The sequence below is a fragment of the Aurantimonas sp. A3-2-R12 genome (assembly GCF_036016755.1).
In the GTDB taxonomy this organism is placed as follows: Bacteria; Pseudomonadota; Alphaproteobacteria; order Rhizobiales; family Rhizobiaceae; genus Aurantimonas; species Aurantimonas coralicida_A.
Window position 1 is genome coordinate 1 of record NZ_JAYXIH010000011.1, and the last position, 57,285, is coordinate 57,285.

The following is a 57,285-nucleotide window of genomic DNA, read 5'->3' on the forward strand; positions in this document are numbered from 1 at the left end:
TCTCTGGCGTGCAGTCGGCAACATCTGCGACCTGTTCGAGCCCGAAGAATGTTGGAACTACCTCAAGGCCGCTGGCTATGTTGCAGATTAATCGCCTGACGCTCTAGCCTTCGGGAAATCAAACCAAGGAGCCGACCGATGGCACTCGCCAATCTCAAGGACATCTATCTCGACCAGCTTCAAGATGTTCACAGCGCTGACACACAGGCGGCGAAGGTGACACGCGAACTGGCCGGCGCCGCCCATAACGATGGTTTGAAGAAGGCTCTTCAGGCCGGCGTCGACGGCATCGAGAAGGGGCTGGAAACGTTGAAGGCGGTTATAGCGGCGCATGACGCCAAGCCTGGCGAGGAATTCTGCAAGGGCATGGAGGGTTTGGTCAAGGAAGCCAGAGCGCACGGCATACAGGAAGACATTTCCGACCCCGACGCCCGTGACGCGATGATCATCAGCCAGTATCAGCGCATGGCCCACTACGCGATCGCCGGCTATGGCTGTCTTGTCGCCTTCGCCAAGCGTCTCGACCTGAAGGACGATGCCCACAAGCTGCAGAAATGCCTGGACGCGACTTATCACGGCGATGCCCACATGACGAAGCTGGCCGAGGGCGGCATCAACAAGGCAGCGTTGGGCTAGGTGTTCGGTCCCCACCCGCTCGCCCAAGGAAGGCTGCGGGCCGCTTTTTCGGCCGCGATCGAACGGCCGAATCTTCTCGCGCGAGCCGGCGTGGGGGTGTGTGGCATGCAAGCCTTGTAGTGAAGCGCCGCGCTCCTGACCGGCCGCTGGGAGGAGGCCGACATGACCGGCAACGCGGTGGCGGTCGGCGGGCTCATCCTGGGTGGCGTCGCGGCGGCCCCGCTGGCGGCCTACGCGGTCAGGATCATCCCGGAAAAACCGCTGCTTCGCCTCGTCGGCGCGCTGATCTGCGGATTGGCGATCTATCAGATCGCGCGTCTGCTGGCCTGACAGGGTAGGCCTACTGCCGGAGCGACGCCTTGCCCAAATCCCGGAGCGACGCCTGTCCCACGGCGCGCTCCATCAGGGCATGGCTGACCACGGGGGCGACCATACCGCGTCCGGCCGGCCCGGGACTGTATCCAAGATCGGCACCGCCCGGAAATCGAATGCCAGGGCCGGCGAGCGACCGTCAGACCTATTTTTCGACTGCGGAGATCGAGTCGACCTTGCCCCAGCCGTTGTCGCCAGCGGAGGTGTAGGTGATCTTGATCTTGTCACCGGATCTCAGATCCTCCGGCACTAGGTCGATGACCGGCGACAGATCCCAGATGGTCTTGTCGTTGAGCACCAGGATATGGTCGACGCGATCGAACGCGGCCACGGTCCCCGTGGTCGAGTCCGCAAATGCCGGACTGGCGGCCATCACACCCAGGATTGCCATTGCAATAACAGTCCGCATCGTCGTCTCCAGAAGAAATTCTATCTCGCGAGTGTGCGCCCGTTCGCAACGCCCCGCAAGCGGGAGGTCGCCAACAGATCCCAAATATTTGTCGGCCCCTGGCGCCATGATTGCGGGATGCCGTCAAGCCGCGCCCGGCCCTGCGTCAGGGTGGCTTTGTCTGACCATCGCGTCCGCAACCGAGGTCCCGAAGGATGCCGTCGCTCCGTCGAGCCCGCCGGCACGCGATCAGGCCCGCTAAGCCGCGTCTGGCTACCCCGTGCACGGGTTCAGGCGGCCGGCGCGTTGCCATCGCCAGACAGTCGCAAGGCCGTCGGGGCAAGCGGGGCCGCCGGGCAATTCGTCGTGCTACTACCCCTAAAACACGCCGAGGAAGGACAGGATCACGGCGACGACGACCACGAGTCCGACGAGATAGATGATACCGTTCATGGCTGATGCTCCTTTGCCCAAGCCTGCAAAAAGGCCGCGTTTCAGGCCTCGCATAACCAAATAGGGTGGCGCTACGGCCGGGCCAGCGCGTTTTTCCCTGGCCGCGCCGATGCCGCAAACCGGACGGGGCCGGGCCGGTCGCCGCCGAGGAAACCGCCACCGGTCGACTTGCACCCCCAAATTGCACTTCATATATAGCCGCCAGCCCCGCAAAGCCGGTTCGTCTCAAGGCTCCGGCTCTGCGGCACTTCCAAGAATTTCGGGGGCTGCCCTTGCCGGAACGCCTCTTCGAGGGTCCCGGGCGGCTCGCTCAAGAAGGAGAATATTCATGGCGAAGGTAATCGGTATCGACCTTGGCACTACCAATTCCTGTGTCGCCGTCATGGACGGCAAGAACGCCAAGGTCATCGAGAACGCCGAGGGCGCGCGCACGACGCCCTCTATGGTCGCGTTCACCGATGATGGCGAGCGTCTGGTGGGCCAGCCGGCCAAGCGCCAAGCGGTGACCAATCCCGAGGACACCCTGTTCGCGGTCAAGCGGCTGATCGGCCGCCGCTACGAAGATCCGACCGTGGCCAAGGACAAGAAGATGGTGCCTTTCGCCATCGTCGAGGGATCCAATGGCGACGCCTGGGTCGAGGCCAATGGCGAGAAATACTCGCCCTCGCAGATCTCCGCCATGATCCTTCAGAAAATGAAGGAAACCGCCGAGGCTTATCTCGGCGAGAAGGTCGAGAAGGCGGTCATCACCGTCCCGGCCTATTTCAACGACGCCCAGCGTCAGGCCACCAAGGACGCCGGCAAGATCGCCGGTCTTGAGGTGCTGCGCATCATCAACGAGCCGACCGCTGCGGCGCTCGCTTACGGCCTCGACCGGAATGACGGCAAGACCATCGCGGTCTACGATCTCGGCGGCGGCACTTTCGACGTGTCGATCCTCGAGATCGGCGACGGCGTCTTCGAGGTGAAGTCGACCAATGGCGACACCTTCCTCGGCGGTGAAGATTTCGACATGCGTCTCGTCGAATATTTCGCGGCCGAGTTCAAGAAGGACCAGGGTATCGACCTTAAGGGTGACAAGCTCGCGCTGCAGCGCCTCAAGGAGGCCGCCGAAAAGGCCAAGATCGAACTCTCATCGGCCAGCCAGACCGAGATCAATCTGCCGTTCATCACCGCCGACAAGTCCGGTCCGAAGCACCTGACGATGAAGCTGACGCGCTCCAAATATGAGAGCCTCGTCGACGATTTCGTCCAGCGCACCGTGGGCCCCTGCAAATCGGCGCTCAAGGATGCCGGTCTGACCGCAGCGGACATCGACGAGGTCGTGCTGGTCGGCGGTATGACGCGCATGCCGAAGATCCAGGAGACGGTGAAGAAATTCTTCGGCAAGGAGCCGCACAAGGGCGTCAACCCGGACGAGGTCGTGGCCATGGGCGCGGCGATCCAGGCCGGCGTTCTGCAGGGCGACGTCAAGGACGTGCTGTTGCTCGACGTGACGCCGCTGTCACTCGGCATCGAGACGCTGGGTGGGGTGTTCACGCGGCTGATCGACCGCAACACCACGATCCCGACCAAGAAGAGCCAGGTCTTCTCGACCGCCGAGGACAGCCAGAACGCCGTCACCATCCAGGTCTATCAGGGTGAGCGCGAAATGGCCGCCGACAACAAGTCGCTCGGCCGCTTCAATCTTGAGGGCATTCCGCCGGCACCGCGCGGCATCCCGCAGATCGAGGTAACCTTCGACATCGACGCCAACGGCATCGTCAACGTCTCGGCCAAGGACAAGGGCACCAACAAGGAGCAGCGGATCACCATCCAGGCGTCCGGTGGCCTCAGCGATGCCGACATCGAGCAGATGGTCAAGGACGCCGAGAGTCACGCCGAGGAAGACAAGAAGCGGCGCGCGGGCGTCGAGGCGAAGAACCAGGCCGAGAGCCTGGTGCACTCGGCCGAGAAGTCGCTCGAGGACTATGGCGACAAGGTCTCCGAGGAGGATCGCGCCGCCATCCGCTCGGCGATCGACGATCTGAAGGCCGAACTCCAGAAGGAAGAAGCCGACGCCGAGACGATCAAGACCAAGAGCGATCGTCTCGCCGAGGTTTCGATGAAGCTCGGTCAGGCCATGTACGAAGCCGCCCAGGCCGAGCAGCCGGCCGGCGAAGCGGGTGAGGCCGACGCCGAAGCCGCCGCCAAGGACGACGTGGTCGACGCCGACTTCGAGGAAGTCGACGGCGAAGAGGACCAGAAGAAGTCTGCCTGACCTTTCGGAGGGCAGCGGACGCGGCCTGGACCAGACGGGTCTGGGGCCGGTTTTGAACAGTCAGGAGCCCCGGCGTCAGCGCCGGGGCTCTTTGCGTTTGGAGGGGGATGCCCCTGCAAAGGTTAACCAGTTCTCAAGGCTTGGCTTGCAGTGTCGCGTGTCTGCGTGCCTATCCAAGGTTGAACGCAGGCGCCGTCGCCATGGCGCTTGTCGGTAAACCGACGATGCTGGCGGGAGCTTGGCCTTGTATTACCGCGTGTTCGACTGCTGGCGGTTTGTCGCCGCAATGCTGGTGATGGCCTATCATTTCCTGTATTCCGCGCCCTATGGCGCCGAGACGGGCACCGAGTTCCTGCGCCGGCTTTTACCGCTCCTCGACATGTTCTTCATGATCTCGGGGTTCTTCATCGCCACGCGCTACGCCGATCAGATCCGCTCGGCAGCCGACTATCGCGACTTCATGCGCCGACGCGTCGCCCGCCTCTACCCGCTGCATTTCATCGTCACGATGTTCTTTGCCGCCGTCGCGCTGGCGGCCCTTCTAGCGGGGGCCGACCACTACCCGTTCGCGCGCGAGCTCGCCGCGCTGCCCCAGCATCTGCTCGCCTTGCACGCGCTCGGCACGACAAGCGGTCTCGCGCTCAATTATGTTTCCTGGTCGGTCAGTGCCGAGTTCTTTTCCTACGCCTTGTTTCCGCTGATCCTGGTGATGTTTCGCTGGAAGGGGCTGCGTGGCCTCGTCCTGATGTTGGCGATCTGGGTGGCGGCGCTGGAATATGCCTCCTGGCGCGGCGTCTTTCCGTCGGGGCACTGGACGAGCGCCGACACGCTCGGAGCCTATCGCGCTTTCGCCGATTTCGTCATGGGGGCGATTATCGCCGTCCTGGTGGGCCGCCGGTCGATCGATATCCGCTCGCATTGGCCTGGGCTGATGTTGTTCGCTGCCGCCGTCGCGACGATGATCGACCAGACCACCCCCTATCTGACGCTGGCCCTTCTCGCCACCTCGCTGACGGCGACGGCGCTTGCCGAGACCGCCCGGCCGGCTTCCACCGGCGTGCTCGCCCGGCTCATGCCGTTTACCCGCGTCGCCTTCGGCATCTATCTCTGGCATCCCGTCATGGAGTTCCTGTTCCTGACAGTTGTCTGGGATCGCTGGTTGGGTCAGCTCGATATCGTGGATTTCTACGTCTATTGGACGGTGCCGATAGCTGCCACCGTGGCGATCGCCATGCTATCCGATCGCTATCTGGAGCGCCGCTTCGGCAATCTGATCGCCGGGCCGCGGCGCGCATCTTCACCGAAGCCCGCGGGCGCCGCTTCGGCCTGAGTGAGAGCGCGACCGCGCCGCGCTAAAATTGGATCGCCAGAGACGAAATTGCCCGACAGCGGGCGGGTGCGCGGAGGTAGTCGTCGCGATCGCGGCGCTTTTCATCCGACCTGCCGCTATGGTATCGCAAGCCATCCGTTCCTACATCGAAGGATCGCGGCGCCCCCGATGCCGGACGCCGGAGGCGTTTGCCCCGATCCGCCCGCCGAAGAACCGATGGAAGCGTGAATGAAGGTCGATTACTACGAAATGCTCGGCGTCTCCAGGGACGTCGACGAGAAGGGACTGAAGGTCGCATTTCGCAAGCTCGCGATGCAATATCACCCCGACCGCAATCCCGGCGACGCCGAGGCGGAGGGGAAGTTCAAGGAACTCGGTGAAGCCTACGAGGTGCTGAAAGACCAGCAGAAGCGCTCGGCCTACGACCGCTTCGGTCATGCGGCGTTCCAGAACGGCAACGGCGCCGCCGGCTTCCGCGGCGATTTCTCCTCATCCATGGCCGACATCTTCGACGACATCTTCGGCGAGATGATGGGTGGGCGCTCGCGCGGGCGCCAGCCCAGCGGTGGCCGCGAGCGCGGCTCGGATCTTCGCTACAACATGGACATCAGCCTGGAGGAGGCGTTCGCCGGCAAGACCGCCGAGATCGGCGTGCCGACGACGATCCAGTGCGACGAATGCACCGGCACCGGCGCCCGTCCCGGCTCCAGCCCGAAAACCTGTTCGACCTGCGGTGGCATCGGCCGCGTGCGGGCAGCGCAGGGCTTCTTCTCGATCGAGCGCAGTTGCCCGTCCTGCCAGGGCCGTGGCCAGGTGATCGCAGACCCCTGTGGCAAATGCGGCGGGGACGGTCGCCTGCCCGAGGAGCGCAAGCTGTCGGTCAACATTCCGGCCGGCATCGAGGACGGAACGCGCATCCGTCTAGCGGGCGAGGGCGAAGCCGGCCTTCGCGGCGGCCCCGCCGGCGACCTCTACATCTTCCTGTCGGTCAAACCGCACGAATTCTTCCAGCGCGACGGCGCCGATCTGTTCTGCCAGGCGCCCATGTCGATGACTACCGCTGCGCTTGGCGGGCATTTCGACGTTTCCACGCTGGACGGCAACACCACCCGCGTGAAGGTGCCGGATGGCACCCAGACCGGCAAGCAGTTCCGGGTGCGGGGCAAGGGCATGCCGGTGCTGCGTTCGCCGCAGGTCGGCGATCTCTTTATCCAGGTGACGATCGAGACTCCGCAGAAGCTCTCACGTCGCCAGCGGGAGCTTCTGGAGGAGTTCGAGGAAATTTCCTCGTCCGAGAATTCGCCCCAATCGACCGGGTTTTTCGCTCGGATGAAAGAGTTTTTCGAGCATCTCAGCGAGACCTGAGCCCCGCCCGGGGGGGAGCGAAACGAAACGGTCGACCTTTTCGTCAAGAATTCGTTACAAGGGGCCGGGCATCAGCAGGAAACCGGAGCCAAGGCTTCGCGCGTTACGGGAGTGTGTGCACGTGTTGGGAACTCTGGAACCGCGTCCTCCTCTGCGTGCCCGCGACCGCCTGAAGGCTTTGCGTTCCCGGGCGCGCCCGAAGGTCAGCGACGAGGCCCGGTTTTTCAGGGGCTGGTTGCAGCGGCCGCTGGTCATGGGGGCGGTGTCGCCGTCCTCACGCGCGCTTGGGGCCGCCATGGCCGCCTTCGTTCCCGATCCGGCCCGCTTCGACGACAACTCCCGGGTTCTCGAGCTTGGTCCCGGCACCGGCGTCGTCACCCAGTGTCTGATCGAGCGCGGCGTGCCGGAATCGGCGCTGATCCTGGTCGAATTTTCACCAGAGTTCTGCGTCCTGTTGCGGGCGCGTTTTCCGGCGGCGCATGTCATCCAGGGGGACGCCTATGCGCCCAGCCAAGCGTTGGACAAGGCTCTCGCCGGCCGACGCCTGGAGGCGGTCATTTCCGGTCTGCCGCTGTTCACCAAGCCGGACGAAAAACGCGAACTGGTCGTCGGCGGCGCCTTGGCCCGGATGCGGCCGGACGCCCCGTTCATCCAGTTTTCCTATGCTCTCACCGTCCCTGTGAAGCCGCGCCGGATCGGTGCGCGTCTTGAGACCAGCCCGTGGATCAAGCGGAACCTGCCGCCGGCGAGGGTGTTGGTCTATCGCTCCGCGTAGCGGCGATGGGCGAGTCGGGTGGAATCGAGACGGAAGCGTCCATGGCCGGAGACGGGGATGTGAATACGCCGGAAAGCGGTACGGGTAGCAGTGCGGCCGACTGGGCGAGATTTCTCGCCAGTTGGGTGCGGCATCCGATCAAGATGGGCGCCGTCGCGCCGTCGAGCCGGGCTTATTGTCAGATGATGGTGCGCCACGCGACGGCCGAGCTTAACGGCCCGATCCTCGAGCTTGGTCCGGGCCTTGGCGTGGTGACGCGCGCGCTACTGGATAACGGCGTCGCCCCGGAGCGCATCACCGCGATCGAATATACTCCGAATTTCGCCCGGATGCTGCGCCAGCGGTTTCCCCGGGTGAACGTGATCCAGGGCGACGGCTTCGATCTCGACACGACGCTGGGGGCGCGGCGAGGCGAGAAATTCGCCGCGATCCTGTTCGCCATTCCGATCGCGAATCTCGCGCAGGCGGAGCGTCAGGCGCTGTTTCGGGATTACTTTTCGCGCTTGCTGCCAGGCGGTAATCTGACCCAGCTCTCCTACCTCCTGGGGCCGCCGGTGGAGGCGGTGCCGGGCGTGTTCACCGTGTCAGCCTCGCCGAGGGTCTGGCGGAATATCCCGCCGGCGCGTGTCTGGATCTATTCGCAGGACCACTCCGGCCAAACCGGAGCGTCAGAGTCTTGAGCGCAAAGATCCTCGTCATTGCGGGCTCGCTGCGGCTGGCCTCCCACAATCGCAGGCTCGCGGCCGAGGCCGCGCGGATGCTGGCGCTGACCGACGCGGTGGTGACGCTGGTCGACCTCGCCGATTATCCGCTGCCGATTTACGACGGCGACCATGAAGCGGAGGCCGGCGTGCCTGAGAACGCCAACCTCTTGGCGCAACGGATCGCGGCGCAGGACGGGTTGCTTCTGGTCAGCCCCGAATACAATCATTCGCTGGTGCCGCTCGTGAAGAACACCATCGACTGGGTGAGCCGGGTCCGCAAGGTGAACGGGCGCCCGATCCAGCCCTTCAAGGGACTGGTGGTGGGGCTCGCCTCGGCATCGCCCGGTCGCTTCGGCGGCATGCGTGGACTGGAGGCCCTGCGTATCGTGATGCGGGCGCTTGGCGCTGATGTCATCACCCAGCAATGCAGCCTGGCCAACGCGGCAACCGGTTTCGACGACGACGGCCGGCTTGCCGACGACATCGCCCGAACGTCACTGGAGACGCTGGTCGACAAGCTGCTCGACACCTCCCGCAGTCTCGGCCGGCACGGCTGAGCAGCATTCGTCTCCGCGACCGGAATCGACATTCCCCAGAGCCTGCCGGCGGATAGCATGCCGCCAAAGAGTCCGGTGGATGCCCAGGCGGGCGGATCGATCGGGGACAGCTTCGTGCCGTGACGAGCGAACCCGCCGTCGTCCAGCGGCTCTTGAAAACGATCGCGAAAGGCTCACACGTGCTGGCCGCCATTGATGTGGAGTTCGGACCCGGTGACGTAGGAGGCCTGGCTGGAGCAAAGGAAATAGATGACGTCCGCCACTTCCGAGGTCTGGCCGAGGCGGCGCAGCGGGATGTCGTCGATCATCTTCTCGGTGCCCGGCGACAGGATCGCCGTCTCGATCTCGCCGGGCGCGATGGCGTTGACCCGGATGCCGGCCGGACCGAAATCATGCGCCATCTCGCGCGTCAGCGAGTTGAGCGCCGCCTTCGATGTCGCATAGGCGGTGCCGGCGAAGGGATGGACGCGCCCCCCCGCGATCGAGGTGATGTTGACGATCGACCCCTTCGCCTTAGACAACTCCTTGAACAGACCGCGAGCGAGCATGATCGGCGCGAAGAAATTGACCTGGAAGACGTCGCGCCACGCATGCATGGTCGTGCCGATCGAGTCCAGCCGGGCGCCGCTGTCACCCTTCGGCGAGATCGCCGCGTTGTTGACGAGGGCGTGGAGTTCCGAGCCGTTCGCTTCCAGCCGCCGCCGGATTTCCGAGACCGCAAAGCCGACGTCCTCCTGATCGGAGAGGTCGACCCGGATGTGGTCTTCCGGGCCGGCCGGCCAAGGGCAGTTGTCGGCGAAGTCCTGGCGCGAGCAGGTGATCACCCGCCAGCCCTCGCGTGAGAACCGCTTCACGGTGGCGTGGCCGATGCCCCGCGAGGCGCCGGTCAGCACCAAGGTCTTGCGCTCGTCGCGCATGGTCTCCGACATGGTTCGGTCCTTCTCCGCCGATGGCGTCCGATCGTCACGGGCGATCACGTTGCAGTCAACATGGCCCGGCGACAGCGGCATTCGGTTGCTTTTAGCATGTTCGCTGCTTCATCTAGCGCGCATGTAGGCGATCGCCGCACAAATGTGGATGGCGGTCCATCGAAAACCGGAAGGACGGATGATGAAGGCATGGGGCTTGGGAATAGCTGCGCTAACGGCGGTCCTTTCGGCGGGATCGCCGGCGAGTGCCGCGGACCCAGATCCGTCGGATTGGCCGGCTGTTCTGGACGCGGCCGAGGGCCGGAGCGTCTATTTCAACGCCTGGGGCGGCTCGCAGAACATCAATGATTACATCCAGTGGGTTGCCAGCGAGGTGAAGGACCGGTTCGGCGTTACGCTGAACCATGTCAAGCTCGACGACACGGCGAACGCCGTCGCCGCGGTCGTTGCCGAAAAGACCGCTGGCAAGGACGACGGCGGTTCGGTCGACCTTGTCTGGATCAATGGCGAGAATTTCGTCTCGATGCAGGAGAAAGGCCTTCTGGCGAAGGGATTTGCGACCCAGCTGCCGAACTGGCGCTATGTCGATACGGCCAACCCGAGCGTTACCACGGACTCCACCGTCCCGACCAAGGGCCAGGAATCGCCCTGGGGCGGGGCGAAGATGGTGTTCTTCGTCGACACCGCGCGCTCGGGTCCTGTCGCCGACATGCCAAAGGACACCGACGCGCTGCTTAAATGGGCAAAGGCCCATCCGGGCCAGTTCTCCTATCCGGCGCTGCCGGACTTCATCGGCTCGAGCTTTCTGAAACAGGTGCTGATCGAACAGGCGGGCGACCCGTCCGTGCTCGCGAAACCGGTCGACGAGGCGACCTTCGAGGCGGTGACGGCGCCGCTCTGGGCCTGGCTCGACGCGCTCCGCTCGGCGCTGTGGCGCGGCGGCCGGGATTACCCGCAGAACTATCCGGCGATGAAGCAGCTTCTCGCCGACGGCGAACTCGGGATCATCTTCGCCTTCAATCCGGCCGAGGCCTCGGCGGCGATCGCGGCCGGCGAACTGCCGGACACGGTGCGCTCCTTCGTTTTTCCGGGAGGCACGCTCGGCAACACGCATTTCGTCGCGATCCCCTATAATTCGGGGAGCAAGGCAGCGGCGATGGTGGTCGCGGATTTCTTGCTGTCGCCGGAAGCACAACTGCGCAAGGAAGATCCAAAATATTGGGGCGATCCCACCGTGCTCGCCATGGACAAGCTGCCGGTGGAGGATCGCGACGCATTCGCCAATCTCGATCGCGGCGTGGCGACCCTGGCCCCGGCCGATCTTGGCCCGGTGCTGCCTGAGCCAGACGCCTCCTGGATGACCCGCATCGAGGCGGAGTGGAAGACGCGGTATGGGAACTGACGGGCGTCCGGGTGGCCATCTTCATCCGGAGCTTCGTCGAATAGGCGGTTGCGACGGGGGAGGGCAAACGGAGCGATGAAATTGACAGAATTGCTCATTTGTACATAAATAAGTACACAAGGAGACGACGCATGTCGCACGTGAATTTCTCGGAACTTCGGGCCAACATGGCCTCCTACTTCGATCGGGTCGAAGCGGACCGCACCGAACTGGTGGTCACGCGGCAGAACCACGAACCAGTGGTCGTGATGGCCCTGTCGGAGTGGGAAGGCATGAAGGAAACGCTGCACCTGCTCAGTACGCCAGCGAATGCCGATCATCTGCGAAGCTCGATTCGCTCTTATGACGAAGGCCGAGCAACCAAACGGGATCTGATCGATCCTTGAGAATCATCTTCACGCCCGAGGCTTGGTCGGACTACCAATTCTGGCTTGAAACCGACCGCGGCACACTCAGGCGCATCAACCATTTGATCGAGAGTGCGAGACGAACCCCCTTCGCGGGCATCGGTAAGCCAGAAGCTTTGAGAGGAGAATTCGCGGGGTGGTGGTCTCGGCGCATCAACCGCGAGCATCGTCTCGTATACAAGGTCGAGGGCCGCGCCGAGGAACAGACAATCGTCCTGTCAGCCTGTCGGTTCCACTATGGCAAGTAGGGGTAGATGGGGCTCGCCGTCCACCGAAGCCCTCCGCCCATGATGAACAAGCGCATTATTTCACCGCCTTGGCTGATCGCTCTCCTCCTCGCCGCCCCGGTCGGCGTCGGGCTGGCCGGCGCGATCCTGCCGGCCTTCGGCTATCTGCCGGCGCTCGGCGGCGACACGGTCTCGCTGCAGCCGTTTCGCGATCTCCTGAACGAGCCGGGTATCGGCACGTCGGTTGCGCTGAGCGTCGCGTCCGGGCTGCTGACGACCTTCGTCTCGGTGGTGGGCGTCGCGATCTTTCTCGCCGCCTTCTTCGGCACGCGCACCTTCCGCCTCGCCCGCCAGAGTCTCGCGCCGCTTTTGGCCGTGCCCCACGCGGCGGCGGCCTTCGGCCTCCTGTTCCTGATCGCCCCGTCCGGACTGGTCTTCCGCCTTGCCGCCTTCGCGCTCGGCTTCGACCGTCCACCGGACCTTTTGATCGTCGGTGATCCGTTCGCGCTATCGATGATGGCCGCGCTGGTCGCCAAGGAAATGCCGTTCCTGCTTCTTGTCGCCTTCGCCGCGCTGCCGCAGGCCGACGCCGAGCAGCGGATGCGGCTCGCCCGCTCGCTCGGCTATGGCCGGATCGCCGGCTTCGTTCTGGCGGTCTGGCCGTCGGTCTACCGGCAGATCCGTCTGCCGATCGTCGCGGTCGCCGCCTTCGCCTCCTCGGTGGTCGATGTGGCACTGATTCTTGGGCCCTCGACGCCGGCGCCGCTCGCGGTTCGGCTGCTCGGCTGGATGGGTGATCCGGACTTGGCGATGCGCTTTCAGGCGTCGGCCGGCGCGATGCTGCAACTCGGCGCCACGTTGTTCGTGATTGCCGTCTGGCTGGCGGGTGAGCGGGCGATGGGCTGGACCTGCCGATGCCTCGCGCACACCGGCAGACGTTTTGCCGAAGATCGGGTTGCACGCGATCTCGCCGCGGTGCCGGTCGCGTTGTCGGGCGCGGCGGTCTTCCTCGGTCTTGCGATGCTGCTCATGTGGTCGGTGTCGGGCTTCTGGGGCTTTCCCGACCTGTTGCCGCGTAGCTTCGACCTGACAACGTGGCGGCGAGCGCTCGCCGGGGCGTCGGGTCCGCTCTGGACGACCTTCGTCGTCGCCTTGGCCGCCGCCTTGCTGGCGCTTATCCTCGTCATCGCGCTGCTCGAAGGCCACCGCCGCCGGTTTCCGGCGGCGCGCGGCGGCGAGGTGCGGTTGCCCTCGACGATCGCCGGATTGCTGTATCTGCCGCTGATCGTGCCGCAGATCTCCTTCGTCTTCGGCCTGCAGGTGCTGATTCTGGCCGTCGGCCTGACCCCGTCGATCCCGCTGCTCATCGCCGTCCATCTCGTCTTCGTCGCGCCCTATGCGGCGCTGGCCCTGGCCGATCCGTGGTTCGCCCTCGACCCGCGTTACGAGCGGGTGGCGGCAAGCCTCGGCCGCTCGCGCATGTCGGTGTTCGCCCGCGTGCGTCTGCCGATGTTGACGGCGCCGGTGCTGACGGCGCTGGCGATCGGCCTCGCAGTCTCGGTCGGGCAATATCTGCCGACCGTTCTCGTCGGCGCCGGACGGCTGCCGACCATCACCACCGAGGCGGTGGCGTTGGCCTCGGGCGGCAATCGTCGGATCATCGGCGCCTACGCGCTGTTGCAGACGCTGCTGCCCTTCCTCGCCTTCGCCGCCTCCGGTCTCGTTCCGATCTTGCTCTGGCGTCACCGGCGCGGCATGAGGGCCGGATGATGAATAACAGGGGACTGCTTCTCGAAGGGCTCGAGATCCGGCTCGGCGCGCGTCGCCTGCTGGCGCTCGACACGCGGATCGCGCCCGGTGAGACGCTGAGCGTCATGGGGCCGTCCGGTTCGGGCAAGTCGACGCTCTTTGCGCTGATCGCCGGCTTTCTCGACCCGGCCTTCCAGGCAAGGGGACGCGTCGTTCTTGATGGCCGCGACCTGACCGGGCTGCCGCCGGAGCGCCGTCGCATCGGCCTGCTTTTCCAAGATGCTTTGCTGCTTCCGCACATGTCGGTCGGGGAGAATCTTCTGTTTGCCCTGCCGTCCGCCATCAAGGGCCGCCATGCGCGCCGCGAAGCGGCGGAGGCGATGCTGGACAAGGTCGGCCTTGGCGATCACTTCGCCCGCGATCCCGCGACGCTGTCCGGCGGTCAGGCGGCCCGCGTCGCGCTGGCGCGCACGCTTCTGGCCGAGCCGAAGGCGCTGCTCCTCGACGAGCCCTTCTCGGGCCTCGACGCCGAATTGCGCGAAACGATCCGGCGCCTCGTCTTCGGCCTCGTGGCGGAGCGCGACATTCCCGCGCTGCTGGTCACCCATGACCGCGAGGATGCCGAAGCGGCCGGCGGCCCGATCGTCGCGCTGCCGGCGGCGGCGGCGCCGTGACGCGGCTAGCGCTTCCCGAACTGCCGGTCTCGGCGGTCCTTTCCGACGTCGCCGCCGCCCTGACCGACGCCGGCCGCGCCGTGCTCGTGGCCCCGCCGGGCGCCGGCAAGACGACGCTGGTGCCGCTGCATCTGCTGGGCGAAGCCTTCATGGCCAGCGGCAAGATCCTGCTCGTCGAGCCGCGCCGGCTCGCGGCGCGCGCGGCGGCGCGGCGGATGGCACAGATCATCGGGGAAGCGGTCGGCGAGACGGTCGGCTGGCGCATGCGGCTCGACACCAAGGTTTCAGCGAAGACCCGGATCGAGATCATCACCGAAGGCGTTTTTACCCGCATGGTCCTGTCGGACCCCGAGCTCAAAGGAGTTGCGGCCGTCCTCTTCGACGAGTTTCACGAGCGCTCGTTGGACGGCGATTTCGGCCTGGCGTTGGCGCTCGACGTGGCGTCGGCGCTGCGCGAGGATCTGCGGATCCTGGTGATGTCGGCGACCCTCGACGGTGTCCGCGTCGCCGCGTTGCTGGGCAACGCGCCGGTGATCGAGAGCGCCGGTCGCGCCTTTCCGGTGGCGGTCCGCTATCGCGACCGGCCCGGAACCGAGCCGGTGGAGGACGCGGTGGTCGCCGCGGCGCGGGCGGCGCTCGCCGAGGAGGCGGGCAGTCTTCTGGTCTTCCTGCCCGGCCAGCGCGAGATCGAGCGCGTCGCCGAGCGGCTGGGCGCCATCGTCCCCGACAATGTCGTCGTCGCGCCGCTGTTCGGCGCCATGGACGGCGCGGCGCAGGACCAGGCCGTTCGCCCGGCGCCGCACGGCACCCGCAAGATCGTGCTCGCTACGTCGATCGCCGAGACGTCGCTGACCATCGACGGGGTCTCGGTCGTCATCGATTCCGGGCTGAGGCGGCAGCCGGTCTTCGAGCCGGCGACCGGCCTGTCGCGGCTGGAGACGGTCCGCGTCTCGCGCGCTTCGGCCGACCAGCGGGCGGGCCGGGCCGGACGCACCGCGCCAGGCACCGCGATCCGGCTGTGGCGGGCCGAGCAGACGGCCGGGCTGGACGCCTTCGACCGGCCGGAGATCCTCGCGACCGACCTGTCCGGTCTGGTCCTCGATTGCGCGGCCTGGGGCGTCGCCGAACCGTCGGATCTCGCCTTCCTCGATCCGCCCTCCGCGCCCGCGATCACCGAGGCACGGGCGCTTCTGGCCGAACTCGGCGCGCTCGACGCGACCGGCCGGCTGACCGCGACGGGCGCGGCGATGCGAACTTTGCCGCTGCCGCCGCGCCTTGCCCGAATGGTCGTTGCGGCCGGCGGCGATGCGCGGCTGCATGCCGCGATGCTCGCCGTGCTCCTCACCGAACGCGGCCTCGGCGGCACCGACACGGATCTCGCCGAGCGCTTGCGTCGGTTTCGCGCCGATCGCGGCCCGCGGGCCAAGGCGGCGCACGGCCTGGCACGGCGGATCGCGGCGACGGCGCGGGAGGCCGGTTCCGGCGAGAACGAGCCGGACGAAGCGGGGGCGTTGCTGGCGCTCGCCTATCCCGACCGGATTGCTGTCGCGCGTGGCGCCCGCGGTCATTTCGTCCTCACCAGTGGCCGTGGTGGCGTCCTCGACGAGACGACAGCGCTGGCCCGTGAAAAATTCCTGGTGGTCGCCGAGTTGCAGGGTCAGGCGCGTGCCGGCCGCATCCTGTCGGCCGCCGCGCTAAGCGAGACGGCGCTGGAGCGGATCGCCGCCGAACGGGCCGTGAGCGAAGTGGTCGTTGCCTTCGATGCACCGGCGCGCGCGGTGCGGGCGCGCAACATCCGGCGTCTCGGTCGCGCGACGCTGTCGGAAGCGCCGCTGCCTGCGCCGTCCGGCGAAGCGACCGCCCGCGCGCTCGCCGAGGGAATTCGCCGCCTCGGCCTGTCGGCGCTACCCTTCGGCGAGGAGGGAGAGCGGCTGCTGCGGCGCTTGCGGTTTCTGGCCAAGGCGTATGGCTCGCCGTGGCCGGATTTTTCCGACGCGGCGTTGCTCGTCGGTCTCGATGACTGGCTGCTGCCGTATCTTCCGGGCGTCACGAGCCTGTCGCAGATCACGCCCGGCGCACTGTCGGAGGCGCTCCGCGGGTTGATCCCGGCACCATTGCGCGACCGGCTGGAGCAGTTGGCGCCGTCGCATTTCGAGGCACCGACCGGCTCGCGCGTGCCAATCCGCTATGACGACGACCAGCCGGTGCTGGCGATCCGCGTGCAGGAACTGTTCGGCCTGACCCGCCATCCGGCGATCGCCGACGGACGGCTGCCATTGACCATCGAGTTGCTGTCGCCGGCCCACCGGCCGATCCAGATTACCCGCGATCTGCCGGGCTTCTGGTCCGGCTCCTGGGCGGATGTGCGGGCCGATTTGCGCGGGCGCTATCCCAAGCATGCCTGGCCGGAAGACCCGGCCCGCGCCGCCCCGACGGCGCGGGCCAAGCCACGCAAATAGTCCGTGTGCCTAGTCAGATCGCGATTGGCCGTGTCTTGGGCACGTTTTACCTGAACGGCGAGAAGCATCGCACCCGACAGGATTCGAGCCTGTGACCTCTGCCTTCGGAGGAGCGCGCAGACTTCCTTGCGAGAGCAAGCGGGATCGGCTAGGGAGAGATCGTCCGCGCGCCGATGTCCCTTGCGGGACGTCGCCCGCGACCCGGGCACCCGTAGCTCAGCTGGATAGAGCGCTGCCCTCCGAAGGCAGAGGTCACTGGTTCGAATCCAGTCGGGTGCACCATAAGGCTCTGATCTTGCGGGGCTTTCGTATCCGGAGAATTCTTTTCTTCTGACTTTCATCCTTGCTTGGTTGCGAAATCGTCGGCCGGTGGGAAACCTGGATGCAGCGTTGTAGGCAGCCAGGTCGGAAGAGTTCGATCTGGCGCTTCTGGATGTCAACATCGGCCGACATACCGTCTATCCTGTGGCCGACACCCTCAAAGGGCGCCACGTGCCGTTCGCGTCCATGACGGGGCATGACAGCAAGAATTGCCGGAATCGTATCGGAATCTCCCGAGCATGACCAAGCCCTACGTGGCCGAAGATGTACACCGCGCGTTGACAGGTCTGGTGGCGAAGCGCCTTTAGGGACCAAGATGTCCCAACAAGTGAATGTCTACTTCCTTGTGCCAGGATGTACCGGCTAAATTAACGGCTGGAAGCCGCTGCTAGGCTTTCGCGCGGCGCTACGCCGAATTCCGGTTTACCTGACCAACGCCCGATCGATCGGAAAGATGCAGATAGTCCGGCGTGAAGTCGGCGAACTGCGTCAGCTGTTCGAAGTCGTGGATTATTGCGCGCTTGTTCTGGACGGTCGCGAGATCTTTGTCGCGGAGGTTCATCAGCATGTGATTGGTGTGGACAATGGAAAGGCCGAGCGTGTCGGCAAATTCCTCCTGCGTGATCGGCAGATCGAAAGCACCGTCGGTGACGCGTCCGACGGCGGCCAGCCGTGTCGTGAGTTCGCAGAGAAGGTGCGCTATCCGAGTCTCTGCCGGCCGTTGTCCCAGCCCAACAATCCATTCCGGCAAGACCGCCTGGTCGACGAGAGTGGCCCACCAGAGGGCACGGGTGATGGCTGCATGGTTGTCGGTCAGATCCATGATCGTCTCGCGAGGAATATCGACAATGGTGCAAGGCGAGAGTGTCACGATGCTGTGGTCCATACGTCCAAGGATCGCGACATGCAGATCGCAGAAGTCCCCTGGAACGAGAAAGGCCATGATCTGACGCTCACCGGTCGGCAACAGCTTGTAGCGGCAGGCGAAGCCCTCCATCACCAAGCGCACACAACTTGGCCTCTCCCCCTCTCGGATCAGATGCTCCTTTCGGGGGACCTGTCGCCGCTTCTGCGACGCCCCTTCCAGAATGCGGCGGTGGTCGTCCGTGAGACTGGCGCCGTGTTCGAGCTTTTGGATAAGCGGATTGGTCATGCTGCCTTCTTTCGCGAGGAGCGCCCCGCTCGGCAGTTGAGCGTGCCTTAAGGCATATTGGCAGGAGACGGTGTCAGCCTCGTCGAGACAGCGGCCTCTTCTTCGAGCCTGCGCGCCGTGTCGGCCAATCCCTGCCAAGCGATCCGGGACTGCTCGAACCGTCCCTTTGCACCGGCAAGCTTCGTCTGCTCAATCTCCTCGGCTGCATCGTCGGCGCGGGCCTGATAGAAAGCGCTCGAGATTTTCGACATGTAGCTCACCTTCCAAAGTCACTCTCCTGAAGGACACATAGGGCGGCCGAGTGGGATAGTAATGATGGCTTAATGGCGGAACCCACACGAAGCGGCGCTCCACGAGGAGCAAGACCGCGTCTACGTCGTCAGTTCACCCGAGGACGACAGATTCCGTGGTTCTTCAAGGCGCCCAGCCTGGCCCTTCGTGCGTCCCGTCTGCCCACCGGATAGGAGGGCCGGATGCAAAGACGGTTCAACTAGCTGAATCTCCCCTCTGGCTTTTCACCTGCCTTCCTTGCTCCCGATCGCCCAGCGCGCGATAAGCAGGTAAATCCGGTGAGCCGGCGAGATACCAAACCCCGGAGAGCGTTTCTTGCGAGCCTTCGACGTCAAGATCTGCGGCCTGTCGACGCCCGCGACCATCGCGGCGGCGCTTCGGCGTGGCGCCAGCCATGTCGGCTTCGTGCATTTCGCCAAGAGCCCGCGCCATCTCGACGTCGGGGCGATGGCGGAGCTCGTCGGTTCCGTGGCGGGGCGCGCCGAGACGGTCATCGTCACGGTCGATCCGGACGATGATCTGGTCGCGCGTTTCGCGGCCGAGATGCGGCCGGACTGGCTGCAACTGCACGGCAAGGAAAGCCCGGAGCGGGTCGCCGCGATCAAGGCGTCGACCGGCCTCAAGATCATGAAGGCGCTGCCGGTCGCCGAGGCCGCCGACCTTGCCGCGATCGCCGATTATCTCGGCGTCGCCGACCGCCTGCTGCTGGATTCCAAGCGGCCGAAGGGCTCCAGTCTTCCCGGCGGCAACGGCGTCGCTTTCGACTGGCGGATTCTCGCCGGCCTTGACCCGGCTCCGCCCTACATGCTTTCCGGTGGCATCGACGCCGATAATGTCGTCGATGCCATCCGTATCGCGCGGCCGTCGGGCATCGACGTGTCGTCCGGTGTCGAGAGCGCGCCCGGCGTCAAGGATGTCGGTCGCATTCATTCATTCTTCGACGCGCTGGATCGCCTCCGTATGGACGAGCCGGCGAGAAAGGCCCGTGCCTCGTGAACCAGCCGCTGACCCCGAACTCGTTTCGCGCCGGTCCCGACGAGGACGGCCGCTTCGGTCATTTCGGCGGGCGTTTCGTCGCCGAGACGCTGATGCCGCTGATCCTCGATCTGGAGGACGCCTGGAAGGCGGCGAAGGTTGATCCGGCGTTCAAGGCCGAACTCGACAATCTCAACACCCATTATACCGGCCGGCCGTCGCCGCTCTATTTCGCCGAGCGGCTGACCGAAAGGCTTGGCGGCGCCAAGGTCTATTTCAAGCGCGACGAGCTGAACCACACCGGCTCGCACAAGATCAACAACTGCCTCGGCCAGATCCTGCTCGCCAAGAAGATGGGCAAGACCCGGATCATCGCCGAGACCGGCGCCGGCCAGCATGGCGTCGCGACGGCGACGGTCTGCGCCCGCTTCGGCTTTCCCTGCGTCGTCTACATGGGCGCGACGGATGTCGAGCGGCAGTCGCCGAACGTCTTCCGCATGAAGCTGCTCGGGGCCGAGGTGATCCCCGTCACGGCCGGCCACGGCACGCTCAAGGACGCCATGAACGAGGCGCTGCGCGACTGGGTGACCAATGTGGATTCCACCTATTACCTGATCGGCACGGCCGCCGGCCCACACCCCTATCCAGAACTGGTCAGAGAGTTCCAGAGCGTGATCGGCCAGGAGGCGAAGGAGCAGATGATGGCGGCCGAGGGCCGGCTGCCGGACCTGCTGGTCGCCGCCGTCGGCGGCGGCTCCAACGCCATCGGCCTGTTTCACCCCTTCCTCGACGACAAGGACGTGGCGATGGTCGGCGTCGAGGCGGGCGGCAAGGGGCTCGACGGCGAGGAACATTGCGCCTCGCTGACGGCGGGGTCGCCCGGCGTCCTGCACGGCAACCGCACCTATCTGCTGCAGAACGAGGACGGCCAGATCAAGGAAGGCCACTCGATCTCGGCCGGGCTCGACTATCCGGGCATCGGGCCGGAGCATTCCTGGTTGAAGGATACCGGTCGGGTCGAATATGTCCCGATCATGGACACCGAGGCGCTGGATGCCTTCCAGATGCTGACCCGCGTCGAGGGCATCATCCCGGCGTTGGAGCCGGCCCATGCTCTGGCGGAAGTCATCAAGCGCGCGCCAAAGATGGACAAGGACCAGATCATCTTGATGAATTTGTGCGGTCGCGGCGACAAGGACGTGTTCACGGCGGCCAAGCATCTGGGCGTGGAGCTGTAGGTTCGTGACGAACGTAGTCGAAATCCACGTGACCTGCCCGACGCTCGAGGTCGCGCGCGAGCTGTCGCATGCGCTTCTCGACGGCCGGCTTGCCGCCTGCTGCAATATCGGCAAGGAGGTGGACAGCCGCTATCTGTGGCAGGGCAAGAAGGAGCGGCACGACGAATGGCCGTTGACGATCAAGACCCGTGCCGATTTGTTCGATGCTTGCTGCGAGGCGATCCGCACGCATCATCCCTATGAGACGCCCGCGATCGTCGGTTTTGCCGTCGACCATGTGGACGTGGCGACCGCCGAGTGGATCGCCGAAGTGACGAGAGCCTGAGATGACCACACGCATCGAAGACCGATTCCGCGCGCTGGCCGAAGAGGGGCGTCCCGCCCTCGTCACCTTCGTCATGGCGGGCGATCCGGACCATGATACCGCGCTCGAGATTGTCAGGGCGCTGCCCGGTGCCGGCGCCGATATCATCGAGCTTGGCATGCCATTTTCCGATCCGATGGCCGACGGCCCGGCGATCCAGAAGGCCGGCTTGCGCGCCCTGAAGGCCGGCGAAAGCCTGAAAAAGACCCTGGCGATGGTCGGCGCCTTCCGCGAAAGCGACACGACGACGCCGCTGATCCTGATGGGCTATTTCAACCCGATCTACGTCTACGGCGTCGAGCGCTTCGTCCAGGACGCGCTGGCCGCCGGGGTTGATGGTCTGATCGTCGTCGATCTGCCGCCCGAGATGGACGACGAGCTTTGCCTGCCGGCTCTCGACAAGGGCCTCAATTTCATTCGCCTCGCGACGCCGACCACCGACGACAAGCGCCTGCCGGCGGTTTTGAAGAACACCTCCGGCTTCGTCTATTACGTGTCGATCACCGGCATCACCGGCTCCGCCGCGCCGGACGCCGGCAAGGTCGCGGCCGCCGTCGGACGCATCAAGGGCCACACGAACCTGCCGGTCTGCGTCGGCTTTGGCGTGCGCAGCGCCGAACAGGCTCGCGAGATCGGCCGGGCGGCGGACGGCGTCGTCGTCGGTTCGGCGCTGATCAACGCCCTCGAGGCGTCACTGACCGACGGCCGTGCGGGAGCCGGCACGGTGACGGCGGTCACCGATCTGGTGTGCGATCTCGCCGGCGGCGTTCGTGCCGCCCGTCTTGCGGATGCCTGACCGCGCGACCATCTGCCAACAACCCTTGTCAATCGGAACAGCCGCGCCGTGAACTGGATCACCAACTACGTCCGCCCCAAGATTTCCAGCCTCCTCGCCACGCGCGAAGTGCCGGAAAACCTTTGGATCAAGTGTCCGGAGACCGGCGAGATGGTCTTCCACAAGGATCTGGAGGCCAACCAGTGGGTGATCCCATCTTCGGACTTCCACATGCGCATTCGCGCCAGGGACCGGCTGAAGAGTTTCTTCGACGACGGCGCATTCGAGACGATCGAGTTGCCGAAGGTGGCGCTCGACCCGCTGAAATTCCGCGACTCCAAGCGCTATGTCGATCGCCTGAAAGAGTACAAGGCCAAGGCTGAGATGGACGACGCCGTGATCGCGGCGCGGGGCGCGATCGAGGGCCTGCCGATCATGGCGATCGTCCAGGATTTCGCCTTCATGGGCGGCTCGCTCGGAATGGCGGCCGGCGAGGCGATCATCAAGGGCTTCGAGACCGCGATCGCGGAAAACCGGCCGCTCGTCCTGTTCGCGGCCTCCGGGGGGGCACGCATGCAGGAGGGCATCCTGTCGCTGATGCAGCTGCCGCGGACCACCGTCGCGGTGGAGATGCTCAAAGAGGCAGGGCTTCCCTACATCGTCGTCCTGACCAACCCGACGGCCGGCGGTGTGTCGGCATCCTACGCGATGCTGGGCGACGTCCATATCGCCGAGCCGGGCGCGGTGATCGGTTTCGCCGGCGCCCGCGTCATCGAGCAGACGATCCGCGAAAAGCTGCCCGAGGGGTTCCAGCGGGCCGAGTATCTCATGGCCCATGGCATGGTCGACATGGTCGTCCATCGGCACGAACTGAAGGCGACGATCGCGAATTTGGCCAAGCTATTGACCAAGACGCCCGTCGATATCGCGGCGCGCACCCAGGATGAGGCGGAACCGACAGTCGAGCCCGAGACCGCGCCGTCCGAGCCGCAGCCGGCCGCCTGAACCGGTTTTGCATCCGCTCATGCTCTCGCGTAATTCTCATCCATGACCACGACCTCACTGGCCACGACAGAGATCGAATCCCTGATGCTGAAGCATCCGAAGGGCTTTGACCTGTCGCTCGACCGCATTCGCCGGCTGCTCGCCGATCTCGGCGACCCGCAACACCGTCTGCCGCCGCAGATCCATATCGCCGGAACCAACGGCAAGGGATCGGTCACGGCCTTTTGCCGGGCGATCCTGGAAGCCGACGGCCGGGCGACCCACGTCCACACCTCGCCGCATCTGGTCAATTGGCATGAGCGCTATCGGATCGGCCGCTACGGCCAGCCCGGCGCGCTTGTCGACGATCGGCTTCTGGCCGACGCCGTCGTGAGGGCCGCGGCCGCCAATGGCGGGAAAATGATCACCGTCTTCGAGATCCTGACGGCGGTCACCTTCCTGCTGTTTTCCGAGCAGCCGGCCGATGTCGCGCTGATCGAGGTCGGCCTCGGCGGACGCTTCGATGCGACCAACGTCCTGGAAAAGCCGGCCGCGACCGTGATCACCTCGATCTCGCTTGATCACCAGTCCTATCTCGGCGATCGGGTGGAGCTGATCGCGGCGGAAAAAGGCGGCATCATCAAGCCGGGCGTGCCGGTCATCGTCGGCCAGCAGGGCGAGACGGTCGCGCTGGACGTGCTCACCGCGATGGCCGATCGCGCCAACGCGCCGCTGCTGGTCTATGGCCAGGACTTCTTTGCCTATGAGGAGCATGGCCGGCTCGTCTACCAGGACGATACGGGGCTTCTCGACTTGCCGATGCCGCGACTGCCGGGCCGCCACCAGCTGACCAACGCGGCGACGGCGATCGCCACGCTCCGCCATGCCGGCTTCGGCCCGAGCGACCAGGCGATCGAGGCGGGTCTGTCGAATGTGGAATGGCCGGGCCGCATGCAGCAGATCGCCTCAGGTCCGCTCTATCGCGCTGCCTTTCCGGGCTCCGAACTCTGGCTTGACGGCGGCCACAATCCCGGCGCGGGGTCGGCGATCGCCGAAACCCTTGCGGATATGGAGGAACGGGTTTCGCGACCGTTGTTCCTCATTGTGGGGATGATCAACACTAAGGACCCGATGGGGTTTTTCGCGTCCTTCGCCGGGATCGCCCGGCATGTGTTCACCGTGCCGGTCGAAGCGTCCGACGCGGGCATCGATCCGAACGAACTGGCCGAGGCGGCGATCGCTGCAGGGCTCGACGCAGAGCCCTGCGCGACGGTTGAGGAAGCCATCCGCCTGGTCTCGTCGGCCTGGGACAGCGACCGGGCGCCGCGCTTTCTCGTTTGCGGCTCGCTCTATCTGGTCGGGGACGTGCTGGCTCAGTGCGGCCTCGCGCCGCGCTGAGCGACCCCGGCACGTCGGCGCCCAAGCGGGCATCGTCGTGGAAGCATGGCCGCCCGGACGACGAGGCGGCCGGTCGATCGTGGAAAGGCAGGGAGAGGACAATGGAGATCAAGCGTCGCGGGTCAGTACCGACCCGGCGGGTGCCGGCCAGCTATTTCACCGGCACGGTCTGGCAGGACCCGATCATCGAGGCGCCGGAGCCGGCGCGCCTGCGGGCGGTCGTGGTGATGTTCGAACCGGGCGCCCGCACCGCGTGGCACACCCATCCGCTGGGACAGACCCTTTATGTGACCGCAGGAACCGGCCGGTTCCAGACTTTTGGCGAACCGATCCAGTCGATTGGCGCCGGCGACGTGATCTGGATTCCGCCCGGCGAAAAGCACTGGCATGGCGCCGGGCCGGACACGATGATGACCCACATCGCCATGCAGGAGGCGAAGGATGGCGTCGCGGTCGACTGGCTGGAGCATGTCAGCGACGAGGAATACGCCACGGCCTGACGGCGCGTCGAACAGAACCGCTACATGAAAAAAGCCCGGACAATCCGCCCGGGCTTTTTTCTGATTCACGTGAAACGCGCGAGGCTGGGAACGCTTAGGCGGCGCCCTTGATCCAGTCGACGAGCTTCGACTTCGACTGCGCGCCGACCTGGACGGACGCCGGTTCGCCGTTCTTGAACATCATCAAGGTCGGGATCGAGCGGACGCCGAACTGCGCGGCGATGTCCGGGTTTTCGTCGATGTTGACCTTGGCGATCCGGACATTGTCCATTTCGTTGGAAATTTCCTCGAGGCTCGGCGCGATCATCTTGCAGGGGCCGCACCACTCCGCCCAGAAGTCGACCACGACGGGCTTGTCGCTCTCCAGAACGTCGGTCTTGAAATTGTTGGTGTCGATTTTTGTCGTGGCCATCAGGCGGCTCCCAAAATCCTTGTTCGAGACACAGGTAGAAGGGGTGGTCCGCCAAATCAAGCCGGCGGGGCATCCTCTTGACGCTGCGTTGCGCCGGCGGCGACGGTGCTTCGCCGCGCGATGACCTTATCCATGAGGCTCGGCGCGAGCGCGATCAGCAGCGGCGCCTCGGTGAACACCAGCGCGGCCTCGATCGCATGGGCGGGATAGAGCGGCTTCAAGAGCTCGCGATAGAGCGCCAGCTGTAGGATATAGGCCGGCGCGACGGCGTCCAAAGTCCGGGGCGGCGGGCGATTGGTCTTGTAGTCGACGATCAGGACCTTGGTGTCCGTCACCGCCAGCCTGTCGATGGTGCCGTTGACGCGATAGGTTCGGCCACCCAGTGAAATGTCGCCCGCGACCGAGACCTCGGCCCGGCTGTCGGCCGCGAAGATCGGGGCGAAGGCCGGCTCCGCCATCACGCCAAGCGCCGATCCGATCAGCTGATCGTGATCGCGCGGGCTCATCTCGGGGGCGCCGAGCGTTACATAGCGGCGGGCCGCTGTCTCCCGTTCGTCGGGCGCGATGTCGGGTAGCACCTGCAACAGCTTGTGGACGATGAGGCCCCGGCGAATCGCGAAAGAGGGCTCGCCCGAACGGCCGGACCCTTCGCCCAGCACTGGCGAGACGAAGGCTTGCACTTCGCCAGCCGCCAGCGTGTCGGAACTGAGCTCCGCGGCATCGCCGGCCGAGGATGGCGAGAGCGGTCGTGGCGGCAGGATCTCGGGCGGCAGCGGCGACAGGTCGAGCGGCCTCGGCGCTGCTCCCCGATCGGTGCTCACGGCCGCCAGCTTGTCACCGGGGCCGCGCGAACCGAAGCGCCATGCGGTGACCCCGCCCTCGGCGTCCGTCACCTCCTCGCAATCCTGCCGCAGCGCCGCCTGGACCCGCTGCAGCCAGGAATTCTCGTTGGGGCCGCGCACGCCCGCGACGCCGCAGACGACGAGACGGTCCGCCGCGCGGGTCATGCCGACATAGAGGAGCCGCCGGTATTCCTCTTCGGCGCGAAGCTTCTCCGCTTCCTTCAGCCCCGCGATCGCGTCGTTTTCGAGCTCCTTGGCGGCGCGCCATAAAAATCCCGGCGCCTGCCCCGGATAGAGCCCCGGCATGTCAAGCCATTCCATCAGCCGCGCCCCGTGGGCATGCGAGAATGGCGCCGAGCCCGGATCGACCAGGAAGATCACCGGCGCTTCGAGCCCCTTGGAGGCGTGGGTCGTCATGATCCGGACCTCGCCGCGGCCCTGCTCCATCTCGCGCTTGATCTGCGGCGGGTCGGCGGAAAGGGTCGCGAGAAACGCGTCGAGGCCGGTCTCGCCCGCCTCCTCGGCGCCGAGCGCGAGATCGAGAAAGGCGTCAATGACCTCGCCGGCGTCGGCGCCGAGCCGCGCGGTCAGGCGCGCCCGTCCGCCCTCGGGGCCGAGGAGGCGCGCATAGAAGGCGAAGACCGTCTCGAAGCCGGTACGGTCGCGCAAGGCCTCGAGCTGCGCCAGCGCCGCCCGCGCCTTGGCCATGAAGGCGGGCGCCGTTTCGTCCGGCACGAAGTCCGGCAGGCGCGCCGTGCCTGTCTCGCCGCACAGGCGCCGCAGCCCGAGCGACAGCGGCTCGCGCGGCTCCCGCGACAGCGCGAGCGCCATCAATTCGTCGTCGGAAAACCCGAAGAACGGGCTCTTGAGCACTTCGGCGAGCGACAGATCGTCATCGAAATTGACCACCGCGCGGCCGAGCGCCATCAGATCCTTGACGGCGATATGGTCGGTGATCACCAGCCGGTCGGCCCCGGCGACGGGAATGTCGGCGTCCCGCAGGGCTTTGGCCATCGCCTCGACGAAGCCGGAGCGCTTGCGCACCAGGATGATGATGTCGCCCGCCGTCAGCGCCCGCCGCTTGCCCTTGTGGACGATCGGGTCGCCGAGCCATTCGCCGATCTGCCCGGCGATCCGCCGCGCCAGACGGTTGCTCGGCGAATTCTCCGGTTCCTCGTCGACCGGTTTCAGCCAATCGCGCGGCTCCTCACGCTTTTCAGCCTGATAGACCGGCCAGATCTCGACCAGCCCCGGCCCGTCGTCGCGCGCCGTCTGGTGCGTCGGAGGAAGGTCGTCGGAGGATAGTCCCTGGCGGTTGTCGGCGTCGGCAAAAACGCGATCGACCGCGTCGAGCACATCCTTCGCCGTGCGGAAGGACTGGGTCAGCCGCACCGCCTCGAAGCTTGCCCGCGCGGCCTGCGCGCTCCCGCTCATCGTCCGCTGCTCTTCGGCGAACTTCGCCGGATCGGCACCCTGGAAGGAATAGATCGACTGCTTCTCGTCGCCGACGGCGAACACCGTCCGCGTGACCTCGCGGCTGCCTTCACCGGCGAAGAACTCGTCGACCAGCTGGCGCATCACCTGCCACTGGCGGGGACTGGTATCCTGCGCCTCGTCGATCAGCACATGGTCGATCCCCTGGTCGAGCTTGTAGTGGACCCAGGCCGAGGCCTCGGCGCGGGTCAGGAGATCGGCGGTCCTGACGATCAGATCCTCGAAATCGAGCTTGCCGCGCCGGCGCTTGAGGATGGCGTAGTCGCGCTCGAATTCATCGGCAATGACCAGCGCCGCCGCGCTCGCCCGGAACAGACGAACCGAGGCGAGGCGGTTTTCCATGGAGAGCACATGGTCCGCGAGCTGCTGAAGGCGGTCGGCGAAATCCTCGAAGAAATCGGTGACCCATTTTGTGGCGACGCTTCCCGGCTTGTAAGGCCCGCCGTCCTTCTTGAGGCAGACCGTGCGCAGCGCCTCGAAGCGCGCCGCATCGGTACCGGGATCGAGCAGCGCATTTAACCGATCGACCAGCTTCTTGTCGGTCGCCTTCGGGCTGGTTTCGGCGACCGTCAGGACGTCGCGGCAAAACGCTTCGTCGAAGCCCGGAGCGGGAACGGCGTCGGCCAGGATCGCCGCTTCGTCCTCGTCCGGCGCAAGGCCTAGCGCCGAACGCAGCAGGGCGAGGGCGCCATCGAGGCCGCCGGCCGCGTCGATGTGCCGGCGGATCGCGTCGCGCTTGCGGACGATCTCGCCGATCAGCTGATCGAGGCCCCACTCGCCGGCCAGCGACAGGGCCGTGGCAAAGGCTTCGCCGAGCGGGAGCGCCTCATTGGCGTCGTCCTCGGCGCGGCTTGCGCCGGTGATCAGCCGGCGGCGGGCCTCGCCGAGCAGAGCGGCGCTCCCGGCGTCGTCGAGCACCTCGAAATGGCCGGGAACGTTCGCCTCCAGCGGAAACTGGTGCAGGATCGACTCGCAAAAGGCGTGGATGGTCTGGATCTTCAGCCCGCCCGGCGTTTCCAGCGCCTCGGCGAACAAGCGGCGGGCGGCCCTGAGACGCGTGTTCGAGGCCGGCGCGCCATCGAGCTTGGCCAGTTCCTCACGCAGCGCGGCGTCCTTAGCTGTCGCCCATGTCGCCAGCCGGCCGAACACCCGTGTCGACATCTCGGCGGCCGCCGCCTTGGTGTAGGTGAGGCATAAGATCTTCGACGGCTCCGCTCCGGCGAGCAACAGCCGCACCACCCGCTCGGTCAAAACGTGGGTCTTGCCCGAGCCGGCATTGGCCGACACGAAGACCGAGCGGCTCGGATCGGCGGCGATCTGTTGCAGCCGGCTGGTCTCGGCGATGCCGACAAACTGGCTCATGCGGAAACCTCGCCGCCCTCGTCCGCCCCGATCGACCATTCCTGCGCCCGCGCCAGATGGTCGTAATCGCCGGAAAAATCGCCCGTCAGAAACGGCCGTGTGCGCGAGGTGAAGGCTTTCGCCTCGTCGCGGAAGGCAGCGACCAGCGCGCGAAACTTCGCCAGCGCCTCGTCGGAGAGGGCGTCCGGGTCGACCGGCTCGCCATTGCGCCCGCCATCGGTGGCGAGCCGGTCCTCCGTCAGCGCCCGTTCGCGCAGCCGGACATAGACGAGGTCGGAAATCCGCGAGACCTTTCCCGCGTCCGCGAAGGCGCCGAGCTTGGCCATCGCGCCCTCCAGCGGCAGCTGCGGGGCAAGCAGGGCGCGGGCCTGGGACACCGAGGGATTGGCCCCGGTCTTGAAATCCAGGATCTCGACCGAGCCGTCGGTGAGGAGATCGATGCGGTCGGCGAAACCGGTCAGCCGCGTCGACAGATCGGTGAAGTCGAAGCGTCCGCCGGCCTCCGCGTGGCGGGTGGCGACCCGGTCGGCGCGACCACGCTCCCAGACGATGTAGTTGTCCGCCAGCGTTTCCATGCGCGGCCACCACACCGCATCGATGTCGGCCGGCAGCGCCTCGGCGTCGAAGCGCTCGCGGGCGATCGCCAGAAGCCGCGCCACGGCGTCTTCGGCCAGCGGGTCGTTGCCGTCGATGACGAAACGGGCGAGAATCTCGTGATAAAGGCTGCCGCGCTCGGCCGCGTGCGGGTCGCGCATCAGATCGGGCAGAGGCTCCAATCGCAGGATCTTGCGCGCGTGGATCGCATAAGGATCGCGGATCAGCGTCTCCACATCGGTGACCGAATAGCGTGTCGGGCGGTCGGCGAGCGGCGGTCTGGGTTCCGGCCGGCTTGCGCGCGGCACCGGCGCCGCCACGTCGAGCTGGCGCGCATGGGCGAGGAACGGCGCGCCCGCTTCCCGCAGCCGCGCCGCGCCCTCGTCCCCGGCGAGCGTCAGAATGCGCTGCAGCCAGCGCGAGGCGATCGCCGGGGCGCCGCCGGAGCGCCGGGATCGCGACAGGACGACGCGCTTCGCCCCCATCGCCATCCAGAAATCGTGGGCGGCCAGGCCGATGCGCCGCTCCGGCGGGTCCAGCGCGATCTCCCGGCGCATCAGCCGCGACAGGAAGGCGCCGCTCTTCGCCCCCGCCGGCCAACTGCCCTCGTTGAGGCCGCCCAGCAGTGCCGTATCGACGCTCTGCAGCCGCGCTTCCAGCGTGCCCCAGACGAAGGCCCTGGCGGACAGGCCGCCGCGCGGTTGCACCGTCTGACCGGCGATCAGCGCCGCCATGACGTCGCCGAACTCTCCGGACGCGAAGCCGAAGCCGGTCTGTGGCGCCTGCACCAGATCGGCGAGGAAGTCGGTCAGGGCGCGGCCGGCCTCTTCCGCATAGAGCTCCGAGGCGTCGCCCTCGGCGTCGGCGGCGATCGCTTCCAGACACTGGGTGAGGGCCACCGCATAGGCGGCGATCTCGCGTTCCTCGCCGCCGCGCAGCGCCGTCAGCGGTTCGAGCGCGCGTTCCAGATGGTCGGCCATCCTCTGCGCCAGATCGCGTTCCGCCTCGGGCAGATTTCTCACCGGCCGCGCCACGTGGCTGTCTTCCTCGACCGCCGCCCGCCGCTCGCGCATGATCGTGCCGAGCCGCGCCCCGTCCGCCACTCCGACCGAGCCGCGCAGCGCGATCATCTCGATCGCCCGCGCCGCGCGCCGCGCCTCGCCGCCGCCGAGGCCGAGCCGGGTGAGCGGATGCTTGAGCAGCGAGACGAGGGCGATCGGATCGCCCGGCGACAACGCCACGGCGATGGTGGTCGCGAGCAGGGTTCCCGGCGCCGTCGCGGCGAGCGGGGAGCCGGCCGAATCATTCGCCGCGATGCCGAAGCGGGACAGCTCGGCGACGACGCGGCGGGCGAGATTGCGGTCCGGCGTGATCAGCGCGGCGCGCGCGGTCGGGTCGGTCAGCGCGTCGCGCATGGCGACGGCAAGCGCCAGCGCCTCCTCGCGGGCATCGCCCGCCTCGATCAAGGCGAGGCCGTCGAGCGCCTCGGGGCCGTGCCGTGCCGCCGCGCCGCTCCAGACGTCCGTGGTTTCGGCCGGGCGCAGCGCATCGGCGAGAAAGGCCTCGCGCGCCGCCAGCCCCGGATCCAGCCCGTCCCCGAGATGATCGACACTCTCCGGCGCCAACGAAAAGCGCGTCAGGATCGTCTTCAGTCCGTATTGTGGATGGCCCGGCGCGGCGACGGAGGCGGCGCGCGAGATCGCCGCGAAGGTCTCCGGTTCCAGATGCCGGTCGAGGCCGGGCAGCACCAGCGCGCCGTCGGGCAGATGCGCGATGGCGTGCATCAGGTCGAGCGTCGCCGGCGCCGTGGCGGTGGAGCCGGCCAGAATCACCGGGCCGCGCGCGCCGCCGCTGCGCAGCCGCTCGGCTTCGGCGCGAAGCCAGGCGTTCTTCGCCGCCGCCTCGCTGACCTGGCCGGTGGCGGCCAGCGCCGTCGGCCAGGCCTCGGTGACGATCGACAGGAAGGTCAGCGTCAGCCGCCACCAGTCGGCGAGGGCGTCGGGCGCGAGCGTCGCCAGTTGGGCGAGCGAGGTGCCCTCGGTCTCGACCTCGTCGAGCAGCGCGCCGAGATCGCCCGCCAGCCACAGCGCGTCGGCGGCCGAGGTCGGCAGCACCGCGTCTTCGCCGATCAACGCCTGAAAGGCGCCCCGGTCGGTCATGGCGCGCCAGTGGCGGGCGAGGCGGGCGAGATGGAGCCGGCGTTCCAGCGCCCCCATCGCCGGCTCTAGGCTCGGCCCGGCGGGCGCAAACAGGCCGGTATCGTCGCCCTCGCCGATCGGCCGGATGACCGGCAGGATGGCGCTGCCGCCGGCCCCGGCCCCATTCTCTAATGACGACCGCGCCCCGATCGCTAGCGCGAATTCGGACGCAAGCGCCCGCGCCGCGCGGCGGGTGGGGACGTAGATGGTCACGTCCGCCAGCGCCAGCGGCGCGCCGTCATAGCGAAACGACGGCACCAGCCGGCCGGCAAGCAGCGCCTCGGCCAGCGTGGTCAGGAAGGGCCGGCCCGGCGGAATCGAAAGGATGCGCGCGCTCATCGCGGCAGACTAGCGGGGATGGGGATGATTCGTGAGGGGGCTATTAATAAACGCTACCCACGACCTTGAACATTGAAACTGGCAAGCACGAACGATACGATTCACTTCATCAGCCGGGTTTCTGGCGGATACCCACCTATCCGGACGTGACCCGGATTGTCCGAACTGCACGACCGGAAGGTTGCATGTAAGTGCGTTCGGGCCCGCAAAGGCCAGAAGGGCTGCAAGTCTCTCGTCCACGCAATTTCATCACCCAAAGCAGCACGTCCGGTCACTTTACGATTAAAAAATGATCGCGCCTGTACATAAGTCATCGGGGTTGCATTACCGCCTATTCAGCCGGTAGAGGTAGCATCCAAGGGGCCTGAGCAATGACCGACCAACACGACGAAGTTCGGGCGCCTGCCCCCGATTCAAAGACCGACAGAGTCCCGACCAACTCCCTGCGCTGCTCCGCTCCCATTCATTGGATCGCCGGAAGCTGGAGTTTCCGGGCTTCGTTACGACGGCGGGCCGGCAGCGCCATCATAATTCATGAACGAGATCGGGACCTTGTTCCCGATCGCCCCATGCGGGCGCTGCTCATTGTAGTATCTGCGCCAATCCTCCAACTTTTCCGCGGCGTCGGCAAGCGACAGGAACCAGTGCTGGTTCAGGCATTCCGCCCGGAAACGACCGTTGAACGCTTCGATGTAGGCGTTGTCCGTCGGCTTTCCCGGCCGTGAGAAGTCCAGGGTCACGCCCTTCGTATAGGCCCACAGGTCGAGATCCCGCGAGACGAACTCCGTGCCTTGATCGACGCGGATCGTCTTGGGATAGCCGACGACAGGGCACACCTGCTCGAGCGTCTTGACGACGTCCTCGGCCCGGTAGCTGAACCGCGGCTCGAGGGCCGGCACGTATCGAGAGAACGTATCGACGATCGTCAGCACCCTGATCTTCCTGCCCGTCGCCAACTGGTCATGGACAAAGTCCATGGCCCAGACCTCGTTCGGACAAACCGCCTCCTGCCGGTCGTCACGCAGCTTAGCCTTGACCCGACGTTTCGGCGTCTTGTTTCGCAGTTGAAGCCCCAGATCCCTGTAAATCCGGTAGGTTCGCTTGATGTTGCCGCTCCAGCCCTCGCGCTGAAGCAGGACATGCACGCGCCGATAGCCATACCGGACGCGCGTCATGCAGATATCCTTGATCCGAGCTGCCAAGCCAGCCTGATCGGGGCGGCGGGACCTGTAGTGATACGTCGACGTGTCGAATTCCAGAACCTGGCAGGCTCGCCGGATCGATACGTTCCACTCCTTACAGGCCTCAGCCACCAGCTCGCGTTTGCGACCAGGCCTTACAGTTTTCGGCGGATGACGTCCTGCAGCATCTCCTTGTCCAAAGACAGATCCGCAACCAGCTTGCGCAGCTTGCCGTTCTCGTCCTCCAACTGCTTCAGCCGCTTCATCTCCGTCGGCAAAAGGCCGTCATATTTCCTCTTCCAATTGAAATAGGTCGCCTGGCTGATCCCGGCTCGCCGACAGATCTCCGCAACCGGGATCCCGTCGCCTCCCTGCTTCAGGATGAACGCCTTCTGCGCGTCCGAAAACTTCGATGCCTTCATCGTTCTCCGCTCCTCCCGGCCAGGGAATGTTACCGCGGAAAACTCCAGTTCAGAACGATCCAGTTTTGCGGGAGCAGATCAAATCGGTGATGGAGCAGATTTTCGTTGCGTGCTGATGCCGACATGGACAGCGTCGTTGACGACATTGAATTCTGCAACGACGACGGCAAAACACTCCCCCTACGCGGCAGCACTCGCCACAAACGCTGCCTCCGCCAGCGGGATCGCGGCGGGGGTGCCGACGGTGATCCACAGGCCGCCGAGCCTGACGCCGAACAGCCGGTCGGCGTCGATGGCGTTGTCGAAAATGCGGTTGAGCGAGAATTTCTCTTCCTTCATGCCGGCAAACACCTGCGGCTTGAGGATCGCCGCGCCAGCATAGATGAAGGGCGACATGTCGCGCTCCTCGACGCGGGTGAGCCGCCCCTCGGCGTCCATGACGAAATCGCCGGGTCCGTCATAGCCGGTCGCCTGGCGCATGTCGGCGATCAACAGCGAGACGTCCATGCGGGCGGGGTCCCAAAGGCTCGCCAGCAAATTGAGATTGTCGCGGTAGCCGTCGATCCAGAAGGTGTCGGAATTGATCACGTAGAACGGCTCGGCGCCGAGCTCGGGCAGCGCCTTGACGATGCCGCCGCCCGAATCCAGCAGCTCGTCGCGCTCGTCCGAGATGACGATCTCCATGTCCTTGCGCTTGCGTAAGTGCGCGCGCATCAGGTCGGGCAGGTAATGGACGTTGACGACGACCTTCTTGACGCCGTTGCGGGCCAGGGCGTCGAGGCCGTAATCGATCAGCGCCTTCCCGCGAATTTCCACCAGCGGCTTCGGGATGGTCGAGGTGATCGGGCGCATCCGTTTGCCGAGGCCGGCGGCAAGCACCATCGCGGTGGTTGGCTTGAAGGCGGCGGCGGGTTTTTCGATCATGCGGTGTCATCCGAGGGTCTGATGGGCTGGGGCGCGGCGTGCTCGTCGAGAACGCCCCAGTCCTGGTAAAGGGCGCGGAGCGCGGCCAAAGTGGGATGGCCGAGCGTGCGCCGAAGATAGGCCTTTATCCGCGGTATGTGACGCAGATATTGCGGTTTGGCGTCCCGTTCCAGCAGGCGGACGAAAATGCCGAGGATTTTCGACGCTCGCTGCGCCGCCATGATGGCATAGGCGCGCTGAAAACCGTCCGCGTCGAAGCCGCCCTCGGCCCGGCGCAGCGCGACGTAGTGGGCGATCAGCCGGGCTTCGAGTTCCGCCGGGATATCGACGCGCGCATCCTGGCTGAGCGAGGCGACGTCGTAGGCCGAGGGGCCGATGACGGCGTCCTGGAAATCGATCAGCCCGATGCGCTGGCGACCGGCCTGCTCGGGCCGCCAGATGATGTTGGGCGAGTGGAAGTCGCGCAGGGTCAGGCTGGTCTCGGCGGCGGCGAGAGCGTCGAACAGGCCGTTCCAGATATCGGCGAAGGACGCCCGCTCGTTGTCCGTGGCGGGACGGCCCTTGGCGCGGGGCAGATACCAGTCGACGATCAGCTCGACCTCGATCCGCATCGCGTCGCGATCATAGGCGGGCATAGGGTGGACGATGCCGTCCGCGACCGGCATCTCGCGCGGCCAGGGCGTGGCGTGCAGCTCGGCGAGGCAGGCGACGGCCGCCTCGTAGCGCTCGGCCACCGGCCGGCCGGCATCGTCGAGCAGCGTGTCCGAGCCCAGATGGTCGATCAGCAGCAAGCCGTTGTCGAGATCGGCCTTGCGGATCCCCGGGGCGGCGAAGCCGGCCGCGACCAAGCTTTGCGCGACGGCGACGAAGGGGGGGACGTCTTCGGCGAGATGGGCGATGCGGCTGTAGGGGAGGCCATTCTGAACCGGCGGCCCGTCCGGCTGGCGCTGCGCGTCCATCAGGACCAGCGTTTCACTATTGGCCTCGACGGTCTCGTAGCGGCGCGTCGAGGCATCGCCGGTGAAGCGGCGGCGGGGCGCCTCGGCAAGGCCGGCTCCGGCGAGGAATTCGCGGATCGCGAGGCTGCGGCGGATGCGGGTGCCGGCGGTCTCGGTCGCGCTGATCGCGGCAATGCGTCCGCCGCCCGGCGCCATGGCGAGTTCGACGACGATCGTGGCGGCGGCAAGGGCGCTCGGCGCGTTCTGCGGCCATTCGACCAGGGCGATGCCGTCGCGGGCGCTGTCCTCGAAGCCGAGTTCGTCGAGCTCATTGTCGCCGGCGAGGCGATAGAGATCGAAATGGGCGACCGGCGGCGTCGTCGCGTAGGCCTGGACCAGCGTATAGGTCGGCGAGGGCACGTCGAGGCCGGGGTCGTCGGCCAGCGTGCGGATCGCCGCCCGTGCCAGGGTGGATTTGCCGGCGCCCAGATCGCCGACGAGCGCGACGACGTCGCCAGGTGTGAGCGCCAGCGCCAGATCGGTGCCGAGCCGCCGCGTCGCCGCGTCGTCGGCCAGCGTCAGGCAGGCAATCGCGGCGAGCGGCGGGGATTCGGGGAACGTGTCGTCGATCATCCGCGGGGCATTTAGGGCGGTCACTCGGCCGCGTCCTCGAATCGCGCCTGCTCCGAACCGATCTCACCAGGCGAGGTGGGATCGAGCGGGAAGGTGCAGGTGACGGTGGTACCGCGATCGGGGCCTGAATCGATGTGCGTCGTGCCGTGGTGCAGTTCGACGAAGCTCTTGACGATCGACAGCCCAAGGCCGGCGCCCGATTGCCGTGCCCCGGCCGTGCTGGCCTCGAAGCGCTCGAACATCCGATCGATCCGGTCGGGGGCGATGCCGGGGCCGTGGTCGGTCACCCCGAAGGAGATCGTGCCGGCCTCGCGCCGCGCCGTCATCGCGACGGCGGAGCCCGACGGCGCGAAGTTCGCCGCGTTGGACAAAAGGTTGAACAGGATCTGGGTCAGGCGATGGCCGTCGGCGAAAAATGTCCCGCCGGCCTGGCTGAGATCGACATCGAGCGTGACCTCGGCGTCCGCAAGGCGCTCGCGCACGCCGTCGACCGCATGTTCGACCGTGGCGGCGATGTCGACCTCGGACAATTCGAGTTCCATGATGCCGGCGTCGACCGTGGCCAGGTCCAGAATGTCGTTGACAATCGTCAGCAGCGAAGAGGTCGAGGTCGAGATATAGCCGAGATACTCGTTCTGGCGTTCGTTGAGCGGGCCGGTATCACGCGAGCGCAGCAACGCCGAGAAGCCGATGATGTTGGTCAGCGGCGAGCGCAGCTCGTAGTTCACATGCTGGACGAAATCGTTCTTGATCTGGTTCGCCTGTTCCAGCGCCTCGTTCTTTTCGCGCAGCATCCGCTCGGCCTCGCGGGCGTCGGAAATGTCGGAGAAGGTCAGCATGGTCTGGCCGTTCGGCAGCGGCACGATACCGTAGGCGATGGTGTGACCCGAGGAGAGCGTCAGTTCGCCGGTCTCCGTATCGCGCCCGGCCTCGTCGAAGGCGGTGACCGCCTGGCTGAACAAGGGCCATCCCGCGCCTTGCGCGCTGTCGCCGTCCGCCGGGATCGTCACGGTCGCAAGGTCCGGCAGGGTGTGGATGCGGGGCCGCGACAGGAGATAGTCCGGATCGAAGCCGAACATCTCGGCGAAGGCCGGATTCGATAGCCGCAGCCGCCCGTCGCTGCCGAACACGGCGACTGCCTCGCTCAGATAGTCGATGGTCTCGCGCTGCAGCTGGACGGTCGACTTGACCTGGCTTTCCAGTTCCAGCTTTTCGGTGATGTCCTCGAACACCCAGGTGGCGCCGCCGCGCGGCTGCGGTGTCGCGATGACCCTGAGGGTACGCCCGTCCGACAGATGCCACAGCGTCTCCGTCGGCTCGGTCGCCCGATAGGCGGCGAGATCCTGGTCCTGGATTTCGCTGCGGAACAGCTTTTCCGTCGGCAGAATGCCGCGTGTCCTGAGATTGTCGAGCAGCGAAAGATGGTCGGGCTCGGACTCCAGATAGGCGTTGGTGAGGTCGAACAGCCGTTGCAGCGCCGCGTTGTAGTAGGTCAGGCGGGTTTTTTCGTCGAACCGCGCGACCGCCGTGGTCAATTGATCCAGCGTCTCGGACTGGCTGTCGATGGTCTGGCGCAGCTCCATGCGAACCTGTTCGGTTTCCGACACGTCGATCGCGATTCCGGCCGAGCCGAGCGGACCCGACGCCTCGACGACGGCGAAGTTCCGGCGGTCGGCCTCGACCACCGTCGACAGCTTGCCGGAGAAGATCCGATCCTCACTGAGGCGCGCGGCGATCGTCCGGCGATCCTGCTCGCTGAGAAATTCGATCTGCCGGTCGAGGCTGTCGGCAACCGTCCTCGCATCGACAGCACGCGCATAGGCCTCGTTGATCCAGGTCAGACGGGCGTCCTGATCGCGCAGCCAGATCGGCAGCGGCGCGGCATCGAAGAGGTTCTGCATCGTCTCGATCGTCGCGAGCGAGCGGCGGTGGGCGACATCGAGCTCATGAAGCCGTTCGCGCACGCCTTCCAGAAGGACGAACCGCACCACCGCGAGGCCCCCCAATGTGCTGCCCGTCGCCTCGATCATGCGGCCGCGCTGCAGGTCGATCTCGAGCCGGAAAGTTTCGGCGTCGCTACGCAGCCTGCCGATCGCTCCGGCGAGGCTCTCAGCGTCCTGCCGCGGCATCCAGTCGGTGAAGGCGAGAAAGCGCTTTTCCTCCGCTGGCGCTCCGCAGGTTCCGGGCAGGATGCCGAAGACTTCCGCTTCGCCCGCTCCGGCGTAGACGACGAGCCGTTCCGCGCCTGCCGCCAGAAGCGCGGCTCGCGCGTCGGCCTCGGCGCGGCTCTCGGCCAGGCTCGCGCGCAAGGTTTCGTTCTCGGCGGCGATCGCCGCGCGCTGGCGGATCAGGAAGACCGCGCTCAGCATGGCGGCACCCAGCAGCATGGCGAGAAGCGCGAGATACAACACGTCGACCGGGCTCAGCATAGCGTCGACGCCGCCGGCGATTGTGTACAGTTGGGCGCGGGCGACTACCGGCGTCAGGATGATCCCCAGAGCCAGGCTGGCCGCCGCGGCGATGGCCCCGTCGCTCGGCCCTCTGTCATTCGCTACCAGCCCGATGGGATCGGAATCGCTCCTTGTCCGGAAAGCGCCCGCGCGCCCGGATCCGAAACCCTCGATCATCTTGTCTGCCCCCGTATGTTGCCGCCGCTTTTTCGAGACATGACTCAAGGAAACGCGATCACGCCGGCCAGCCGCCCCCGGACCGCCGCGATTCGGTCATGGTAACTCCTGTAAGATCTTACGCAATCCAGAAGAAAGCGGGTCCGCCAAAAAGAAAAAGCCGCCGGGATAGCTTGCATCCCGACGGCTCTTCTGAATGTGCTGACGACGCGACGGTGTCAGTAACGGTAATGCTCGGGTTTGTAGGGACCCTGAGGCGTCACGCCGATGTAGGCGGCCTGCTCCTCAGAGAGGACGCTCAACCTTGCGCCGAGCTTGTCGAGATGCAGCCGTGCAACTTTCTCGTCCAAATGCTTCGGCAGCACATAGACTTCGTTCTTGTACTGTTCGCTCTTGGTGAAGAGTTCGATCTGCGCCAGCGTCTGGTTGGTGAAGGACGCCGACATGACGAAGCTCGGATGGCCGGTGGCATTGCCGAGATTGAGCAGTCGGCCCTCGGACAGAAGCAGTATCCGCTTGCCGTCCGGGAAGGTGATCATGTCGACCTGTGGCTTGATGTTCGTCCATTTGAGATTGCGCAGCGCGTCGATCTGAATCTCATTGTCGAAATGGCCGATATTGCCGACGATCGCCATGTCCTTCATGGCGCGCATGTCGTCGATGCGCACGACATCCTTGTTGCCGGTCGTGGTGATGATGATGTCGGCCGTCGGCGCCGCGTCTTGCAGCGTCACGACCTCGAAGCCGTCCATCGCCGCCTGCAGGGCGCAGATCGGATCGACCTCGGTCACCTTGACCCGGGCACCGGCGCCGAGGAGCGAAGCGGCCGAGCCCTTGCCGACATCGCCATAGCCGCAGACCAGGGCGACCTTGCCGGCCATCATCACGTCGGTCGCGCGGCGGATGCCGTCGACCAGCGATTCCTTGCAGCCATATTTGTTGTCGAATTTCGACTTGGTGACGCTGTCGTTGACGTTGATCGCCGGAAACGGCAGCAGCCCCTTCTTCTGCAACTGGTAGAGCCGGTTGACGCCGGTGGTGGTCTCCTCGGTGACGCCCTTGATGGCATCGCGCTGGCGGGCGAAGAAGCCCGGCGTCTCGGCCATGCGCTTCTTGATCTGCGCGAAGAGGATCTCCTCTTCCTCGTTGCCGGGATTGGACAGGACGTCCTCGCCGGCCTCGGCGCGCGCGCCGGTCAGGATGTACATCGTGGCGTCGCCGCCGTCGTCGAGGATCATGTTGGTGGGCTGGCCGTCCGGCCACTGGAAGATCTTGTCGGTATAGGTCCAGTAGTCCGTGAGGCTTTCGCCCTTGATCGCATAGACCGGCGTGCCGGTGGCGGCGATCGCCGCCGCGGCCTGGTCCTGGGTGGAGAAGATGTTGCAGGACGCCCAGCGCACCTCGGCTCCGAGCGCCTGAAGCGTTTCGATGAGCACCGCGGTCTGGATCGTCATGTGCAGGGACCCGGTGATCCGCGCGCCCTTGAGCGGCTTGTCGGCGCCGAATTCCTCGCGGCAGGCCATCAGGCCTGGCATTTCGGTTTCGGCAATGTCCATCTCCTTGCGGCCCCAGTCCGCGAGCGAGAGATCCTTGACGACGTAGTCGTTGGCCATGCGGCGTCCATTCGTGCTGGAAAAGAATATCGTGCCGGAGCCTGGCTCCAGCGTTCTCGGCGACGCCATAGCAGGCGGAGACCGTCGCGGCAAGAGGATATAAACATTTGCTTATGTCTTGATGGGGTGCGGCATTTTGACGGCACGGCGTTTCGCGGTAGCTTGGCCCGCTGGGATATCGTCGGGGAGGACGGCCGCATGGGCGTGAAGATTGCGGTGCTGGCTGCGGCCATGGCCGCTATGGGTGTGACGAGCGTCCAGACCGCCGCGGCCCAGGCCGTCGCTGCCCAGATCGTTCCGGCGCAGCGACCGGTGGCAACGGCGGACGCCAAATGGCCCGACGGGTTCATCGCCTTCGCGCTTCCCTACTCCCCCTATCTGTTCGATCTTGTCGTCTATGCGGGCCGCAGTGTCGCCGAGATCACCTATGGGACACGCCGCTACGATCCGGTGACCCGGTCACTGGTGGTGACCGACCTTGAGATTCGCCGCGACGCCCTCCAAGCGAGCATCGGCCAACTCCGCGTGTCCGGCGACGAGGCCGTGTATGAGAACGTCGCCGTCGACACGCGGGCCCTGCCGCTCGATCCCACGACACGCGCCGTCTTGCGCAAGCTGGACCGGGAGATCGTGACGGGGGATGTCGCGTTGACCGGCCGCGTGGACGCGGCGGCGGCGGATTACGATCTGAGCGCGTCGCTGCGGATCGACGGTGCCGGCACGTTGGAGATCACCGCCGACCTCGAAGGCTTCCATGTTCTCGCGCCGCTCGAGGGTTTCGACGACGCCGAGGCGGGCGGAAGCCCGAAACTCGCGGGCCAGCTGCGATCGGCCCGGATCGCCTTCGCCGACGCAGGTCTCGCTTCGGTGCTGTACGAGGTCTTCGGCGGGCAGCAGGGCATGACCGCCGAGCAGGCTCGCGGCACGGCCTCGATGATGGCCGGAATTGGTGTGACGGCGCTATTTTCCGAGCTTCCCGGGGGGCAGAGCCCGCGCCTTCAGGAGATGGCGCGCGGCTGGTCGGCGACGATCCAGTCGTTTTTGACCCAGCCGGATCGGCTCGAGGTGTCGCTCGATCCGGCATCGCCCCTCGACCTCGCCAGCCTGACGCAAGGGGCAATTGGCGCTGAGGATATTCTGGCTCTCAACCCGACGGTTGTGGCAGGAACGTCGCAGCTCATCGCGCTCGTCGATCCGACGACGATCACGCTCGCCCCCGACGGACCGATCGAAGCGGTCCTGCCGGCGGCCGAGGCGTTGATCGAAGGCCGGGGCGTTCCGCAGGATATCGCGCGTGGCGTGACGCTCCTCCTGCCCGCGGCCGGTTCGGACAACCGGGCCGCGATCGGCCTTCTTGCCCGTGCACTGGCGCTCGATCCCGGCGTCGCGATCGCCCAGGAGCAATTGCGCGGCGCTTATGTCGCGATGCTCCTGGCCAAGGCGGACCGGCTGTCCGTCCAAAACGCCAGTCTCGACGCGCTCCGCCGCCGGCTGAGCCCGGACGAGCTGGCCGTAGCCGAGGACGAGGCCTTGCAGCGCTGGCGGCGGACCAAGATCGGCGAATCGCAGCGCCAGATCGAGGTCGGCGCGTTCGAGGCGCATGATTGGTCGACGATCCGTCGCCTGGCGTTTGCTTATTACGAAGGCGCGACGATGCCGCGTAACCTGATGCGTGCCTATGGCTGGGCGTCGATCGCCGCCGCCGGGGGCGACCGGATCGCCGCCGGCCTGCGCGACAATTTGACGGCGGCGGTGAGCGAGGGCCGGATCGTGTTGCCGATGGAGCGGGCGCGCAAGGCGACCGACGATCTGTGGGGGTTGATCATCTCCGATTCGTCCGCTGATGGTGCCCCCGATGCCGACGCGGAGCAGCCCGATGTGAAGGCGTCGGATTCCGCGTCGCCGGGATCGCCTTCCGTTTCTCCGGACGGGACGGCTGAAGGAGCGCCCGACGCGGACGACGGCAATGCAGCCGACCGTCCCGGCTCGGCTGATTAAGCGATGCGGTCCGCCGTTCAGGCGGACTCGCCGAAGCGATCAGCGACAAGCGCTTCGATCGCATCGAGCGCGGCTTCGGCGTCCGCTCCCCGCGCCGCTACCTCGATGACCGTTCCCTGGCTGGCCGCCAGCATCATCAGGCCCATGATCGACTGACCGCCCACGGTCAGGCCATCGCGCGAGATCGTCAATTCGGCGTCGAAGGCCTCGGCGGTCTGGACGAAGCGGGCGGAGGCGCGGGCGTGCAGACCACGCCGGTTGACGATTGTCAGGCTGCGCGGCGGCGGCGGCCCGTCGGCGCCCTTGCCGCGGGGCGGCGCGACCGCGACAGACGGGACTTCCGCCCCGGTCACCGTCTTTGGTTTTTCATGAGGGTCAGAATTGTCGAGGCGTCGCGTCATCATTTTCCGCTGAGGACGCGGCTGGCGACATTGATGTATTTGCGGCCGGCTTCCTGTGCGGCGACGAGCGCCTCGGCAAGCGGCTTTTCCTCCCGCACGCTCGCCAGTTTGATCAGCATCGGCAGGTTCACCCCCGCGAGCACGTCGACATGGGTGCCATCCATCACCGAAATGGCGAGATTAGAAGGCGTTCCGCCGAACATGTCGGTGAGGATGATCACCCCGTCACCCCGTTCGGCGCGGGCGACGGCCTCGACGATGTCGACGCGGCGCTGCTCCATGTCGTCCTCGGGGCCGATCGAGATCGTCTCGAAGGCGTCCTGCGGACCGACCACATGTTCCACCGCGTGCCGAAATTCGTCGGCGAGCCGGCCGTGAGTCACGAGTACCAACCCGATCATGCGCACAACGCTTGGATTGCCTGGCCCGACATTTGATGAACTCCCTAAAATCGGCGACCGGTCTCACCGGTCGCCGTGACCTGGCGACGGCAGGCGCATCAGCCTCCGGTCAGTAGCGGGCGCATCTTGTCATCCTGCCGCCGATGCGCAAGTCAAATGATAGCGCATACCCGCAGGAATCGATCGATGAACGTCATCGACCGTCGACCAAGGGCGACATGACAAGGGAGACGAGGATGTCGGCGCCGAAGGCAGCAGCGCGCGCGGGCAGGCGGGCATGGCGCACGCTGACATCGAGAATCGTGATCGTGCCGTTCTCCGGCAGGCGCTCGATCGCCGTCGGATCGCACAAATCGACGACGAGGCCGAGGTCGGCGGAAGCCACAGTTTCCTCGCGCAGGATGCCGATTCCCGAAACCTCGATCAGCCCGCGCAGATTGGCCGGAGCGCTCAGGACAATGCCGGCGTCGCTTCGCGTTACGACGACCCGGTCATCGGCCACGAGGCGGGCGGGAAGGCCGAGCGAAGCGCCGCGCCGCAAGGCGGACAGGCAGAGCGCCGACTTGCCGCTGCGCGCCGGGCCGCGAACCAGGACACCCAGACCGCCGATCGCGATCGCGCAGCCGTGCAGATTGGCGGACTGGCTCATTCGGCCGGCAACGAGACGGTGAAGCGGGCGCCGGCGACACCATTCGGCGCGTCCCCGTCCTCGATGTTTTCCGCCCGCAGCGTGCCGCCATGGGCCTCGACGATCTGCCGGCTGATCGACAGGCCGAGGCCGGAGTTCTGTCCGAAATCTTCCTCGGCCGGACGGTCGGTGTAGAAGCGCTCGAAAATGCGGTCGATGATCTCGGCCTGGATGCCCGGTCCGTTGTCCTCGATCGTGACGACGACGCGCTGGCCGCGCCTACGCAAGAGGACATCGATCCGGCCGTTGGTCTCCGGGACGAAGGATCGGGCGTTCTCGATCAGGTTGGTGAACACTTGGCCGAGCCGCAGATCATGCCCGGTAACGACATAGCCACGCTTCATCGAAGCGGGCAATCGTTGCTTCTCGAAGGTGATCTTCACATCACGGCGCGCCCGCGAATTGCCGCGGGCGCCATCGACTACAGAGCGTAAAAGCGCGGCCAGATCGACCTTCTGGGCGATCTGTCGGGCAAGTTCGGCGTCAAGGCGCGAGGCGTCGGCGATGTCGGTGATCAGCCGGTCGAGCCGCCGGACGTCGTGCTGGATGATCTCGAGCAGGCGCTTCTTGGAGGTTTCGGTGCGGGCCAGCGGCAGCGTCTCCACCGCGCTGCGCAGCGAGGTCAGCGGATTTTTCAGTTCGTGGGACACGTCGGCGGCGAAGGATTCGATCGCGTCCATACGCGCATAGAGCGCATTGGTCATGTCGCGAAGAGCGGTCGCGAGATTGCCGACCTCGTCGGCGCGATCGCCGAAATCGGGGATCGCCGCCCGCTCGTCGACGCCGCGCCGAACCCGGATCGCCGCCGCCGAGAGGCGCCGCAGCGGCGTCGCGATAGTCGAGGCGAGCAGGATCGACAGGACGATGGTCACGATCGCGGCGACGGCGAAAACCCGGACGATCGCCATGCGCTCCGCCTGGACGATCTTGTCGATGTCGCCGCCCTGGGTCGACAGGAGCAGCACCCCGAGCACGGCACGGAAGCGCTGGATCGGCACCGCCACCGAGACGATGAGTTCGGCGCTCTCGGTGGCCCGTACGACCGTGGCCGGGCCGCCGGTCAGCGCGTTCATCACCTCCGGATAGGCGGCGCCCGATCCGCCCGGCGTCTCGCGATAGATCGGCAGGTCGCTGCGCTGGAACAGATGACGGAACCAGTTGACCGCCGCGTCGACGAAGGCCGGCTCCTCCTCGGCCACGGGCGGCAGATTGTAGCGCAGGATCTGGCCGCGCGAATAAAGATGCCGCGAATCGAGGATCAGATTGGCGTCGCGGTCATAGAGCCGCGCCCGCGTGCGGGTCGGCGAGATCAGCCGGCGCAGCAATGGCGCGACGCGCTCCGGATTGATCGGAAACTCCAGGCTGTCGGTGATGTCGGCGCTTGGGGCCAGCGTGTCGCCGGCCTGCAGTTCCAGGAGGCGCTCCGGATCGAGGGTGATCGAGTTGGTCTCGACCGTCGCCGATGACGCGATGGCGCTGGCGATGATTTCGCCTTGGGTCAGAAGGCTTTCGACGCGCGCGTCGATGAGCCCGGCCCGGAACTGGTTGAGATAGAGGATGCCCGAGACGAGGACGATCAGCGCCACGAGGTTGAGGAAGACGATGCGCCGCGTCAGCGAGGAAAAGATCGTATGGCCGAGCAGTCGCCGCGCCTGATAGAGGACGCGTCGGATCAGCGGCAGCCGCCGCAGCCGTTTGCGCAGGATCGCCTCGCGGCGCTGCCCCTTCGGCCCGACACCGCCGCCGTCGTCCTCGTTGGGCTCGGCTATCGAGACCATGCGCGCCTCAAGCTTCGCGGAAACGATAGCCGACGCCGTAGAGGGTCTCGATCATGTCGAAATCGTCGTCGATCACCTTGAACTTCTTGCGAAGCCGCTTGATGTGACTGTCGATCGTGCGGTCGTCCACATAGACCTGCTCGTCATAGGCCGCGTCCATCAGGGCATCACGGCTCTTCACCACGCCCGGCCGCTGGGCGAGCGAGTGGAGGATTAGGAACTCGGTCACCGTCAGGGTGACCGGCTGGCCCATCCAGGTGCAGGTGTGCCGTTCCTGGTCCATGACCAGCTGACCGCGCTCGAGCGAGGATTCGGGCGTCGGCACGCCGGTCTTGGCGACGCCCTCACGCGCCGCCCCACGCCGCAGCAGCGCCCGCACCCGCTCGACCAGAAGCCGCTGCGAAAACGGTTTGCGGATGTAGTCGTCGGCGCCCATCTTCAAGCCGAAGAGCTCATCGATCTCCTCGTCCTTCGACGTCAGGAAGATCACCGGCAGATCGGATTTCTGCCGCAGGCGTCTGAGCAGTTCCATGCCGTCCATGCGCGGCATCTTGATATCGAAAATCGCAAGATTGGGTGGGCGCGACTGCAGACCTTCGAGGGCGGACGCCCCGTCGGTGTAGGTCTCGACCCGGTAGCCCTCATTTTCAAGCGCGATGGAAACCGACGCGAGAATATTCCTGTCGTCGTCGACCAGGGCGATCGTAGGCATTGCGGTACTCTCCATTTTCCACCCTCCACGCGACATCGCTGTCGTTTGAAGCGCCCAGCTGTCTCGCCGGTTGCCGACGGTCTTTTGTCCGGCGGCAGGCCTGTCCCTTCTGGGAGAAGGCCGGTCGATCCGGACCTCCCCGCTGTTGGCGCGATAGTATCGCCCATCTGCGGTAAATGTGGCGGAATGACAAAATTACAAAGCCGCGGGCGCTAAAGTCGAAAGGCCGCGCCCCCGTTGCGGAGCATCGTGCGAAAAAAATCGCCGACATATCAAACGATTTGTAGAGCGGATCGAACCGATTAGAATGATCCATCGCCAGTCTAAATCGATTAACATCCTGTTTCGATTAAGCATTCCCGGATGAATCGGGTTGATCGGCAGGCCCTCGGGCAGTATCAAGCAGGTCTATTGCGAGACCGCTTGCTGAGGAGCGGCCGCACGGCATGGGAGATGACGGGTGGACGAGATCGGCACGCGCAACGCCAATAGCGGGATCGAGACGACGGGATTGTCGGATCTGTCCTCGGTACGGTGGAACCTCAAGGAAGCGGAACTGGTGGAGACCGCCGTCAGGCGGGGCGAGGGACAGTTGACGGCGCACGGTGCTTTTGCCGCGGTCACCGGCAAGCACACGGGCCGATCGCCGAAGGATAAATTCCTCGTCCGCGACGACACCACCGATCCCGTGGTCTGGTGGGACAACAACGCGGCGATGGAGCCCGAGGTTTTCGAGCGGCTCTACGACGATTTCAAGGCCGCCGCGAAAGGCCGTGATCTGTTCGTGCAGGATCTGATCGGCGGCGCCGATCCGGCCAATGCGATCCGCGTGCGCGTCGTCACCGAATACGCCTGGCACTCCTTGTTCATCCGCACGCTTTTGATCCGTCCGACTGAGGATCAACTGAAGGACTTCGTGCCGGAGATGACGATCATCGACCTGCCGTCGTTCAAGGCCGATCCGGAGCGTCACGGCTGCCGTTCCGAGACGGTGATCGCCGTCGACATGACGCGCAAGATCGTTCTGGTCGGCGGCAGTTCCTATGCCGGCGAGATGAAGAAGTCGGTGTTCTCGGCACTCAATTTCCTCCTGCCGGAGCGCGGCGTCATGCCGATGCATTGTTCGGCCAATGTCGGTCCGGACGGCGACGCGGCGGTCTTCTTCGGCCTATCCGGCACCGGCAAGACGACCCTGTCGGCCGACCCGCACCGCACCCTCCTCGGCGACGACGAGCACGGCTGGGGCGAGGATGGCATCTTCAATTTCGAGGGTGGCTGCTACGCCAAGACGATCCGTCTGTCGGCCGAGGCCGAACCCGAGATCTTCGCGACCACCCGCCGCTTCGGCACGGTGCTGGAGAACGTCGTCCTCGATGCTGATCGAGTGCCCGACTTCGACGACGGTTCGCTCACCGAGAACGCCCGCGCCGCCTATCCGCTGCACTTTATCCCGAATGCCAGCGAGACCGGCCGCGACGGCCATCCGAAGAACATCATCATGCTGACCGCCGACGCGTTCGGCGTGATGCCGCCGATTGCCCGGCTGACCCCGGCCGAGGCCATGTACCACTTCCTGTCCGGCTACACCGCGAAGGTCGCCGGCACGGAAAAGGGCGTGACCGAGCCCGAGGCGACCTTCTCGACCTGCTTCGGCGCACCGTTCATGCCGCGTCACCCCTCGGAATACGGCAATCTCCTACGCGATCTGATCGGTCGCCACGACGTCGATTGCTGGCTGGTCAACACCGGCTGGACCGGCGGCGCCTACGGCACCGGCCATCGCATGCCGATCAAGGCGACTCGCAAGCTTCTCGCCGCCGCGCTCGACGGCTCGCTGAAGGACGCCGAGTTCCGCACCGATCCGAATTTCGGCTTCCAGGTGCCGGTCGCGGTGGAGGGCGTCGACAGCGCCATCCTCGACCCGCGCTCGACCTGGGCCGATACGGCGGCCTACGACGCCCAGGCGAGAAAGCTGGTCGAAATGTTCCGCAACAACTTCGCGAAATTCGAGAGCCACGTCGATGCCGACGTGCTCGAGGCCGCGCCGGCCCAGGCGATGGCGGCCGAATAGCCCCGCCACGCAAAGACCGTTCGTTCGAGCAAAGGCTCGCGGCCCCGGCCGCGGGCCTTTTCGTTTGCCGGGAGGCGCGGCGTGGGGCGGGCGCGTTGCGATCGCCGAAGACCCTCTATAGTGCGATCAGGCCGGACCGGGATCGCAAGGGAAGCCGGGCGGCAAGCGAAGGGCGAGGCAAATGGCGGGGGAGCACGATCTCAAGATCAACGATCGGGTGACGATTCCCGACGCCGATCTCGAGGAGCAATTCATCCGCGCCGGCGGCCCGGGCGGCCAGAACGTCAACAAGGTCTCGACGGCGGTGCAGCTCCGGTTCCTCGGGAGTCAGTCCACCGCGCTGCATCCCGATGCGCATCGCCGACTGTTGCGGTTGGCCGGTCAGCGGGCGACCAAGGATGGGGACGTCCTCATCGAGGCCTCGCGCTTTCGCAGCCAGGAGCGCAACCGCGAGGACGCCAGGGAGCGGCTGGCCGAGCTGGTGCGCGAGGCGCTGAAGCCGCCGCCGCCGCCGCGCCGCAAGACCAGGCCGACCAAAGGCTCGATCGAGCGCCGGCTGAAAGCCAAGAAAGGCCGTTCCCAGACCAAGCGGATGCGCGGGAGCGTGGATGATTGAGGGGGGAGGCGGGAATCGGCCGCTACTTGGATTAAGATCGTTTTGCACCAAAGCGCCTTTTGCAAGGCATGCTCGACCGCAAAAACCATCTTGCCAATCGCAATCGTAACAACGATCTTCTGGGCATGGCAAAGAACAGCAAAACCCGCGTCCGGCGAGATTACGCTTATGCGATCGTCGATACTCGTGAAAGCGGCGAAATTTGCGTTACTTATGACTTCGAGCGCGACGCGGTCGAAGTATCGGAAGCCGAAGAAGGTTCGACTAAGACGGTTCGCAGCTACGATCGCGATTCCGGCAAACCAAAGATTACATCGTCGGTGCCGTCGACGGGAAGCACGACGTTCGATCCAACGCGTGCGCTACACGCGTACGATCATGTCATCGCGATAGATACAAACTGCAGAACGATCCAAAGGAAGAGGTGCGCAGCCTGCCTAATCATACTATGTGCCCGGAGGCCTTTCAGCCCACGGGAACGCGATTCCCTTTCTAGCGCTCGCCGCTTATTTCATAGTCGGGATCAGCGAAGAGGAAAATCCGGAACGGATCGGATGGCATCTAACAATCACGAATAACATCATTCCGGCCTATCGAAGCTTCCATGGGAAAATCGCGATCATATCTGATAGTGAGCTTGGGCTTCAGCCACAGATAAATTCCCAAGAGGTCGGTTACTATGACGATCAAATACTCCCAGATTGGGCTAAATTTATTTACGGCTCTGACAAAGAGCGTGACACGCTGAATGGAGAGATGCTGGCATTCTGTCATAGAGGCGCGACGCGGCTGCTAGATGAAATGGAGAAGCAAGCTGACCCATTCCGGTGTCAAACTCCCGGAGACGCCAATTTTGAGAGCTACGCTGCAGTCAAGATAGGATCGGGTTAGAAATCAACTTGTTGCCCGATCAGCGCGGATTGCAAATACAGAGTTAACGAGGTTTGGTGATCAAAATCCGCCCTCAGTCCTGACGATTACGTGATCGCGAAAAGTGAAGCCGGGCGCGGCCGGCTTCGTATCTCCCGCATCCTCCCAAGTCGGGACGGAACGTTTCACCAACGAAACAGGGAGACTTCCAACATGATCAAGACTCTGATCCGCACCACCGCCATCGCCTCGCTCATCGCCGTCGGAACCGTGGGCGTCACCTCGGCCAGTTTCGCCCAGGACATGCCGATGGTCGGCGGCGCGCCGATGGACCCGGCCAAGACCATTCCGGAAAATGCATCGGCCGCCGACAATCTCACGACGCTGGTCGCCGCGGTGAAGGCCGCCGGCCTCGTCGAGACGCTCGCCGGCGAGGGACCGTTCACGGTCTTCGCGCCGACCAACGAAGCGTTCGAGAAGCTTCCCGACGGCACGGTCGAGACGCTGCTGAAGCCCGAAAACAAGGATCAGCTCACCAAGATCCTGACCTATCATGTGGTGCCGGCGGCTGCGACGTCCGAGGCGGCGATGCAGATGATCAAGGACGATGGCGGCAAGCATAATGTTACCACCGTTTCCGGCGGCACGCTGACGCTGCAGATGGACGGCGACAAGCTGGTCGTCATCGACGAATCCGGCAATGCCGCGACGGTCACCCAGGCCGACGTCATGCAGGCAAACGGCGTCGTGCATGTGATCGATAGCGTGCTGATGCCGAAATAAGGCTCGGTCCTGACCACGGCGGGCTGATGTCGCTCCTGCCGATGTGATCGCCCCCGCGCCCTTCGTGAATGGCGCGGGGGCCTCAGTGCCCCTATTGTCGCGACGATCGGCTGCCGCGCCGCGACGTGGCAACTACCCGTGCGGCCGGGGAGTGACGGCGAATGCCGCCTCGTCGAACCAGGGAGATCATCATGATGAGACGCAATTTTCTGCTGAGCACCGCGGCGATGGCCGCGACGGCCATCGGCGGCGGTCTGTTTTTCGGCTCGCGCGCGAAAAGCCGCGAAGCGGCGTTTCCGGTATCGCTGACCCCGGACGAGTGGCGCGCCAAGCTGACGCCGGAACAGTTTGCCGTGCTGCGTGAGGAATCGACCGAGCGCCCCTTCACCAGCCCGCTCAACGACAACAAGCAGGCTGGCGTCTATGCCTGCGCCGGCTGCGATACGCCGGCATATTCCTCGGCGAACAAGTATGATTCCAAGACCGGTTGGCCGAGCTTTTGGGCGCCGCTGTCGGCGTCGGCGATCGGCACCAGGACGGACTACGCGCTGATCTATCCGCGAACCGAAGTCCACTGCGCCACCTGCGGCGGGCATTTCGGCCATATCTTCGACGATGGTCCGGCGCCGACTGGCAAGCGGCATTGCCTGAACGGCGTGGCGCTAGCCTTCAAGCCGGGCGCGACCACCGCCTCCTGACCCGACGGGCAGGTTCGACTGGACAAGCCAACGGCGGCCTGGCTCGGGTCGCCGTTTTCCGTTTGGCAAGGAAACGGTGCCAGTATCGTGACATCCACGGCACCGGCGCGATGGATTGAATGGCCGGACAGGCGACGCCATATGGAGAAGTGAAAGCCGGAGAAGGTGCCGCTAAAGGGCCATCTCCCAGAAAGTCGCTTCTTGAAGGACTTGGCAGACCGATGAGCCGTATGACGCCGTTTTCCAGCCCGCTTCTGCTTGGCTTCGACAGTGTCGAAAAGACCCTTGAGCGGATTGTTAAGGCTGGCGACGGCTACCCGCCCTATAATATCGAACGTATCCGGCCTGGCAAGGACGGTGAGATATGCGACGACCTGATCCGCATTACCCTTGCGGTCGCCGGTTTCAGGCCGGAGGAGTTGGAGGTCACGACCGAAGAGAACCAGCTTTTGATCCGCGGTCGCCAGAACGACGAGACCGAGCGCGAATATCTGCATCGCGGCATCGCCGCGCGGCAGTTTCAGAAATGCTTCCTGCTCGCGGACGGTATGCGGATCATCGGAGCGCGGTTGAAGAACGGGCTTTTGTTCATCGATCTGGCAAAGCCGGAGCCTGAGCGAATCGTTAAGAAGATCGAGATCGCGGTCGCCGACTGACCGAGTATCGCGTAGCCTTTAAAGGAGACGGTGCCATGACCGAACACCAGATTTCGACTGTCAGCGAGACCGATCTTGCCGCCATCGGCGAGGGCCACGTCGCGTATCTGCGCCAGATGACCTCGGACGAGATGCGCGCGCGGTTTCCCGCCGCGCAATCGATCCGCCCCGGGCTCAATCTGTGGGCCTTGTTCTCGGCCGACGGCACGCCGCTGGCGGTGTCCGACGACCGCGGCAGCATCCTGGCGAGCGCCAACGAAAACGAGTTGGAGACGGTCAGCCTCCACTGACTGCAACGACCACGACGACAGATCAGGGCGACCATGCCGGACCGGCGTGGTCGCCTTTTTCGTGAGAGGTGGAGAAAATCAGGCGGCGTTCTGCGCCGAGGCGCTGGTCATCAGCGCGTAGAGCGAACCGGCATCGCGCGCGTCGCGGATATTGGCGACGGTATCCCGATTGCGCAACAACCGCGCGACCTTGGACAGAGCCTTGAGATGGTCGGCACCCGACCCCTCCGGCGCGAGCAGCAGGAAGACGAGGTCGACCGGCTGGTCGTCGAGCGCGTCGAAATCGACCGGGCGCGTCAGCCGCGCGAAAACACCAACGATGTGATCGAGCGCCTGAAGCTTGCCATGCGGGATGGCGATGCCGTTGCCGACGCCGGTCGATCCGAGCTTTTCGCGCTGCAGGATGGTCTCGAACACCTCGCGCTCGGGCAGCCCCGTCAGCGACGCTGCTTTCTCGGCGAGTTCCTGAAGCACCTGTTTCTTCGATGTGGCCCGCAAGGCGGGCAGAATCGCCGCCGGTTCGATGAGCGTCTCGAAATCCATCGCTGAGGTGCCTCTTGCTGCGGAGCGCGTCAACCTGAGCCTTGAACCTTGCGCGGCGCTCAAGTGTCGCCAGCGTAGGTTGATGGATCCACCCAGCCGTAATTGCCGTCGGGTCGCCGGAAGACGATGTTGAGATCCCCGGATTTGGCATTGCGGAAGACCACGACCGGACCGTCCTGTCGGTCGAGTTCCATCACCGCGCCGGCGACCGAGTGCGTTCCGACCTTCAGCGTGGTTTCGGCGATGATCGCCGGCGAGAAGTCCTCGGGAATTTCTTCCTCTTCATCTGGGATCGCCGCCATGACGGAGTAGGCCATGTCGCGGCCGTTGACGTGTGGGCGGTGATCCTTGAGCCGGCGCTTGTAGCGCCTGAGACGCTTCTCGATGCGCTCGGCGGCGTCGGCAAAGCTGGACTCTGGATCATGCGCCTCACCGGCGGCCTGGAAAACCACGCCGGTGTCGAGGTGCAAGGTGCAATCGGACGAATAGCGGGCGGCGTTTTTCGAGATCACGACGGTGCCGGAGAAATTGCCGTCAAAATATTTGTCGACGGCTTCGCTCAGCCGTTCCTCGATCCGCGTCCGGAACGCCTCGCCGACGTCCATGTGCTTTCCCGATACACGAAGGCTCATGCTTGAAAGCTCCTGTGAGATGACCGTTTCGGCCTCTGGTGCCGGTCAAGTGAAACGCGCCGGGCGGGCGTTGGATGCCGTTTGGTCCGCAATTTTCACGCGGCGACGGTGCCGGATCGCGCGGATCCGACTGAATTCACGAAGTGGCGCCTTCTAGGGATGAACGCCAAGACTGTCAACGCGGGGATCATGGCCCATCCCCCTTTCCGCAAAAGCCCGAGCATCCATCTGGTCTGCGCCACCCCGCGGTCCCTCGTCAAGAGGCCAGCCGCCGCGCGTTCATCTCGCGCCGACGCTGGATCGACGACGGAATGCCGAGCGCCTCGCGGTATTTCGCGACGGTTCGCCGCGCCAGATCGACGCCTTCCTTGTGAAGGATGGCGGCAATGTCGTCGTCGGACATGACCTTGCCCTGGCTTTCGGCGTCGATCAGCGCCCTGATTCGATGCTTGACCGTCTCGGCCGAATGGGCGTCGCCACCATGCGCCGAGGCGATTGCAACGGTGAAGAAGAAGCGCATCTCGAATGTGCCGCGTGGCGTCGCGATGAATTTTGACGCGGTGACCCGGCTGACGGTCGATTCATGCATGCCGATCGCTTCGGCGACCGCCATCAGCGTCATCGGCTTCAGCCCCTTAATTCCATGGGTCAAAAACCCGTCCTGGCGGCGCACGATCTCGCTCGCGACCTTGACGATCGTCTTGGCCCGCTGGTCGAGCGAGCGCACCAGCCAGTTGGCCGATTGCTGGCATTCGCCGATGAAGGCGCGATCGTCATCCGACAGGCAGCCGCCGCGCACGGTGCGCAGATAGGCGTTGTCGACGAGCACACGGGGCAACGCGTCCGGGTTGAGTTCGACCCGCCAGCCGCCATCCGGCGCTTCGGTGACGATGACGTCGGGAATGAGGGTCTCGAAACCCTCATGATCGAAGGCGTGTCCGGGTTTGGGATCGAGGCCGCGGATCTCGGCGAGGATGTCCATCAGGCCGGCCTCGTCCTCGCCGGTGAGGCGTCGGAGCGCGGCGAAGTCGCGCCGGGCAAGCAGATCGAGATGGGCGAGAACGGTCCGCATGACCGGGTCGAACCGGCCCTGGCGTTGCAGCTGGAGCATCAGGCATTCGGCAAGATCGCGTGCGAACAGCCCGGGCGGCGTCGCTTCGCGCTGAAGGATCACGAGCGCCGCTTCGACGTCGGTCACCGCAACGCCGAGATCGGCGGCGAAACTCTCCGGGGTGATCCGCAAATAGCCGCACTCGTCGAGAAGCTCGATCATCGCCTCGCCGATCTTGCGCTCCAGGCCAGGCGCCAGCGCGTCGGCGACTTCACCGCGCGCGTGGGCGTGAAGGGACGGGCGGTTGTCCGCCAGGTCGTCGATGCCGAAATCGGAACCGGTCCCGATCAGGCGCGTCTCGCCGCGCAGGCTCGGGCCGGATTGCGCTGGCCTGTCGTCGCCGGCGTCATCGCGTCCTGAAAAGCCGCTCTCGAAGGCCGCGCCATCGCTCGCGGCGCCGGTCAAGCCGCCATGCTCCGGATCCTCGCCGGCGGCCTTGTCCGTATCGGCCGGATGGCCGTCCGGGCTCTCGGGCGCGGGCTCGTCCGGCGCGGCCGTATCGGCATCCGTGATCAACGGATTGCGCTCCATCTCGGTCTCGACGAAGGCTTTCAGTTCGAGATGGCTGTATTGGAGCAGGCGAATCGATTGCAGCAGCTGGGGCGTCATCACCAGCGATTGCGTCTGCCGCATGTGCAGTTTGGCGGAAAGAGCCATGAGACGCCGATATACTCACCTAGGTGTGGGCTGCTGCGATGGCGCGGTGCCCCGGCACCGCGCACGCGCCGCCCGGCACTTGCCCGCGAAAGCTGGACGGGCGGCAACCCTTGCCGCCTCATCAAAGCGGGTCGTCGCGTTCTTTGTCAATCGTCGCGCGGCGGCGCTGTCGCGGCTCAGAAGCTGAATTCGTTGCCGAGATAGAAGCGGCGCACATCGGCGTTGTCGACGATCTCCTGAGGCCGACCGTGCGTCAGGACGGCGCCGGCGTGCATGATATAGGCGCGGTCGATCAGCCCCAGCGTCTCGCGGACGTTGTGATCGGTGATCAGCACGCCGATACCGCGCTTGGTCAGGTGCCGGACCAGCCCCTGAATGTCCGAGACGGCGATGGGGTCGACACCGGCGAAGGGTTCGTCGAGCAGCATGAAGGTCGGCTTGGAGGCAAGCGCGCGCGCGATCTCGCAGCGTCGGCGCTCGCCGCCGGAGAGCGAGGTCGAGGCCTGCTTGCGCAAATGACTGATGTTGAATTCCTCGAGCAGCGCAGTGAGCTCGCGCTCGCGGACTGCGCGATCGGGCTCGACCACCTCCAGAACGGCGCGAATATTGTCCTCGACCGACAGGCCGCGGAAGATCGAGGCCTCTTGGGGAAGATAGCCGATCCCCAGCCGTGAGCGCCGATACATCGGGACGCTGGTGATGTCGTGGCCGTCGAGGACGATGCGGCCGGCGTCGACGGGAACGAGCCCGGTGATCATGTAGAAGCAGGTCGTCTTGCCGGCGCCGTTCGGGCCGAGCAGGCCAACGGCTTCGCCGCGGCGCACGCCGAGCCGCACGTCGTCGACGACGCGCCTGCCGCGGTAGGTCTTGGTCAGCCCCGTGGCATAGAGCGTCCCGACGGCGTCGTCGGGACGATCCTGACCCACCCCTTCTGGACCGGAAACGGCGTCGCCCTCGGCGGGCGAGCGGCGCCGAATCTGTGCCGACGTCCCGGATTCGGCGGTCGTTTGAAACTTCACGCGTTCGACCTCAATGGCTCTACCAATCGCTGCTACTGGTCCGGCGTCAGCATCATTCGTACCCGGCCGCCACTGCCGCCACTGTCGCCATCACCGCAATTCGTGCTTTCGAGGCGGGCGAGACCCGTCTGCATCTGGATTGTCAGCCGGCAGCCCTCGGCGACGTTCTGACCCTGCGACAGGACGACGTTTCCGGTCATCACGACCACTTCGCTTTTCATATCGAAGGTCGCCTGTTCGGCGGTCGCGACCTGATCGGCGGATTTCACATAGACCTTCTCGCTCGCCTCCAGTCGCTCGATCTGGCTGGAACCGCCCGGCAGCGCGCTGGTGCCCGTTTTTCCGCCGGACGCTCCCTCCTGCGCCTTGGTATAGGAAACCACAAGCTTGCCGGTCCTCAGTTCCGTCTCGCCCTGCGACACCTGGACATTGCCGGTGAAGGTGGCGACCGCCTTGTTGTCATCGACGTCGAGCTGGTTCGACTCGATCGAGATCGGTTGGTCGCCATTGATCTGGAGGCCGGTGAAACTCTCGCCGAGCCCCTGCTGCGCCGACACGGGCGCGGCGAAGATCAGGCTCGCGAACAGGGCGGCATACAAGGGAACCGCGCGGCCGAATTTTGACGATCGCATATCTTACTCGTTTCTCGAGGCTTGTTCTTGACTATCGGAGGACGGGCCCGGATTGAGAACCATTTTAACGCGCCCGCCGAAGGAAAAGACCTTGCCTCCCTCCGATACGGTGAGCGTGTCCGAGCGAATGGTCTGGGCCGGGGTATCGATCGCGACGGGTCCCTCGCCGTCCAGGGTTCCTTCTGCGAGATCGATGTCGGCCGCCGCCAGATTGATCGAGATGCCGCTCGTCGTCTCGACGGTGATCCCGTCGCGGAGCTGCAATCTCTGGTTGGTTTGATCGTAGTTGCCCGATTCCGCCGTGATGTCGGCGGTTGTATCGTCATCGACGGAGACTGTGGCCTTCACCATTTCCAGATCGACACCGCCGCCGTTCAGTGACTGGATGGCGCGCTCGGCGACCAGATCGTAGGGCCGATTGCTGCTGTCGAGCCCCGACATGCGTGGCGCCTGCATCACCACCC

At 65.7% G+C, this 57,285-nt stretch carries 51 protein-coding genes and 1 tRNA gene (1 of these 52 only partly in view); 29 read left to right on the forward strand and 23 right to left on the reverse strand.

The window, feature by feature from the left end:
- Positions 1 to 138 precede the first annotated feature (138 nt).
- Together VSX60_RS07700 and VSX60_RS07705 are read left to right on the forward strand one after the other, a co-directional pair.
- Positions 139 to 636 (forward strand): YciE/YciF ferroxidase family protein, encoded by a 498-nt coding sequence (locus VSX60_RS07700; protein ID WP_327623570.1) that lies wholly within the window; start codon positions 139 to 141, stop codon positions 634 to 636.
- Positions 637 to 798: 162 nt separating this feature from the next.
- Positions 799 to 966, forward strand: coding sequence for a hypothetical protein (locus VSX60_RS07705; RefSeq protein WP_327623571.1), 168 nt, complete (start codon positions 799 to 801; stop codon positions 964 to 966).
- Positions 967 to 1,153: 187 nt separating this feature from the next.
- Here the strand turns inward: VSX60_RS07705 and VSX60_RS07710 are convergent, their stop codons facing one another.
- Positions 1,154 to 1,417 carry a hypothetical protein gene (locus VSX60_RS07710; RefSeq protein ID WP_327623572.1) on the reverse strand — a complete coding sequence of 88 codons (264 nt, stop codon included), beginning with the start codon at positions 1,415 to 1,417 and terminating at the stop codon, positions 1,154 to 1,156.
- A gap of 760 nt (positions 1,418 to 2,177) precedes the next feature.
- Between VSX60_RS07710 and dnaK the strand changes: the two genes are divergently transcribed.
- The 6 genes from dnaK to VSX60_RS07740 all read left to right on the forward strand — a co-directional run bounded on the left by dnaK (position 2,178) and on the right by VSX60_RS07740 (position 8,840).
- Positions 2,178 to 4,109 (forward strand): molecular chaperone DnaK, encoded by a 1,932-nt coding sequence (gene dnaK, locus VSX60_RS07715; protein ID WP_327623573.1) that lies wholly within the window; start codon positions 2,178 to 2,180, stop codon positions 4,107 to 4,109.
- Positions 4,110 to 4,353: 244 nt separating this feature from the next.
- On the forward strand, positions 4,354 to 5,439 hold the full coding sequence (locus tag VSX60_RS07720; protein ID WP_327623574.1) for an acyltransferase family protein: 1,086 nt from the start codon (positions 4,354 to 4,356) through the stop codon (positions 5,437 to 5,439).
- A 228-nt stretch (positions 5,440 to 5,667) separates the two neighbouring features.
- Positions 5,668 to 6,804, forward strand: a complete 1,137-nt coding sequence (dnaJ, locus tag VSX60_RS07725; RefSeq protein WP_327623575.1) for a molecular chaperone DnaJ — start codon at positions 5,668 to 5,670, stop codon at positions 6,802 to 6,804.
- 121 nt (positions 6,805 to 6,925) lie between these two features.
- Positions 6,926 to 7,579 (forward strand): class I SAM-dependent methyltransferase, encoded by a 654-nt coding sequence (locus VSX60_RS07730; RefSeq protein WP_327623576.1) that lies wholly within the window; start codon positions 6,926 to 6,928, stop codon positions 7,577 to 7,579.
- Positions 7,580 to 7,620: 41 nt separating this feature from the next.
- Positions 7,621 to 8,259 carry a class I SAM-dependent methyltransferase gene (locus VSX60_RS07735; RefSeq protein WP_327623577.1) on the forward strand — a complete coding sequence of 213 codons (639 nt, stop codon included), beginning with the start codon at positions 7,621 to 7,623 and terminating at the stop codon, positions 8,257 to 8,259.
- Positions 8,256 to 8,840 (forward strand): NADPH-dependent FMN reductase, encoded by a 585-nt coding sequence (locus tag VSX60_RS07740; RefSeq protein WP_327623578.1) that lies wholly within the window; start codon positions 8,256 to 8,258, stop codon positions 8,838 to 8,840. The genes VSX60_RS07735 and VSX60_RS07740 overlap by 4 nt, the downstream gene beginning before the upstream one ends.
- Positions 8,841 to 9,013: 173 nt before the next feature.
- On the opposite strand, the gene VSX60_RS07745 is transcribed toward VSX60_RS07740, so the two are convergent.
- Positions 9,014 to 9,769 carry an SDR family NAD(P)-dependent oxidoreductase gene (locus VSX60_RS07745; RefSeq protein WP_327623579.1) on the reverse strand — a complete coding sequence of 252 codons (756 nt, stop codon included), beginning with the start codon at positions 9,767 to 9,769 and terminating at the stop codon, positions 9,014 to 9,016.
- Between the two features lie 178 nt (positions 9,770 to 9,947).
- On the opposite strand from VSX60_RS07745, the gene VSX60_RS07750 reads away from it, so the two are divergent.
- The 7 genes from VSX60_RS07750 (at position 9,948) to VSX60_RS07780 (ending at position 16,969) form a co-directional block, all read left to right on the forward strand.
- Entirely contained in the window at positions 9,948 to 11,171 is a 1,224-nt protein-coding gene (locus VSX60_RS07750; RefSeq protein ID WP_327623580.1) for an ABC transporter substrate-binding protein, read from the forward strand.
- 131 nt (positions 11,172 to 11,302) lie between these two features.
- Complete coding sequence (locus VSX60_RS07755; RefSeq protein WP_327623581.1) at positions 11,303 to 11,557, forward strand: type II toxin-antitoxin system Phd/YefM family antitoxin; 255 nt, start codon at positions 11,303 to 11,305, stop codon at positions 11,555 to 11,557.
- Positions 11,554 to 11,826 (forward strand): Txe/YoeB family addiction module toxin, encoded by a 273-nt coding sequence (locus tag VSX60_RS07760; protein ID WP_327623582.1) that lies wholly within the window; start codon positions 11,554 to 11,556, stop codon positions 11,824 to 11,826. The genes VSX60_RS07755 and VSX60_RS07760 overlap by 4 nt, the downstream gene beginning before the upstream one ends.
- Positions 11,827 to 11,868: 42 nt before the next feature.
- Positions 11,869 to 13,575: an ABC transporter permease gene (locus VSX60_RS07765; RefSeq protein ID WP_327623583.1), complete on the forward strand. Its 1,707-nt coding sequence runs from the start codon at positions 11,869 to 11,871 to the stop codon at positions 13,573 to 13,575.
- Entirely contained in the window at positions 13,575 to 14,228 is a 654-nt protein-coding gene (locus tag VSX60_RS07770; protein WP_327623584.1) for an ATP-binding cassette domain-containing protein, read from the forward strand. The genes VSX60_RS07765 and VSX60_RS07770 overlap by 1 nt, the downstream gene beginning before the upstream one ends.
- Entirely contained in the window at positions 14,225 to 16,687 is a 2,463-nt protein-coding gene (gene hrpB, locus VSX60_RS07775; RefSeq protein WP_327623585.1) for an ATP-dependent helicase HrpB, read from the forward strand. The genes VSX60_RS07770 and hrpB overlap by 4 nt, the downstream gene beginning before the upstream one ends.
- 205 nt (positions 16,688 to 16,892) lie before the next feature.
- Positions 16,893 to 16,969: transfer RNA gene (locus tag VSX60_RS07780), tRNA-Arg, on the forward strand.
- Positions 16,970 to 17,414: 445 nt separating this feature from the next.
- Here VSX60_RS07780 and VSX60_RS07785 read toward each other — a convergent pair.
- A complete protein-coding gene (locus tag VSX60_RS07785; protein WP_327623648.1) occupies positions 17,415 to 18,161 on the reverse strand; it encodes a Crp/Fnr family transcriptional regulator in 747 nt (248 codons plus the stop codon).
- A 47-nt stretch (positions 18,162 to 18,208) separates the two neighbouring features.
- Complete coding sequence (locus VSX60_RS07790) at positions 18,209 to 18,412, reverse strand: hypothetical protein (RefSeq protein ID WP_327623661.1); 204 nt, start codon at positions 18,410 to 18,412, stop codon at positions 18,209 to 18,211.
- A gap of 355 nt (positions 18,413 to 18,767) precedes the next feature.
- Here VSX60_RS07790 and VSX60_RS07795 point away from each other — a divergent pair, with 355 nt between their 5' ends.
- From VSX60_RS07795 to VSX60_RS07825, 7 genes are all read left to right on the forward strand, one after another.
- Entirely contained in the window at positions 18,768 to 19,448 is a 681-nt protein-coding gene (locus VSX60_RS07795; protein ID WP_327623586.1) for a phosphoribosylanthranilate isomerase, read from the forward strand.
- A complete protein-coding gene (trpB, locus tag VSX60_RS07800) occupies positions 19,445 to 20,665 on the forward strand; it encodes a tryptophan synthase subunit beta (RefSeq protein ID WP_327623587.1) in 1,221 nt (406 codons plus the stop codon). The genes VSX60_RS07795 and trpB overlap by 4 nt, the downstream gene beginning before the upstream one ends.
- A gap of 4 nt (positions 20,666 to 20,669) precedes the next feature.
- A complete protein-coding gene (gene cutA / locus VSX60_RS07805) occupies positions 20,670 to 20,990 on the forward strand; it encodes a divalent-cation tolerance protein CutA (RefSeq protein ID WP_327623588.1) in 321 nt (106 codons plus the stop codon).
- Between the two features lies 1 nt (position 20,991).
- Entirely contained in the window at positions 20,992 to 21,825 is an 834-nt protein-coding gene (trpA, locus tag VSX60_RS07810) for a tryptophan synthase subunit alpha (RefSeq protein ID WP_327623589.1), read from the forward strand.
- Positions 21,826 to 21,873: 48 nt separating this feature from the next.
- Positions 21,874 to 22,809, forward strand: a complete 936-nt coding sequence (gene accD / locus VSX60_RS07815; RefSeq protein WP_327623590.1) for an acetyl-CoA carboxylase, carboxyltransferase subunit beta — start codon at positions 21,874 to 21,876, stop codon at positions 22,807 to 22,809.
- 42 nt (positions 22,810 to 22,851) lie between these two features.
- A complete protein-coding gene (locus tag VSX60_RS07820; protein ID WP_327623591.1) occupies positions 22,852 to 24,186 on the forward strand; it encodes a bifunctional folylpolyglutamate synthase/dihydrofolate synthase in 1,335 nt (444 codons plus the stop codon).
- A gap of 101 nt (positions 24,187 to 24,287) precedes the next feature.
- Positions 24,288 to 24,686, forward strand: a complete 399-nt coding sequence (locus VSX60_RS07825; RefSeq protein ID WP_327623592.1) for a (R)-mandelonitrile lyase — start codon at positions 24,288 to 24,290, stop codon at positions 24,684 to 24,686.
- Between the two features lie 94 nt (positions 24,687 to 24,780).
- Here the strand turns inward: VSX60_RS07825 and trxA are convergent, their stop codons facing one another.
- From trxA to ahcY, 8 genes are all read right to left on the reverse strand, one after another.
- On the reverse strand, positions 24,781 to 25,098 hold the full coding sequence (trxA, locus tag VSX60_RS07830) for a thioredoxin (RefSeq protein ID WP_327623593.1): 318 nt from the start codon (positions 25,096 to 25,098) through the stop codon (positions 24,781 to 24,783).
- A 56-nt stretch (positions 25,099 to 25,154) separates the two neighbouring features.
- Complete coding sequence (gene addA / locus VSX60_RS07835) at positions 25,155 to 28,796, reverse strand: double-strand break repair helicase AddA (protein WP_327623594.1); 3,642 nt, start codon at positions 28,794 to 28,796, stop codon at positions 25,155 to 25,157.
- Positions 28,793 to 31,927 carry a double-strand break repair protein AddB gene (addB, locus tag VSX60_RS07840; RefSeq protein ID WP_327623595.1) on the reverse strand — a complete coding sequence of 1,045 codons (3,135 nt, stop codon included), beginning with the start codon at positions 31,925 to 31,927 and terminating at the stop codon, positions 28,793 to 28,795. Before addB ends, addA begins: the two co-directional genes overlap by 4 nt.
- 500 nt (positions 31,928 to 32,427) lie before the next feature.
- Positions 32,428 to 33,530, reverse strand: a protein-coding gene (locus tag VSX60_RS07845; protein WP_327623596.1) for an IS3 family transposase whose coding sequence is annotated in 2 segments (ribosomal slippage) — positions 32,428 to 33,269 and positions 33,269 to 33,530 — 1,104 coding nt in all. Because the reading frame shifts where the segments join, the coding sequence is not laid out codon by codon here.
- A gap of 180 nt (positions 33,531 to 33,710) precedes the next feature.
- Entirely contained in the window at positions 33,711 to 34,454 is a 744-nt protein-coding gene (locus VSX60_RS07850) for a nucleotidyltransferase family protein (RefSeq protein ID WP_327623597.1), read from the reverse strand.
- Positions 34,451 to 36,025 (reverse strand): tRNA (adenosine(37)-N6)-threonylcarbamoyltransferase complex ATPase subunit type 1 TsaE, encoded by a 1,575-nt coding sequence (gene tsaE, locus VSX60_RS07855; protein ID WP_327623649.1) that lies wholly within the window; start codon positions 36,023 to 36,025, stop codon positions 34,451 to 34,453. Before tsaE ends, VSX60_RS07850 begins: the two co-directional genes overlap by 4 nt.
- Positions 36,026 to 36,045: 20 nt before the next feature.
- On the reverse strand, positions 36,046 to 38,652 hold the full coding sequence (locus VSX60_RS07860) for a PAS domain-containing sensor histidine kinase (protein ID WP_327623598.1): 2,607 nt from the start codon (positions 38,650 to 38,652) through the stop codon (positions 36,046 to 36,048).
- A gap of 218 nt (positions 38,653 to 38,870) precedes the next feature.
- Positions 38,871 to 40,265, reverse strand: coding sequence for an adenosylhomocysteinase (gene ahcY, locus VSX60_RS07865; protein WP_327623599.1), 1,395 nt, complete (start codon positions 40,263 to 40,265; stop codon positions 38,871 to 38,873).
- Between the two features lie 198 nt (positions 40,266 to 40,463).
- On the opposite strand from ahcY, the gene VSX60_RS07870 reads away from it, so the two are divergent.
- Positions 40,464 to 42,263 (forward strand): hypothetical protein, encoded by a 1,800-nt coding sequence (locus tag VSX60_RS07870; RefSeq protein WP_327623600.1) that lies wholly within the window; start codon positions 40,464 to 40,466, stop codon positions 42,261 to 42,263.
- A gap of 17 nt (positions 42,264 to 42,280) precedes the next feature.
- On the opposite strand, the gene VSX60_RS07875 is transcribed toward VSX60_RS07870, so the two are convergent.
- The 5 genes from VSX60_RS07875 to VSX60_RS07895 all read right to left on the reverse strand — a co-directional run bounded on the left by VSX60_RS07875 (position 42,281) and on the right by VSX60_RS07895 (position 46,243).
- A complete protein-coding gene (locus VSX60_RS07875; protein WP_442872848.1) occupies positions 42,281 to 42,664 on the reverse strand; it encodes an HPr family phosphocarrier protein in 384 nt (127 codons plus the stop codon).
- Positions 42,664 to 43,065, reverse strand: coding sequence for a PTS sugar transporter subunit IIA (locus VSX60_RS07880; RefSeq protein WP_253962784.1), 402 nt, complete (start codon positions 43,063 to 43,065; stop codon positions 42,664 to 42,666). Before VSX60_RS07880 ends, VSX60_RS07875 begins: the two co-directional genes overlap by 1 nt.
- A 193-nt stretch (positions 43,066 to 43,258) precedes the next feature.
- A complete protein-coding gene (locus tag VSX60_RS07885; RefSeq protein ID WP_327623601.1) occupies positions 43,259 to 43,714 on the reverse strand; it encodes an HPr kinase/phosphorylase in 456 nt (151 codons plus the stop codon).
- Positions 43,711 to 45,531, reverse strand: coding sequence for a sensor histidine kinase (locus VSX60_RS07890; protein WP_327623602.1), 1,821 nt, complete (start codon positions 45,529 to 45,531; stop codon positions 43,711 to 43,713). Before VSX60_RS07890 ends, VSX60_RS07885 begins: the two co-directional genes overlap by 4 nt.
- Before the next feature lie 7 nt (positions 45,532 to 45,538).
- Positions 45,539 to 46,243 carry a response regulator transcription factor gene (locus VSX60_RS07895; protein WP_327623603.1) on the reverse strand — a complete coding sequence of 235 codons (705 nt, stop codon included), beginning with the start codon at positions 46,241 to 46,243 and terminating at the stop codon, positions 45,539 to 45,541.
- A 460-nt stretch (positions 46,244 to 46,703) separates the two neighbouring features.
- Here VSX60_RS07895 and VSX60_RS07900 point away from each other — a divergent pair, with 460 nt between their 5' ends.
- The 6 genes from VSX60_RS07900 (at position 46,704) to VSX60_RS07925 (ending at position 52,227) form a co-directional block, all read left to right on the forward strand.
- Positions 46,704 to 48,314, forward strand: coding sequence for a phosphoenolpyruvate carboxykinase (locus VSX60_RS07900; RefSeq protein ID WP_327623604.1), 1,611 nt, complete (start codon positions 46,704 to 46,706; stop codon positions 48,312 to 48,314).
- A gap of 181 nt (positions 48,315 to 48,495) precedes the next feature.
- Positions 48,496 to 48,930, forward strand: a complete 435-nt coding sequence (gene arfB / locus VSX60_RS07905; protein WP_327623605.1) for an alternative ribosome rescue aminoacyl-tRNA hydrolase ArfB — start codon at positions 48,496 to 48,498, stop codon at positions 48,928 to 48,930.
- A 1,083-nt stretch (positions 48,931 to 50,013) separates the two neighbouring features.
- Positions 50,014 to 50,583 carry a fasciclin domain-containing protein gene (locus VSX60_RS07910; RefSeq protein ID WP_327623606.1) on the forward strand — a complete coding sequence of 190 codons (570 nt, stop codon included), beginning with the start codon at positions 50,014 to 50,016 and terminating at the stop codon, positions 50,581 to 50,583.
- A 191-nt stretch (positions 50,584 to 50,774) separates the two neighbouring features.
- Positions 50,775 to 51,281 (forward strand): peptide-methionine (R)-S-oxide reductase MsrB, encoded by a 507-nt coding sequence (gene msrB, locus VSX60_RS07915; protein ID WP_327623607.1) that lies wholly within the window; start codon positions 50,775 to 50,777, stop codon positions 51,279 to 51,281.
- Between the two features lie 221 nt (positions 51,282 to 51,502).
- Positions 51,503 to 51,937 (forward strand): Hsp20 family protein, encoded by a 435-nt coding sequence (locus tag VSX60_RS07920; protein ID WP_327623608.1) that lies wholly within the window; start codon positions 51,503 to 51,505, stop codon positions 51,935 to 51,937.
- Positions 51,938 to 51,972: 35 nt separating this feature from the next.
- The gene (locus tag VSX60_RS07925) at positions 51,973 to 52,227 is read left to right on the forward strand and encodes a DUF1150 domain-containing protein (protein WP_327623609.1); all 255 of its coding nucleotides are present in this window, start codon (positions 51,973 to 51,975) and stop codon (positions 52,225 to 52,227) included.
- Between the two features lie 78 nt (positions 52,228 to 52,305).
- Here VSX60_RS07925 and ptsN read toward each other — a convergent pair whose 3' ends face one another.
- The 6 genes from ptsN to lptC form a co-directional block, all read right to left on the reverse strand.
- On the reverse strand, positions 52,306 to 52,770 hold the full coding sequence (gene ptsN, locus VSX60_RS07930; protein WP_327623610.1) for a PTS IIA-like nitrogen regulatory protein PtsN: 465 nt from the start codon (positions 52,768 to 52,770) through the stop codon (positions 52,306 to 52,308).
- Between the two features lie 59 nt (positions 52,771 to 52,829).
- Entirely contained in the window at positions 52,830 to 53,402 is a 573-nt protein-coding gene (hpf, locus tag VSX60_RS07935) for a ribosome hibernation-promoting factor, HPF/YfiA family (protein WP_327623611.1), read from the reverse strand.
- Between the two features lie 256 nt (positions 53,403 to 53,658).
- A complete protein-coding gene (rpoN, locus tag VSX60_RS07940; protein WP_327623612.1) occupies positions 53,659 to 55,170 on the reverse strand; it encodes an RNA polymerase factor sigma-54 in 1,512 nt (503 codons plus the stop codon).
- A 176-nt stretch (positions 55,171 to 55,346) separates the two neighbouring features.
- Positions 55,347 to 56,096 (reverse strand): LPS export ABC transporter ATP-binding protein, encoded by a 750-nt coding sequence (gene lptB / locus VSX60_RS07945; protein WP_327623651.1) that lies wholly within the window; start codon positions 56,094 to 56,096, stop codon positions 55,347 to 55,349.
- A gap of 125 nt (positions 56,097 to 56,221) precedes the next feature.
- The gene (gene lptA / locus VSX60_RS07950; protein WP_327623613.1) at positions 56,222 to 56,821 is read right to left on the reverse strand and encodes a lipopolysaccharide transport periplasmic protein LptA; all 600 of its coding nucleotides are present in this window, start codon (positions 56,819 to 56,821) and stop codon (positions 56,222 to 56,224) included.
- 3 nt (positions 56,822 to 56,824) lie between these two features.
- Positions 56,825 to 57,285, reverse strand: partial view of an LPS export ABC transporter periplasmic protein LptC gene (lptC, locus tag VSX60_RS07955; RefSeq protein WP_327623652.1) — the 3' portion only. Its footprint extends 256 nt past the window's final position; 461 of the gene's 717 nt are visible here — the last part of the coding sequence; its start codon lies beyond the right edge, outside the window; its stop codon occupies positions 56,825 to 56,827.

Bases quoted from the DNA above. Each gene is read 5' to 3' on its own strand.
- arfB (WP_327623605.1), top strand. From the start codon at position 48,496: ATGGCGGGGGAGCACGATCTCAAGATCAACGATCGGGTGACGATTCCC.
- dnaK (WP_327623573.1), top strand. From the start codon at position 2,178: ATGGCGAAGGTAATCGGTATCGACCTTGGCACTACCAATTCCTGTGTC.
- VSX60_RS07870 (WP_327623600.1), top strand. From the start codon at position 40,464: ATGGGCGTGAAGATTGCGGTGCTGGCTGCGGCCATGGCCGCTATGGGT.
- VSX60_RS07790 (WP_327623661.1), bottom strand. From the start codon at position 18,412: ATGTCGAAAATCTCGAGCGCTTTCTATCAGGCCCGCGCCGACGATGCA.
- VSX60_RS07750 (WP_327623580.1), top strand. From the start codon at position 9,948: ATGATGAAGGCATGGGGCTTGGGAATAGCTGCGCTAACGGCGGTCCTT.
- dnaJ (WP_327623575.1), top strand. From the start codon at position 5,668: ATGAAGGTCGATTACTACGAAATGCTCGGCGTCTCCAGGGACGTCGAC.
- rpoN (WP_327623612.1), bottom strand. From the start codon at position 55,170: ATGGCTCTTTCCGCCAAACTGCACATGCGGCAGACGCAATCGCTGGTG.
- msrB (WP_327623607.1), top strand. From the start codon at position 50,775: ATGATGAGACGCAATTTTCTGCTGAGCACCGCGGCGATGGCCGCGACG.
- VSX60_RS07770 (WP_327623584.1), top strand. From the start codon at position 13,575: ATGAATAACAGGGGACTGCTTCTCGAAGGGCTCGAGATCCGGCTCGGC.
- VSX60_RS07880 (WP_253962784.1), bottom strand. From the start codon at position 43,065: ATGATCGGGTTGGTACTCGTGACTCACGGCCGGCTCGCCGACGAATTT.
- VSX60_RS07700 (WP_327623570.1), top strand. From the start codon at position 139: ATGGCACTCGCCAATCTCAAGGACATCTATCTCGACCAGCTTCAAGAT.
- hpf (WP_327623611.1), bottom strand. From the start codon at position 53,402: ATGAGCCTTCGTGTATCGGGAAAGCACATGGACGTCGGCGAGGCGTTC.
- VSX60_RS07745 (WP_327623579.1), bottom strand. From the start codon at position 9,769: ATGTCGGAGACCATGCGCGACGAGCGCAAGACCTTGGTGCTGACCGGC.
- ptsN (WP_327623610.1), bottom strand. From the start codon at position 52,770: ATGGATTTCGAGACGCTCATCGAACCGGCGGCGATTCTGCCCGCCTTG.
- tsaE (WP_327623649.1), bottom strand. From the start codon at position 36,025: ATGATCGACGACACGTTCCCCGAATCCCCGCCGCTCGCCGCGATTGCC.
- VSX60_RS07705 (WP_327623571.1), top strand. From the start codon at position 799: ATGACCGGCAACGCGGTGGCGGTCGGCGGGCTCATCCTGGGTGGCGTC.
- VSX60_RS07850 (WP_327623597.1), bottom strand. From the start codon at position 34,454: ATGATCGAAAAACCCGCCGCCGCCTTCAAGCCAACCACCGCGATGGTG.
- VSX60_RS07890 (WP_327623602.1), bottom strand. From the start codon at position 45,531: ATGGTCTCGATAGCCGAGCCCAACGAGGACGACGGCGGCGGTGTCGGG.
- addA (WP_327623594.1), bottom strand. From the start codon at position 28,796: ATGAGCCAGTTTGTCGGCATCGCCGAGACCAGCCGGCTGCAACAGATC.
- VSX60_RS07895 (WP_327623603.1), bottom strand. From the start codon at position 46,243: ATGCCTACGATCGCCCTGGTCGACGACGACAGGAATATTCTCGCGTCG.
- VSX60_RS07920 (WP_327623608.1), top strand. From the start codon at position 51,503: ATGAGCCGTATGACGCCGTTTTCCAGCCCGCTTCTGCTTGGCTTCGAC.
- VSX60_RS07735 (WP_327623577.1), top strand. From the start codon at position 7,621: ATGGCCGGAGACGGGGATGTGAATACGCCGGAAAGCGGTACGGGTAGC.
- VSX60_RS07925 (WP_327623609.1), top strand. From the start codon at position 51,973: ATGACCGAACACCAGATTTCGACTGTCAGCGAGACCGATCTTGCCGCC.
- VSX60_RS07825 (WP_327623592.1), top strand. From the start codon at position 24,288: ATGGAGATCAAGCGTCGCGGGTCAGTACCGACCCGGCGGGTGCCGGCC.
- VSX60_RS07765 (WP_327623583.1), top strand. From the start codon at position 11,869: ATGAACAAGCGCATTATTTCACCGCCTTGGCTGATCGCTCTCCTCCTC.
- VSX60_RS07860 (WP_327623598.1), bottom strand. From the start codon at position 38,652: ATGATCGAGGGTTTCGGATCCGGGCGCGCGGGCGCTTTCCGGACAAGG.
- addB (WP_327623595.1), bottom strand. From the start codon at position 31,927: ATGAGCGCGCGCATCCTTTCGATTCCGCCGGGCCGGCCCTTCCTGACC.
- trxA (WP_327623593.1), bottom strand. From the start codon at position 25,098: ATGGCCACGACAAAAATCGACACCAACAATTTCAAGACCGACGTTCTG.
- VSX60_RS07910 (WP_327623606.1), top strand. From the start codon at position 50,014: ATGATCAAGACTCTGATCCGCACCACCGCCATCGCCTCGCTCATCGCC.
- ahcY (WP_327623599.1), bottom strand. From the start codon at position 40,265: ATGGCCAACGACTACGTCGTCAAGGATCTCTCGCTCGCGGACTGGGGC.
- VSX60_RS07710 (WP_327623572.1), bottom strand. From the start codon at position 1,417: ATGCGGACTGTTATTGCAATGGCAATCCTGGGTGTGATGGCCGCCAGT.
- VSX60_RS07875 (WP_442872848.1), bottom strand. From the start codon at position 42,664: ATGACGCGACGCCTCGACAATTCTGACCCTCATGAAAAACCAAAGACG.
- VSX60_RS07885 (WP_327623601.1), bottom strand. From the start codon at position 43,714: ATGAGCCAGTCCGCCAATCTGCACGGCTGCGCGATCGCGATCGGCGGT.
- trpA (WP_327623589.1), top strand. From the start codon at position 20,992: ATGACCACACGCATCGAAGACCGATTCCGCGCGCTGGCCGAAGAGGGG.
- VSX60_RS07820 (WP_327623591.1), top strand. From the start codon at position 22,852: ATGACCACGACCTCACTGGCCACGACAGAGATCGAATCCCTGATGCTG.
- VSX60_RS07755 (WP_327623581.1), top strand. From the start codon at position 11,303: ATGTCGCACGTGAATTTCTCGGAACTTCGGGCCAACATGGCCTCCTAC.
- VSX60_RS07785 (WP_327623648.1), bottom strand. From the start codon at position 18,161: ATGACCAATCCGCTTATCCAAAAGCTCGAACACGGCGCCAGTCTCACG.
- lptA (WP_327623613.1), bottom strand. From the start codon at position 56,821: ATGCGATCGTCAAAATTCGGCCGCGCGGTTCCCTTGTATGCCGCCCTG.